Annotated in this window: 44 protein-coding genes and 1 other RNA gene (1 of these 45 only partly in view); 32 read left to right on the top strand and 13 right to left on the bottom strand. The window is 64.2% G+C overall.

The annotated features are described in order from the left end of the window. Nucleotides 1–255, top strand: a 255-nt coding sequence (locus tag ACWCIA_RS08915) for a hypothetical protein (RefSeq protein ID WP_454162470.1), incomplete at its 5' end; no start/stop codon positions are given. 215 nt (nt 256–470) lie between these two features. Here the strand turns inward: ACWCIA_RS08915 and rpoH are convergent. The 4 genes from rpoH to ftsY form a co-directional block, all read right to left on the bottom strand. Continuing rightward, the gene (gene rpoH / locus ACWCIA_RS08910; RefSeq protein WP_454162468.1) at nt 471–1,364 is read right to left on the bottom strand and encodes an RNA polymerase sigma factor RpoH; all 894 of its coding nucleotides are present in this window, start codon (nt 1,362–1,364) and stop codon (nt 471–473) included. A 497-nt stretch (nt 1,365–1,861) separates the two neighbouring features. Next, entirely contained in the window at nt 1,862–2,782 is a 921-nt protein-coding gene (gene ftsX, locus ACWCIA_RS08905; RefSeq protein ID WP_454162466.1) for a permease-like cell division protein FtsX, read from the bottom strand. After that, nucleotides 2,779–3,462: a cell division ATP-binding protein FtsE gene (locus ACWCIA_RS08900; RefSeq protein WP_454162464.1), complete on the bottom strand. Its 684-nt coding sequence runs from the start codon at nt 3,460–3,462 to the stop codon at nt 2,779–2,781. Before ACWCIA_RS08900 ends, ftsX begins: the two co-directional genes overlap by 4 nt. 17 nt (nt 3,463–3,479) lie before the next feature. After that, on the bottom strand, nt 3,480–4,592 hold the full coding sequence (gene ftsY, locus ACWCIA_RS08895; RefSeq protein WP_454162462.1) for a signal recognition particle-docking protein FtsY: 1,113 nt from the start codon (nt 4,590–4,592) through the stop codon (nt 3,480–3,482). A gap of 259 nt (nt 4,593–4,851) precedes the next feature. Here ftsY and ACWCIA_RS08890 point away from each other — a divergent pair, with 259 nt between their 5' ends. Beyond that, the gene (locus ACWCIA_RS08890; protein WP_454162460.1) at nt 4,852–5,070 is read left to right on the top strand and encodes a hypothetical protein; all 219 of its coding nucleotides are present in this window, start codon (nt 4,852–4,854) and stop codon (nt 5,068–5,070) included. Between the two features lie 4 nt (nt 5,071–5,074). Here the strand turns inward: ACWCIA_RS08890 and ACWCIA_RS08885 are convergent, their stop codons facing one another. Continuing rightward, nucleotides 5,075–5,872: a DUF4261 domain-containing protein gene (locus ACWCIA_RS08885; RefSeq protein ID WP_454162458.1), complete on the bottom strand. Its 798-nt coding sequence runs from the start codon at nt 5,870–5,872 to the stop codon at nt 5,075–5,077. 404 nt (nt 5,873–6,276) lie between these two features. Here ACWCIA_RS08885 and ACWCIA_RS08880 point away from each other — a divergent pair, with 404 nt between their 5' ends. After that, on the top strand, nt 6,277–6,813 hold the full coding sequence (locus tag ACWCIA_RS08880) for a hypothetical protein (protein ID WP_454162456.1): 537 nt from the start codon (nt 6,277–6,279) through the stop codon (nt 6,811–6,813). A 12-nt stretch (nt 6,814–6,825) separates the two neighbouring features. Here the strand turns inward: ACWCIA_RS08880 and ACWCIA_RS08875 are convergent, their stop codons facing one another. Then, entirely contained in the window at nt 6,826–8,526 is a 1,701-nt protein-coding gene (locus ACWCIA_RS08875; RefSeq protein WP_454162454.1) for a thiamine pyrophosphate-binding protein, read from the bottom strand. A gap of 235 nt (nt 8,527–8,761) precedes the next feature. Here ACWCIA_RS08875 and ACWCIA_RS08870 point away from each other — a divergent pair, with 235 nt between their 5' ends. Both ACWCIA_RS08870 and rnpB read left to right on the top strand, forming a co-directional pair. Continuing rightward, a complete protein-coding gene (locus tag ACWCIA_RS08870) occupies nt 8,762–9,379 on the top strand; it encodes a hypothetical protein (RefSeq protein WP_454162452.1) in 618 nt (205 codons plus the stop codon). A 35-nt stretch (nt 9,380–9,414) separates the two neighbouring features. Continuing rightward, an RNA gene (rnpB, locus tag ACWCIA_RS08865) (RNase P RNA component class A) lies at nt 9,415–9,767 on the top strand. A gap of 19 nt (nt 9,768–9,786) precedes the next feature. Here rnpB and ACWCIA_RS08860 read toward each other — a convergent pair. Beyond that, nucleotides 9,787–10,362, bottom strand: coding sequence for a hypothetical protein (locus ACWCIA_RS08860; RefSeq protein ID WP_454162450.1), 576 nt, complete (start codon nt 10,360–10,362; stop codon nt 9,787–9,789). Nucleotides 10,363–10,495: 133 nt separating this feature from the next. On the opposite strand from ACWCIA_RS08860, the gene glpK reads away from it, so the two are divergent. The 3 genes from glpK (at nt 10,496) to ACWCIA_RS08845 (ending at nt 14,523) form a co-directional block, all read left to right on the top strand. Further along, the gene (glpK, locus tag ACWCIA_RS08855) at nt 10,496–11,983 is read left to right on the top strand and encodes a glycerol kinase GlpK (protein WP_454162449.1); all 1,488 of its coding nucleotides are present in this window, start codon (nt 10,496–10,498) and stop codon (nt 11,981–11,983) included. A 2-nt stretch (nt 11,984–11,985) separates the two neighbouring features. Next, nucleotides 11,986–12,507, top strand: a complete 522-nt coding sequence (locus ACWCIA_RS08850) for a PH domain-containing protein (RefSeq protein WP_454162447.1) — start codon at nt 11,986–11,988, stop codon at nt 12,505–12,507. Nucleotides 12,508–12,852: 345 nt separating this feature from the next. Next, the gene (locus tag ACWCIA_RS08845; protein WP_454162445.1) at nt 12,853–14,523 is read left to right on the top strand and encodes an outer membrane protein assembly factor BamB family protein; all 1,671 of its coding nucleotides are present in this window, start codon (nt 12,853–12,855) and stop codon (nt 14,521–14,523) included. 50 nt (nt 14,524–14,573) lie between these two features. On the opposite strand, the gene ACWCIA_RS08840 is transcribed toward ACWCIA_RS08845, so the two are convergent. Further along, on the bottom strand, nt 14,574–15,272 hold the full coding sequence (locus ACWCIA_RS08840; RefSeq protein ID WP_454162443.1) for a fumarylacetoacetate hydrolase family protein: 699 nt from the start codon (nt 15,270–15,272) through the stop codon (nt 14,574–14,576). A 72-nt stretch (nt 15,273–15,344) separates the two neighbouring features. After that, nucleotides 15,345–16,295 (bottom strand): AAA family ATPase, encoded by a 951-nt coding sequence (locus tag ACWCIA_RS08835; RefSeq protein ID WP_454162441.1) that lies wholly within the window; start codon nt 16,293–16,295, stop codon nt 15,345–15,347. Between the two features lie 527 nt (nt 16,296–16,822). Between ACWCIA_RS08835 and mraZ the strand changes: the two genes are divergently transcribed. The 23 genes from mraZ (at nt 16,823) to lpxC (ending at nt 43,769) form a co-directional block, all read left to right on the top strand. After that, nucleotides 16,823–17,251, top strand: a complete 429-nt coding sequence (gene mraZ, locus ACWCIA_RS08830) for a division/cell wall cluster transcriptional repressor MraZ (protein ID WP_454162439.1) — start codon at nt 16,823–16,825, stop codon at nt 17,249–17,251. Further along, complete coding sequence (gene rsmH, locus ACWCIA_RS08825) at nt 17,238–18,221, top strand: 16S rRNA (cytosine(1402)-N(4))-methyltransferase RsmH (RefSeq protein WP_454162483.1); 984 nt, start codon at nt 17,238–17,240, stop codon at nt 18,219–18,221. The genes mraZ and rsmH overlap by 14 nt, the downstream gene beginning before the upstream one ends. Further along, the gene (gene ftsL / locus ACWCIA_RS08820) at nt 18,218–18,493 is read left to right on the top strand and encodes a cell division protein FtsL (protein ID WP_454162437.1); all 276 of its coding nucleotides are present in this window, start codon (nt 18,218–18,220) and stop codon (nt 18,491–18,493) included. The genes rsmH and ftsL overlap by 4 nt, the downstream gene beginning before the upstream one ends. Next, entirely contained in the window at nt 18,490–20,265 is a 1,776-nt protein-coding gene (locus tag ACWCIA_RS08815) for a peptidoglycan D,D-transpeptidase FtsI family protein (protein ID WP_454162435.1), read from the top strand. Before ftsL ends, ACWCIA_RS08815 begins: the two co-directional genes overlap by 4 nt. Then, nucleotides 20,265–21,800 carry a UDP-N-acetylmuramoyl-L-alanyl-D-glutamate--2,6-diaminopimelate ligase gene (locus ACWCIA_RS08810; RefSeq protein ID WP_454162433.1) on the top strand — a complete coding sequence of 512 codons (1,536 nt, stop codon included), beginning with the start codon at nt 20,265–20,267 and terminating at the stop codon, nt 21,798–21,800. Before ACWCIA_RS08815 ends, ACWCIA_RS08810 begins: the two co-directional genes overlap by 1 nt. Continuing rightward, a complete protein-coding gene (locus tag ACWCIA_RS08805) occupies nt 21,800–23,170 on the top strand; it encodes a UDP-N-acetylmuramoyl-tripeptide--D-alanyl-D-alanine ligase (protein WP_454162431.1) in 1,371 nt (456 codons plus the stop codon). Before ACWCIA_RS08810 ends, ACWCIA_RS08805 begins: the two co-directional genes overlap by 1 nt. Next, entirely contained in the window at nt 23,171–24,340 is a 1,170-nt protein-coding gene (gene mraY / locus ACWCIA_RS08800; protein ID WP_454162429.1) for a phospho-N-acetylmuramoyl-pentapeptide-transferase, read from the top strand. A gap of 15 nt (nt 24,341–24,355) precedes the next feature. After that, on the top strand, nt 24,356–25,852 hold the full coding sequence (gene murD, locus ACWCIA_RS08795) for a UDP-N-acetylmuramoyl-L-alanine--D-glutamate ligase (protein WP_454162427.1): 1,497 nt from the start codon (nt 24,356–24,358) through the stop codon (nt 25,850–25,852). Continuing rightward, nucleotides 25,852–27,066 carry a putative lipid II flippase FtsW gene (ftsW, locus tag ACWCIA_RS08790; protein WP_454162425.1) on the top strand — a complete coding sequence of 405 codons (1,215 nt, stop codon included), beginning with the start codon at nt 25,852–25,854 and terminating at the stop codon, nt 27,064–27,066. The genes murD and ftsW overlap by 1 nt, the downstream gene beginning before the upstream one ends. Nucleotides 27,067–27,086: 20 nt before the next feature. Beyond that, nucleotides 27,087–28,160 carry an undecaprenyldiphospho-muramoylpentapeptide beta-N-acetylglucosaminyltransferase gene (gene murG / locus ACWCIA_RS08785; RefSeq protein ID WP_454162481.1) on the top strand — a complete coding sequence of 358 codons (1,074 nt, stop codon included), beginning with the start codon at nt 27,087–27,089 and terminating at the stop codon, nt 28,158–28,160. Beyond that, nucleotides 28,157–29,554 (top strand): UDP-N-acetylmuramate--L-alanine ligase, encoded by a 1,398-nt coding sequence (gene murC, locus ACWCIA_RS08780; RefSeq protein WP_454162423.1) that lies wholly within the window; start codon nt 28,157–28,159, stop codon nt 29,552–29,554. Before murG ends, murC begins: the two co-directional genes overlap by 4 nt. Next, a complete protein-coding gene (locus ACWCIA_RS08775) occupies nt 29,551–30,507 on the top strand; it encodes a D-alanine--D-alanine ligase (protein ID WP_454162421.1) in 957 nt (318 codons plus the stop codon). The genes murC and ACWCIA_RS08775 overlap by 4 nt, the downstream gene beginning before the upstream one ends. Nucleotides 30,508–30,511: 4 nt before the next feature. Beyond that, nucleotides 30,512–31,333 carry a cell division protein FtsQ/DivIB gene (locus tag ACWCIA_RS08770; protein ID WP_454162419.1) on the top strand — a complete coding sequence of 274 codons (822 nt, stop codon included), beginning with the start codon at nt 30,512–30,514 and terminating at the stop codon, nt 31,331–31,333. Between the two features lie 12 nt (nt 31,334–31,345). Then, nucleotides 31,346–32,578, top strand: a complete 1,233-nt coding sequence (gene ftsA / locus ACWCIA_RS08765; protein WP_454162417.1) for a cell division protein FtsA — start codon at nt 31,346–31,348, stop codon at nt 32,576–32,578. A gap of 159 nt (nt 32,579–32,737) precedes the next feature. Next, on the top strand, nt 32,738–33,931 hold the full coding sequence (gene ftsZ, locus ACWCIA_RS08760) for a cell division protein FtsZ (protein WP_454162415.1): 1,194 nt from the start codon (nt 32,738–32,740) through the stop codon (nt 33,929–33,931). A 253-nt stretch (nt 33,932–34,184) separates the two neighbouring features. Further along, nucleotides 34,185–34,688 carry a redoxin family protein gene (locus tag ACWCIA_RS08755; protein ID WP_454162413.1) on the top strand — a complete coding sequence of 168 codons (504 nt, stop codon included), beginning with the start codon at nt 34,185–34,187 and terminating at the stop codon, nt 34,686–34,688. Nucleotides 34,689–34,794: 106 nt separating this feature from the next. Then, nucleotides 34,795–35,637: a DMT family transporter gene (locus ACWCIA_RS08750; protein ID WP_454162480.1), complete on the top strand. Its 843-nt coding sequence runs from the start codon at nt 34,795–34,797 to the stop codon at nt 35,635–35,637. 380 nt (nt 35,638–36,017) lie between these two features. Then, complete coding sequence (locus ACWCIA_RS08745; protein ID WP_454162412.1) at nt 36,018–37,307, top strand: GTPase-associated system all-helical protein GASH; 1,290 nt, start codon at nt 36,018–36,020, stop codon at nt 37,305–37,307. A gap of 176 nt (nt 37,308–37,483) precedes the next feature. Next, nucleotides 37,484–38,269: a TRAFAC clade GTPase domain-containing protein gene (locus ACWCIA_RS08740; protein ID WP_454162410.1), complete on the top strand. Its 786-nt coding sequence runs from the start codon at nt 37,484–37,486 to the stop codon at nt 38,267–38,269. Further along, nucleotides 38,262–39,098 carry a TRAFAC clade GTPase domain-containing protein gene (locus tag ACWCIA_RS08735; RefSeq protein WP_454162408.1) on the top strand — a complete coding sequence of 279 codons (837 nt, stop codon included), beginning with the start codon at nt 38,262–38,264 and terminating at the stop codon, nt 39,096–39,098. Before ACWCIA_RS08740 ends, ACWCIA_RS08735 begins: the two co-directional genes overlap by 8 nt. Before the next feature lie 5 nt (nt 39,099–39,103). Beyond that, nucleotides 39,104–41,575: a GAP1-N1 domain-containing protein gene (locus tag ACWCIA_RS08730; RefSeq protein WP_454162406.1), complete on the top strand. Its 2,472-nt coding sequence runs from the start codon at nt 39,104–39,106 to the stop codon at nt 41,573–41,575. A gap of 4 nt (nt 41,576–41,579) precedes the next feature. Further along, the gene (locus ACWCIA_RS08725; protein WP_454162405.1) at nt 41,580–42,668 is read left to right on the top strand and encodes a caspase family protein; all 1,089 of its coding nucleotides are present in this window, start codon (nt 41,580–41,582) and stop codon (nt 42,666–42,668) included. A 165-nt stretch (nt 42,669–42,833) separates the two neighbouring features. Beyond that, the gene (gene lpxC / locus ACWCIA_RS08720; protein ID WP_454162403.1) at nt 42,834–43,769 is read left to right on the top strand and encodes a UDP-3-O-acyl-N-acetylglucosamine deacetylase; all 936 of its coding nucleotides are present in this window, start codon (nt 42,834–42,836) and stop codon (nt 43,767–43,769) included. A gap of 126 nt (nt 43,770–43,895) precedes the next feature. Here lpxC and ACWCIA_RS08715 read toward each other — a convergent pair whose 3' ends face one another. Beyond that, nucleotides 43,896–44,366, bottom strand: a complete 471-nt coding sequence (locus tag ACWCIA_RS08715; protein WP_454162401.1) for a DciA family protein — start codon at nt 44,364–44,366, stop codon at nt 43,896–43,898. A gap of 265 nt (nt 44,367–44,631) precedes the next feature. On the opposite strand from ACWCIA_RS08715, the gene secA reads away from it, so the two are divergent. Next, nucleotides 44,632–47,412 (top strand): preprotein translocase subunit SecA, encoded by a 2,781-nt coding sequence (gene secA / locus ACWCIA_RS08710; RefSeq protein WP_454162400.1) that lies wholly within the window; start codon nt 44,632–44,634, stop codon nt 47,410–47,412. Between the two features lie 172 nt (nt 47,413–47,584). On the opposite strand, the gene ACWCIA_RS08705 is transcribed toward secA, so the two are convergent. The 3 genes from ACWCIA_RS08705 to ACWCIA_RS08695 all read right to left on the bottom strand — a co-directional run. After that, the gene (locus ACWCIA_RS08705) at nt 47,585–48,607 is read right to left on the bottom strand and encodes a peptidoglycan recognition protein family protein (RefSeq protein WP_454162398.1); all 1,023 of its coding nucleotides are present in this window, start codon (nt 48,605–48,607) and stop codon (nt 47,585–47,587) included. Nucleotides 48,608–48,620: 13 nt separating this feature from the next. Next, nucleotides 48,621–49,367, bottom strand: a complete 747-nt coding sequence (locus ACWCIA_RS08700; protein ID WP_454162396.1) for a hypothetical protein — start codon at nt 49,365–49,367, stop codon at nt 48,621–48,623. A gap of 225 nt (nt 49,368–49,592) precedes the next feature. Continuing rightward, nucleotides 49,593–50,339: the end of a DUF945 family protein gene (locus ACWCIA_RS08695; RefSeq protein ID WP_454162395.1), read on the bottom strand. It continues 828 nt past the right edge of the window; only the last 747 of its 1,575 coding nucleotides appear in the window; its start codon lies off the right edge, out of view — the gene reads right to left on this strand; it ends in the stop codon at nt 49,593–49,595.

The following is a 50,339-nucleotide window of genomic DNA, read 5'->3' as shown; positions in this document are numbered from 1 at the left end:
GCCCTTGAAATCAAGACCTGCTATACCGGCATGATGTTGCTGATATCGCCTGCCGCATGGAGACCTTACGACGCCATAGGGGCGCCAAAACTGAGCCATCTCTTGCTCGACATCGCAGCCCATGCCAAGCCCAAGGCACTGCGCAAGGCGCCGCAGGGCCCCAAGCGGCCAAAGAAGAAAGTCCACGTTTCAGCCGAAGAGAAGCGCCGCCATGTATCGACAGCGCGCGTGCTAAAGGATGGCTTCGTTAGATAACACCTTTAAAGAACTGGCATTCATGCCCACGCGGTACGGTGCTTGAACGCCGCTTGCCGCCGGTCTCGCCCGCGCCGATGGCAAGCCCATGTGGCGCCGTCGATCAAACGGTGAAACCGCGTGGGCATGAATGCCCACCCTACGAAAGGCCGACCAAACCGCACAGGCAAAAAAAAGCGGCCCTCGCGGGGCCGCCGTGTCCTGCAATGCCTGGCTTAGACGTAAGCCGCCAGCGCACCCTTCATCTTCTTCAAGGCCGCCGATTCGATCTGGCGGATGCGCTCGGCCGACACGCCGAACTCTTCGGCCAGCGTGTGCAGGGTCGCGCCCGAGCCGTCGTCGTTGGCCAGCCAGCGCGCTTCGACGATGCGGCGCGAACGCGGGTCAAGCTTGCCCAGGGCCGATTCCAGGCCTTCGGACTGCAGGCGCGTGACCTGTTCGGCTTCCAGCACCTTGGTCGGTTCCTGCTGGTCGGACGACAGGTAGGCGATCGGCGAGAACTTGTCGTCTTCGTCGTCGGTCGGCGCTTCCAGGGCGATGTCGCGGCCCGAGAGGCGGGTTTCCATCTCGATCACTTCTTCGCGCTTGACGTCGAGCATCTTCGCCAGCTCGTCGACCTGGGTCGGGGTCATCGCGTCCAGGCCCACCTTGTTGCTGCGCAGGTTGAAGAACAGCTTGCGCTGGGCCTTAGTCGTGGCGACCTTCACCAGGCGCCAGTTCTTGAGGATGTATTCATGCATCTCGGCCTTGATCCAGTGCATGGCGTACGACACCAGGCGCACGCCCTGGTTCGGGTCGAAACGCTTGACTGCCTTCATCAGGCCGATGTTGCCTTCCTGGATCAGGTCGGCGTGCGGCAGGCCGTAGCCGAGGTAGCCGCGCGCGATCGACACGACCAGGCGCAGGTGCGAGAGCACCAGCTTTTGCGCGGCGTCGAGATCGTTCGCTTCCCGCAGCCGTTTCGCCAGCGAGACTTCTTCCTCGTGGGTCAGCATCGGCAGGCGGTTGACTGCGGAAATGTACGCGTCGATGTTACCGAGATTGCCGGTGAAGCCGAGTCCCAGGGCACGATTGCTGGTTGGAACCAATGCGGATTGTGCGGACATCATTTTTTCCTCGTAGAGTAATCTTCGCTGCATCGTCCACACTCGCCGGGACACCCCGGGGCGGACTGCACGACATCGTGCGTGATGCTGTACAAGCCTTGTATACCTTCACTTGAGGACATATATTAGCACTCTCTAAGGGTGAGTGCTAGCGACCCTCCCATAGGAGAGGATGGGTTTAAGTCTGGCTAAAGTATTGCTTTTCAGTATTTAAAAAAAGATCAGATTTACTGTAGAGCAGGAGCTTGCAAAACTATTGATAGGCCTCAAATGTGTGTGACTTGTATCGGCGTTGAGACCGCAGGTTAAAGGGACAGCAGCTCCGTTTTCTGTTAGGTGGCGCACCCTGCGCGACCTTCGGTGCTATCGTGCGACGAATTCCGGCGCGGTCGCGGCGTGGACGCCTACAAGAAGTGTTGCCGTCCCACAAATCCAATCCACAATAAAAAACGGGTGAGCAGGAAACCCCGCATCACCCGTTCTCGCCGGAGCGCGCCCCTTCAGCTCAGCCGCGCCAAATGCCTCTGCACCGACAGCATCGCCCCGATCAATCCCAGTCCCGCGCTGATCGCCAGTAGGCCCGCCAGTTCCAGAGGCCCCAGCGCCGCGAGCTGGAATTCGGACGCATACAGGCGCGCAAACTCCGCAATCGCCGCATTCAGCGGGTTCAGGGCCAGCGCCACCGCGCCCAGGGCCACCGCGCCGGCGCACAGGCCGAGCAGGGCGCCCGTGTAGTAAAACGGGCGGTGGATGAAGTTGTCGGTGGCGCCCAGCAGTTTCGACACCGCGATTTCCTCGCGCTGGGTCAGCACCTGCAGGCGGATCGTGTTGAACACGACGGCGATCACCACCACGCCCAGGGTCACGGCCAGCAGCAGCAGCGCCAGGCGCAGGATGCCGAGCAGGGCGGCGAGGCGCTTGACCCAGCTCGAATCGACCTGCACGGTATCGACCTGGGGCAGGGCGCCCATCTGTTCGACGAGGCCGTCGATGCGGGCGGCGTCGGCGCTGTTGTTGAAGCCTTCCAGCTTCATCACATAGCTGTCTGGCAGCGGGTTCTCGCCCAGGGTGTCGAGCGCATCCGACAGGCCGCTGCGTTCCTTGAGGTCGCCCAGCGCCTGCTCGCGCGGTACGAACACGATGCGCGCCTGGGTGCCCTGCAGGATCTGGCGCAGCTGCGGCTCGAGCGCCTGCGCATCCTCGCGCGAGGCCTCGGGCTTGACGAACAGGCTCACCTCCGGATCGACCGACAGCTGCTCCGACATCGGGCGCACGTTGTCGAGCAAGGTGATGCCGGCGAACGGCAGGGCCAGCGCGACGGCGACCACCAGCACGTTGAACAGGAAGCTGCCCGGCGCCTTGCGCAGGTGGGCAAGCGCCGCGCCGAGGGCGAAGCGGTGATGGCGGACCCAGGGGCTCATGCCGCACCTCCTTCGGCCACAGGAAGCCCGGCCGACACCAGTTGCCCGTGTTCGAGCCGGATGACGCGCGCCGCCTTGTCGAGCACCTGCTCGTCGTGGGTCGAGATGACGCAGGTGACGCCCACCGAGTTAAAGGCGCGCAGGGCGTCGAGCACCTTGTCGGCTGCCACGCGGTCGAGGTTGGCGGTCGGCTCGTCGGCCAGGATGATCTGCGGCCGGTTGACGATGGCGCGGGCGATCGCCACGCGCTGCTGCTCGCCGCCCGACAGTTCGAGCGGATGCGCTTTTGCGCGGTCGAGCAGGCCGACCTTGTCGAGCGCGGCACGGGCACGGCCCTCGGCCTGGCCCGTCGGTGCACCGGAGACAAGCAGCGGCAGCATCACGTTGGCGAGGATGTCGCGGTCGTTCAGCAGGCGCTGGTGCTGGAAGATCAGCCCGAGCTTGCGGCGCAGGAAAGGGATGCTCGGCTTGTTCAGCTTGCCGATGTCCTGGCCGAACACGACCACGCGCCCGCTGCTCGGGCGTTCGATGGCGGCGACCATTTTCATCAGCGTCGACTTGCCGGCGCCGGAGGGACCGGCCAGGTAGACCAGCTCGCCCTTGTCGATGTTCAGGGAGACGTCGCGCAGGGCGGTGGCGTCGAGCGAATACTGCTTGGAGACGGAGTGGAATTCGATCATCGGCGGAGTTTACTCTCTTATCCCAGCAGCGCTTCGACGAATTCTTCCGCATTGAACGGCTGCAGGTCGTCCAGCTTTTCGCCCACGCCGATGAAGTACACCGGCACCGGGCGGGTGCGCGCGATCGCGGCCAGCACGCCGCCCTTGGCGGTGCCGTCGAGCTTGGTGATCACGAGGCCCGTCAGCTGCAGCGCATCGTCGAAGGCTTTCACCTGGGCGAGCGCGTTCTGGCCGGTATTGCCGTCGATGACGAGCAGGGTTTCGTGCGGGGCGCCATCCATGCCCTTGCCGATCACGCGCTTGATCTTCTTGAGCTCTTCCATCAGGTGCAGCTGGGTCGGCAGGCGGCCGGCGGTATCGACCATGACCACGTCGACGCCGCGCGCCTTGCCTGACTGGACCGCGTCGAAGGCGACCGCGGCCGGGTCGCCCGACTGCTGGGAAATCACGGTGACGTTGTTGCGCTGGCCCCAGACCATCAGCTGCTCGCGCGCGGCGGCGCGGAAGGTGTCGCCGGCGGCGAGCAGCACCGACTGCTCGGAGCGCTGCATGTGCTTGGCCAGCTTGCCGATGGTGGTGGTCTTGCCGGCGCCGTTGACGCCGGAAATCATCATCACCAGCGGCTCGTAGCGGCCCAGTTCGAGCGGCTTCTGCAGCGGCGCGAGCATCTCGATCATTAGCTCCTTGAGCGCGGCCTTGACGGCGGCGGCGTCGAGCAGCTTGTCTTCCTTGACCTTGCGGCGCAGGCTGTCGAGCAGGTGCTGGGTCGCGTCCATGCCGGCGTCCGACATCAGCAGGGCGGATTCGAGTTCCTCGTACAGGTCTTCGTCGATGCGCGCGCCGACGAACAGCAGCGACAGGTTGCTCGAGGTCTTGGACAGGCCGGCCTTCAGGCGCGTCATCCAGGACTTCTTCTTCTCTGCCTCGGTGGTCGGGCGTTCGGCCGTTTCCTCGATGAAGAGGTCGGCCTCGACCGCAGCGATGGCGGCCGGCGCCGGGGCGGGAACGGCAGGGGCAGGAGCAGGGGCGGGCGGCGTGGCGACGGCAGGCTCGGGCGCGGTATCGGCCGGCGCGACGTCAGCCACGGTCGGCATTTCGGAAGCTTTTTTTCTCTTAAAGAAACTAAACATGGATGTGTGGTAGGGGGTACGGCATGCACATGCCGGCGTAAAGACCGGCACGACGAAAAGGGTCGCGCGTATTCTACCAGAGGGCCGTACTGACGAATCGGCAAGACCGGACGGAACCGGTATGCGCAAACGCGACAGTTCCGCCGCCCGGCTCGCCGGCATTCCAAGGGCCGCGGCGCTCGTCGCGTGCGCACTGGCCCGGCAGGCGCAAGGACGCTAGAGTAGGCCCGTGCTTAGCCATGCCAGGACAGGAATCCCCATGAAACTTCCACGCTTCTTCCGGCGCTTGATCATCGACTTTAGACCCGGCGACCAGCCCGATCGCTCGGGACGCCGTCACCGTGTCTCGCTGCGCAACGCCGTCGTCTGGATTTTCATCACCCTCGTCGCGCTCTTCCTGACCGAGCAGCACAGCCTGTTCGACGGGCCGGTGCCGCTGCCGCCGGAACTGGGCCTGGAGCCGCCGCCGGCGCAGTGATCCCTCACGAAGGACGGATCCGGCTCCACCAGAAGCTGCGCTTGTCCAGCCCCGGGTCCGCCGGCGCCGGTTCCGGCAGGGGCTGCACGGGTTCCAGGCGCCAGGCGCCGTAGGGATTGTTGAACAGGGAATCCGTGCCGTAATCGATGGGCTGCGCCTTGCGCACGCGGTACACCGGCGCCCCCGCGCTGACCGAAAAGGTATGCCCGTCCTCGAACACCGGCGCCCGTTCCAGCAGGTAGCGCGTGAAGGTGCGCAGCATGTCCGCCGCCGCGGCCTTGTCGACGGCGGTGGTCATCGCATCGGGCAGGCCGAAGTTGTGCATGCCGCAGGAGTACACGTCGGCGCCGGTCACGTACACGACCAGGGCGCGGTGGGCGGTGAGCTGGTCGAGCCCGAAGCACATCTCGAGCCAGTAGGCCGGGCCGTGGGCGATGCCGGTGCTCTCCACCTTCACGCCCAGTCCGCCCGCTTCGACCAGCGCGCCGGCGGCGCGCATCATCGCCTCGGCCGCGTCGCGCGAACCGCCCTTGCCGACCAGGTAGACGACGCAGTCATGGTCGGCCACGGCCGCCATCGCACCGGACGCGGCCCAATGGGGCCCGGCCTTGGCGAAGGCGGTGGGCAGTGCCGGGTCCGGTCCTTCGAACAGCAGGTCGCAGGCAAAGCCGTCGCTGGTGTCGCTCAGCACGCCGCCGAGGAGCAGGTAGCCGGTCTCGCTGTTGGCGATGCTGTCGGCCAGTTCGGCGCGGTCGCGCCAGGGACCGGGGATGCACAGGACCAGGTCTGGGGTGTCTTTCACGGCGAATACGTCTCCTCGTTCATGCTTCGGGACCCTGTCGGGTACGGTGTGCTGTTCTATCTCCTGCCTGCTGAGCAGCATAGCTGGTTCCACGGGGTTCTGGCGTACCGGTGGCAGGGAAGCCGGCAGGCCGTGGCGCAAGCGCCGGATTCAGGCCCGCGCGCTACGTTCGCCTGTTTCCTGGGCGGCTCGGCCGCCCTTGGCCGGATGGAGCGTCGGTGAATATCGAGCAAGATTGGCAACCCGCATGTTTCGCCGACGGCAACGAGTCTATCGATAATTTTTGCCTGAAAATGCGCACTTCCTCACACCTCCACATGATTCATGTAATGAGCTTGACGCGTATTCCATGACGGTAACAAAGAAACGATAATGGGGGAGCCACCTATTTCCGTGAATACCGCATGTCTGTCGATTCCCACCAGTCCGTCTACCGTGAAAAACTATTGGAGCACTTGCTCATTGGCGAACTATTGAAATACTCGTGGCTGCATCACGGTGCCTCGCTCGAGGTATCGCAACCGGCCATCGACCGTTCGGGCCACGATATTGTGCTGGAAGCGAACGGCATTACTCGCCATGTCCAGCTGAAGACTTCGTCCGCGATCGCCAAGACAATGCGGCAGAACGTGCACCTCGGCCTGGCCCAAAAACCGTCCGGCTGCGTGCTGTGGATGCGCTTCGATCCGAAGTCGATGGCAATCGGGCCTTTCCTGTTTTTTGGTTCCGCGCCCGGCGCGGCCCTGCCGCCCTTGGACGGCTTCAAGGTGGCGACGCACACAAAAGGCGATGCGCAGGGTGTCAAGAAACAGCGGCTCGGGCTGCGCGTCGTTCCGATGTCGAAGTTCGCCGTGGTCCACACCATTCCAGACCTGTATTCCGCCCTGTTCGGCCCGCCCAAAAACGACGAGGCCCCTGGCATGCAGGGGCCTCTCGCATGAAACCGCGCGGTGTCAGCCGGCCTTCGCCGCCTCGGCCTGCGCCCGCATCGTCTCCAGCGTCATGTTCGGCGTGATCAGGTTGCCGTCATAACGCAGCTCGATCAGGGCCGGCAGGTTCTTGCCGTTGGCATGCGCCAGCGCCCGTTCCAGGGCCGGCGCGAAGTCGGCCGTCTTCTCGACGATCTCGCCATGCCCGCCATAGGCGCGCGCCAGGGCCGCGAAGTCGGGGTTGTGCAGGGTCGTGCCGGAGACGCGGCCCGGATAGGTCTTCTCCTGGTGCATGCGGATGGTGCCGAACATGCTGTTGTTGAAGACGATGATGAGGACGCCGGCGCCGTACTGCACGGCGGTCGCCAGCTCCTGCCCGGTCATCATGAATTCGCCGTCGCCGGCGAAGGTGACCACGGTGCGGCCTGGATCGACGATTTTTGCGGCCACGCCGGACGGCACCGCATAGCCCATGGCGCCGTTGGTCGGCGCGAGCTGGGTGCGCATGCCGCCGTAGCGCCAGAAGCGGTGCGCCCAGGAGGCGTAGTTGCCGGCGCCGTTGGTGATGATGGTGTCGCGCGGCAGGGCGGCCTGCAGGTCCTGCACCACCTGCCACAGGTCCAATGGTGCCTGGCCGTCCTTGAAGATGGGCGGCTGCTCCTGCCAGGCGGCCAGTTCGGCTTTCGCGTCAAGCAGGCTGTCGTGCCAGGCGCTGGAGTCGACCGGCGCCATCGCGGCCAGCATCGCGGTCACCTGCGGCGCGCCGCCGGCGATCATCAGGTCGGCCTGGTAGACGCTGCCCAGTTCCTCGGGATCGGCGTGGATGTGGATCAGGCGCTGGCTCGGCACCGGGGAGGCGAGCAGGGTGTAGCCGCCGGTCGTCATCTCTCCCAGGCGCGGGCCGATGGCGATGATCAGGTCGGCGTTCTTCACGCGCGCGGCCAGCTTCGGATTGATGCCGATGCCGACGTCGCCGATGTAGTTCGGGTGGCCGTTGTCGAGCAGGTCCTGGAAGCGGAAGGTGCAGGCCACCGGCAGCGCGTTCGCTTCGGCGAAGCTCTGCAGGTCGGCGCAGGCCTGCGCGTTCCAGGAGCCGCCGCCGAGCAGGACGACCGGGCGGCGGGACTCGGCCAGCAGCGCGCGCAGCGTGTCGATCTGGCTTGCTGCCGGCGCGGCCTGCACCGGCGTGTAGCGGCGCGTGTCGGCGACCTGCGCGGTGTCGATCAGCATGTCCTCGGGCAGGGCCAGCACGACCGGGCCCGGACGGCCGCTGGTCGCGATCTGGAACGCGCGCGCCATGTATTCGGGGATGCGGTCGGCGCGGTCGATCTGCGCCACCCACTTGGCCATCTCGCCGTACATGCGGCGGTAGTCGATTTCCTGGAAGGCTTCGCGGTCGATGAAGTCGTTGCCGACCTGGCCGATGAACAGGATCATCGGAGTGGAATCCTGGTAGGCGGTGTGCACGCCGATCGAGGCGTTGGTGGCGCCGGGGCCGCGGGTGACGAAGCAGATGCCCGGCTTGCCGGTGAGCTTGCCGTAGGCCTCGGCCATGAATGCCGCGCCGCCTTCCTGGCGGTTGATGACGAAGCGGATGCTGGAATCGTGCAGAGCATCGAGCACGTCGAGATAGCTTTCGCCGGGCACGCCGAAGGCGGTGTCGACGCCGTGGACGTGCAGTGCATCGACCAGGATCTGGCCGCCGGTACGGGAAGGGTGCGTCATGTTTCGGTCATCCTCATTGATTGCAGCCGGGCCGCGCCAGGCATCAGGGCATTCTATGTGAGCCGTCCTGCTGAGGCTTTTGAAATGGCGACACGAAATTTCAGAAACGACAAGCAGGGGCGCAGCGCTTGCGCGGTCTCAAAAACTTGTCGACGTGCAATCACTTCAAGGCTAGACTTGCCAAATCAACCACACGATGGAGCGAGCGATGCCGGTTTCACGACGCGAGTTGCTAATGGGAGCATTGACGAGCATGTGCGCCTTGCCGGCGCTGTCCCAGAGTGCCGAGGAAACCCATCCGCTGGATGCGGTGGCCGCCTACATGGTTCCGCTCGACGATTTCCCGGAGGAGATGGCGGCGACGCTGGCGAAGATCCTGCAGGCCGACCTGAAGCTGCGCGTCAAGGGCAGCCTGCGCCTGCCGCCGCTCGACATCCCGCTTCTGCCCGGCACCAACCAGGCGATCGCCGAATCGCTGCTGGAACTCGCCGCCCCGGCCTCGGCGGCCTGGGCCGAGCCGGGCAGCCACCGGGTGTTCCTGACGATGCGCGACATGAACGCGCGCTCCGGCAACTTCCGCTACCAGTTCTCGATGCACGCGCCCGAGCTGCGCTGCTCGGTGGTGTCGCTGGCCAGGTTGCTGGAATACGACAGCGGCGCGCCCCACATGAGCCAGCGCAGCGCGCTGCGCCTGCACAAGCTGGTCAAGCGCGCCATCGGGGAACTCCAGCTCGGCTGGCAGCGTTCGACCGACCCGGACGACCTGATGTATGCGCCGCTGATGGGACTTCAGGACATCGACCGCATCGGCCTCCAGCACCGTCCGAAGCAGCGCCCCGCAACATCGGCCTGAAGCCGCGGCCCGGCATCGGTTACAATGTCGCCCGTGAAGCAGGCCAGACAGCCGCTGGCTGGCATCGTCAAGATGCCGGCGGGAGGAAGGTCCGGACTCCACAGAGCGGGGTGACGGTTAACGGCCGTCCGCTGAAAGCCTCCTGGCGCAAGCCAGGGGTATAAGGCGAGGAATAGGGCCACAGAGACGAGCGTATTTAGTTACGGTGAAACGCGGTAACCTCCACTCGGAGCAATTCCAAATAGGCACGCGTTGATGTTGCTCGCGGAGCGTGCGGGTAGGAAGCTTGAGCGCCGGAGTAATTCGGCGCCTAGAGGAATGGCTGTCATAGGGGCGTCCCGCAAGGGAGACCACTACACAGAATCCGGCCTATCGGCCTGCTTTACACTATATTCATCCTGCCGCCATCAGGCGCCAGGTGGCGCTGCGGTGTTCTCGTTGAGCCGCAGCTTGCACAGCGCCGACGAACAGAGCAGGCGCAGCGCGTGCGGCGTGAACGGAAGCGCCTGCATCAGCCAGGCGCCGTCCTCGACCTTGAATTCGACGCTGTCGGCGCCCGAGCGCACGGCGACGCGAATCTTGCTCCCCATCTTGAACTGCCCCGCGATGGGTTCGTGGGTCAACATCGTCGTGCGGCCGTCCGTGGTCTTGTGGAAGGTCTTGTAGGCATATACCCCATCGGCTTCGGCATTGTATGCGGCGATGCGCACGCAGGCTTGATGGTCCGATGACTTGTCTACCACGCAAACACTGCTTCCCGGCACCCATTTCGGATGGGGATTCGCCCGTTCCAGCGTCAATTCCATCTTTATCTCGACCGGCGAGTCGAAGGAGTCGACCACGAGCGACTGGAACTGCCCACCCTTGACGTTCAGCCACATCAGCGACTGGCTTTGCGCCAGCTGTTCATGCGAGGGCACGGTCTGGGCGCAGGCCAGCCCCGCTACAAGGGCACTGCATGCGCCCAACAAGATCGATCGCATCGGCGTTCCTGATGGTGGTTCAAAGCAGCAATTCTAGCCTCGTATTGCAAAGTTGGAAACAGCGTGGGCTTGGCCAGATGACTAGGCTACAATCTCCGGCGTAGACCGCACGCTGGCCGCTCCGGAGACATCGATGCCTCAATACATCCTCGCACTCGACCAGGGAACGACCAGTTCCCGCGCCATCCTGTTCGACCGCCAGGGCCAGGTCTTCGCCTGCGCACAGCAGGAATATCCCCAGCACTTCCCGCAGCCCGGATGGGTCGAGCACGACGCCCTCGACATCTGGAACAGCCAGCTTGCCTGCGCGCGCCGGGTGCTGAGCGAGTCCGGGGTGACGGCGGGGCAGGTGGCCGCCGTCGGCATCGCCAACCAGCGCGAAACCACCGTCGTCTGGGACCGGGCGACGGGCGAGCCGGTCGCGCGCGCCATCGTCTGGCAGGACCGCCGCACCGCCGGCGCCTGCGACCGCCTGCGCGAAGCGGGGCATGCGCGCGCCATCGGGCGCAGCACCGGTCTCGAACTCGACGCCTATTTTTCCGCCACCAAGCTGCAATGGCTGCTCGAGAACGTGCCCGGCGTGCGCGAACGGGCGGAGCGCGGCGAACTGTGCTTCGGCACCATCGACAGCTGGCTCGCCTATCAACTGTGCGGGCGCCACGTCACCGACGTCAGCAACGCCTCGCGCACCATGCTCTACAACATCCACTCGATGCGCTGGGACCCGGCCCTGCTCGACCTGTTCGGCGTGCCCGAAGCGATGCTGCCGGAAGTCGTGCGCAGCTCGCAGCAGGTCGGCCTCGTGCGCGAGGAATGGTTCGGCGGGCCGATTCCCCTGTCCGGCATCGCCGGCGACCAGCAGGCCGCCACCTTCGGCCAGGCCTGCTACGACAAGGGCATGGTCAAGAATACCTATGGCACCGGCTGCTTCATGCTGATGCACGCCGGCTACGTGCCGCCGGTCTCGCGCAACCGGCTGCTGGCCACCGTCGGCTGGAAGGTCGACGGCCGCACCGACTATATGCTGGAAGGGAGCGTGTTCATGGGCGGCGCCACCGTGCAGTGGCTGCGCGACGGGCTCGGCATCATCAGGGAATCCAGCGAGGTCGAGGCGCTGGCCACCTCGGTGCCGGACAGCGGCGGGGTGATGCTGGTGCCGGCCTTTGTCGGCCTCGGCGCGCCGCACTGGGACCCGTATGCGCGCGGCACCATCGTTGGCATGACCCGCGGGACCACTGCCGCCCACATCGCGCGCGCGGCGGTCGAGGCGATCGCCTACCAGAGCGCCGAGCTGCTGGCGGCGATGCAGAAGGACGCCGCCTGCCCGGTGCGCGAGGTGCGCGCCGATGGCGGCGCTGCGCGCAACGACCTGCTGATGCAGTTCCAGGCCGACCTGCTCGGGGTGCCGGTGGTGCGCCCGCTCGTCACCGAAACGACGGCGCTCGGCGCGGCCTATCTCGCCGGGCTGGCGCAGGGCTTCTGGGCCTCGCGCGAAGAGATCGGCACCCTGTGGCGCGCCCAGCACCGTTTCGAGCCGGCGATGCATGCCGCGCGGCGCGACGAGCTGCGCGGGCGCTGGGCGCGGGCGGTCGAGCATGCCAAGGGCTGGGTGGAACATTGAGCATGGCGTTCACGATCCCGGCCGTCGCCGGCACGGTGTACTGGAGCGTGGCCGCCATCGCGCTGCTGGCCTGCGCCGCGCCCCTGCTCGTGCTGCGCCGCGACGGACCGGCGCGCACCCTGAAGAATGTCGGGCTGACCGCGATCCTGATCGTGCCGGTCATGGCGGCGCTCGGGTACACCATTTCCGACAACGACCTGCGGGTCGAAGGGGGCAGGATCGTCCTGCGCGCGGCGCACTTCTACGAACAGGACCGGCCGCTGGCCGACTTCGACCTGGGCCGGGCGCAGGCCGGCGCCTACAACGCGATCCCCCAGGCCCGGCTCGGCTTGCGCCGCAACGGCATCGGGCTGCCGGGCTATGCGGCGGGCCGCTTTTCCGGCCCGGATAAATCGGTGGTGTTCGCGCTGCTGACCGACCGCAGCCGGGTGGTGTACCTGCCGGCGCGCAACGGCGCCGACCTGGTGTTCAGCGTCGAGGAGCCGGAGCGCTTCCTGGCGGCCCTGCGCGCGGCTGCCGGTTGAGAGCGCCAAACAAAACCTCCATAGCTGCGTTGCAGCTCCTTGCCGTACAGTCGTACTGTCTCCGTCGCCGCGTCGGGTGGTCGCATCCCTTGCTCTGAAGATTTTGTTAGGCGCTCTGAACCATGCAGACGATATTGCGCCGGGAATTACCCTGATCAAATGAGAATTTTCATTAAATCTCTTTGTTCATATTCTCACCAATTATTGCTAATTCCAAAAAACAACTGATTAACTCAGTTTTATTTCAATTTATCAATTTCTCATGATATGTTCTGCCCCGCTTATACAACGCATGTCCGATGACTGCGTCGTATGCGACGACATAACATTGACTGAGAGAGAAAAATGAAAAAGGGATTGGTGTGGGCGGCAACCGGTGTGTTGTTGGTGGGGTGTGGAGGCGGTGGCGGTGACGGACCCGCGCCTGCCCCTCCGATCGCAAACCAGCCGCCGGTAACACCGCCCACGCCGCCGGTCGCGCCCCCGCCGCCACCACCGCCGGCGGTCAGCCTGCTGTCGGGAACGGTCACCCGCCACATCGCGGTCGATACCGGCATCTCAATGGACGTGGTCATCAAGCCGGACTTCACCCCGGCCGGTACCTTGTACGCCAGCGCCGCCACCGCGAACGGCACCCAGCTCGTCCCTGCGGATGCAGTCGCGGTCACGCCGAACGGCGACGGCAGCTACACGCTGGCGATGAGCACCGTGCCGAACGCGGTTGCAGGCAACTACGCCGGCGAGTGGACGGTCAAGCTGTGCAGCGACCAGGCCTGCGCCACCCCGCAGGTGGTGCCTTCGATCAAGGTGCCGTACGCGATCACGGTTGCGGCCTCGGGCAACGCCTGGCCGGGCGACAAGATCACGCCGTTGGCGCCGTGGCCCGACATGCCCGACTGGGGCACCTTCCAGGGCAATGCCTCGCACACCGGCCATGTGCCCGTCACGCTCAACCCGGACAAGTTCTCGCTGCGCTGGAAGAGCGGCCCCGTCTATTCGACGGCCTTCCACAACACGCCATTGCCGACGACGCTGGCTGCGGCCAATGGCCTGTTCTATGTGGCCAAGGACAAGAAACTCGAGGCCCGCAGGGAACTCGACGGCAGCGTCGTCTGGAGCTATGACGTCAGCACCCTGGCGTATCCATCGCTTAATCCGGCAGCGGTGGCAAACGGCGTCGTCTACATGGCGGCCGGCCAGCAGCAGTCGACCTTCCTGTTCGCCCTCGATGCCGCCACCGGCACCGTCATCTTCAAGTCGCCGATGAGCTCGCAGTGGGAGGAATACCTGGCGCCGGTCGTGTACGACAACGCGATCTACACGAATTCCGGCTCCTATGGCGGCCTGTATGCCTTCAAGTCGACGGGCGAACTCATGTTTACCGGCGCTGTCTCCCAGTATGACAAGTGGTCGCCCGCGGTCGACGCCAACTCGGTCTATGTGTTTGTCAACAGCACGCTCACCGTCTTCGACCGCAAGACCGGTACCCAGCGCAGTCGGATCCAGGACACGACGCAGAGCAATTTCGCCGGCTACGACACGAACGGTTCGCCGGTGCTCACGTCGCCGGGGACGGTGATTGCCGCCGATTACGGCAGCGCGGCCTGGGTGTATTCCCATTCCACCAACGTCAATGCGCTGCTCAAGTTTAATGTGGACAAGGGATATATCGACTGGCGGGTACCCGGCGCCTATTCGGTGACGCCTGCCTACGCCAACGGCGTCATTTACGCGCCGAACAAGCTGCCTTACCGCCTCGAGGCGCGCGCCGAAAGCGATGCCACGCTGCGCTGGTCGTGGACGCCGCCGATCGCCGGCGAAACCACCTGGAACGCCGAGCCGGTCGTGACCAACAACCTGGTATTCGTCAGCACCGAGAAAAACACGTATGCCATTGACCTGCGCACCGGCAAGGCGGTGTGGAGCTACCCGCTCTCCGGCCGCCTGGTCATCACGCGCAGCGGCATCCTCTACATCCACGCGGCGGAAGCGCTGGTGGCGATCAACGTGAAATAAGCCGGACGTCCATCGTGGCCGGGAGGGGCAGCGCAAGCTGCCCCTTTCTTTTATCTCTCGACGATCTCCAGGTCGAACTCGTCGACCCCCGCCACTTCGCCATGCACCCGGTCGCCCGGCAGCAGGGCGCCGACCCCGCCCGGCGTGCCGGTGAAGATCAAATCCCCCGGCGCCAGCGTCACCAGGCGCGACAGGTGGCTGATGATGTCGGCGATCGGCCAGATCATCTCGTTCAACGCGCCATCCTGGCGGGTCTCGCCATTGACCGTCATGCGGATGCAGGCGTCTTCGGAAGGGTGGCCGAAGCTGCTCACCGGGCGCAGCGGGGTGCAGGGCGCGGAGGCGTCGAAGCCCTTGGCCATGTCCCAGGGCCGCCCGGTCTCCTTGGCAGCCGCCTGCAGGTCGCGCCGGGTCAGGTCGATGCCCACGCCATAGCCCCAGACTTTCGCGAGCGCCTCGTCGGCCGGGATGTCGGCGCCGCCCGAACGCAGGGCCACCACCAGCTCGATCTCATGGTGCAGGTCTTGCGTCGCCGGTGGGTAGGGAAGCGCGCCCTCGGCCGGCACCACGGCGTCGGCCGGCTTGGTGAAGAAGAAGGGCGGCTCGCGGTTCGGATCGCTGCCCATTTCGCGCGCGTGGGTCGCGTAGTTGCGGCCGACGCAGAAGACGCGGCGGATCGGGAAGCGCAGGTTGCTGCCGTAGACGGCGAGCGAGGGCGTATCGGGAGGCGTGAAGGCGAAGTCGGTCATGGGGCTCTCGTGTTGACAAAGTACCCCATTCTAGCGCCGGGCGGCATCCGGCGTAGCGCTTCAAGACCCTTCCTAAAAGCCGATCCGTCCCCGTCCCGCCGGCTGCTTGAAGCGCAGGTCGTCGAGCACCACGTGCGCGCGGCCGTCGGCCACCGCATAACCCAGGCTGTCGAGCAGGGTTTTGCGCAGATCGCGCGGCGACACGCCCGCCAGCCGGTCGAGCACCGCATCGGCCAGGCGGGCGTCGAAGCCGGCCAGGTTCAGTTCCTCCAGCAGCGCGGCATACATGCGCTGGGCAATGCCGGCCGCCTGTTCGGGCGTGGGCGCCGGCACCTCGTAGACTGCCATCCGGTTGAGCAGGGGCGCCGGGATGCCGTCGACCGAGTTGGCGGTCAGCACCCAGAAGATCTGGCTGGCGTCGATCTCGACGTCGATGAATTCGTCGCGGAAGGCTCGCGAGGTTTCCGGTTCGAGCAGCTGGTAGAGCGCGGCCAGCGGATCGGACTGCGAGGAGCCGGTCGCCTTTTCCACTTCGTCGAGCACCACCACCGGGTTGGCGTACTGCCCGCGCACGAGGCGCTCGGCGACCTTGCCGCATTTCGCGCCGCGCCAGCTGGCCGAGCTGCCGGTGATGACGAAGCCGGCCGACAGCGCGTTCATGCTGATGAGCTCACACTCGGTGCCCATCGCCCGCGCCAGGCGCTTGGCGAAATGGGTCTTGCCGACTCCGGGCCCGCCGAGCAGCAGGATCGGCATCACGTTGAAACCCTTGTTGCCGGCGTGGGCCAGGCGCAGGTAGCGCGCCAGGTCGTCGAGCACGTCGTCGAAATTCGGGCATTCCTCGAACAAGGGGTCGAGCGCGTCGAGGGAGGAGGGCGTGGTGACGAAACGTTCCGGCCCGGCGCCCAGCATGCGTTCATAAAACGCCTCGAGTTCGGGCGAACGGCCCCGGCTGCGCTCGAGCGCCTCCTGCACGTCGAGCAGGTCGTAGACGGGGCGGGTGCGGGCGATGGTGATGCTCACGGTAGCTCTCCTTGCGGGGAAACGCTTGCAGGGAAATCCTAACCCGGCGCGCATGAATTCGCAATGAAGAGCGCTTGACAAACGCTCAATGGCTGAGTTGTCCGGCCTCTCCTTGCAGGCGCTCCTTCGCCAGGTGCAAAACTTGCTCTAAAGATAACTTTTAGGCGCGCTCATGCTGTGTAGTGTCGAGCCGACGATGTGGTGGCCGAACGCCGCTGTAATGACAAATATTTTTCCAAAAAGCAAACCTTAGCTTGCACTACCCAGATGAGGTAGCACTTTCAGTGTTTAAGCTAAGTGCTTAATTTTCCGAGATATTTTATCGCGATGCTGCTTGAAAGAATCTTGCTAAGTCCTTCATTTCATTAGCAAAATTCGGGTTTTTCCTACCGGAATTCGCTTGACCAGTAACAACGCTTCCTCTAAAGTGGGAAACAGTGTGAAAAAGTGCAGTTTTGTGGGAGAAGTTCAGGTCTCCCGGCGCGCAAAATAACTAAACTGATAACTCTCCAAAGCTAGGTACCTACGTGTTTCAAGGCGCGTCAGCGATCAATCTCGATGCGAAAGGCCGGATGTCAATACCGGCAAAGCATCGTGACGCCCTCGCGCTTCAATGCGAAGGCCGCCTCACGCTGACCCGCCACCCGCACGGCTGCCTCCTGTTCTTCCCGCGCCCGGTATGGGAAACCCACCGCGACCAGATCGCCGCCTGGCCGATGTCGGCACGCGCGTGGCAGCGCATTTTCCTTGGTAACGCCTGCGATGTCGAGATGGACAGCGCCGGCCGCGTCCTGATCTCGCCCGAATTGCGTTCCGCCGTCGGCCTGGAAAAAGAAGTGATGATGCTCGGCATGGGCACCCACTTCGAAATCTGGGACGCCGCCAAGCTGGCCGCCGACGAAGCCACGGCCGTGGCCGGCGGCATGCCCGATGTACTCTCCAATTTCTCTTTCTGAGGCACCGATGACGATTGCCAACACGGTGCCCGAGCTGCTGCATCGCACGGTGCTGCTTGACGAAGCGGTCGATGCGCTCGACCTGGCCGGCCCACGCGCCGACGGCATCTATATAGACGGCACCTTCGGCCGCGGCGGCCATAGCCGCCTGATCCTGTCGCGCCTGGGAGCAAAGGGCCGCCTGATCGCCTTCGACAAGGACCTGCAGGCCATCGCCACGGCCCGGCAGATCGCCGACCCACGTTTTTCGATTGTCCACGATAGTTTCGCCAGCATGGGTTCCGCCCTGGCCGGCGAGGGCATTGCGCATGTCGACGGCATCCTGCTCGACCTGGGCATTTCGTCGCCGCAGGTGGACGATGCCGCGCGCGGCTTCAGCTTCCGCAACGACGGCCCGCTCGACATGCGGATGGACACGACCCGAGGAATCTCGGCCGCCGAATGGATTGCCACGGCGACCGAACAACAACTGGAAAAGGTAATACGCGATTATGGGGAAGAACGGTTTGCTTTTCAGATTGCAAAGGCGATTGTTGCTCGCCGGGCAGTCGAGCCAATTTCAAGCACACGACAGCTTGCCGCAATCGTGGCAGACGCGGTCAAGACTCGGGAAAAGGGCAAGGATCCGGCCACCCGCACCTTTCAGGCTGTCCGGATTTTCATCAATAAAGAGCTTGAGGACCTCGAGGCTGGGCTGAATGCCGCCTACGCGATGCTCCGTCCCGGCGCGCGCATGTCGATTATCAGTTTCCACTCGCTCGAAGACCGCATGGTCAAGCAATTCCTGGCCAGTAAGGCCAAGGTGCCGCAGCCGGACCGCCGCCTGCCGATCCGCGCCGTCGACCTGCCGCAGCCGCAGATGAAGCTGATCGCCAAGATCAAGCCGTCCGACGCAGAAGTAACAAGCAACCCGCGCGCCCGCTCGGCGGTACTGCGCGTGGCCGAGCGCTTAGAGGACGCCATTCGATGAGCAGTAACAAGCTTGCCATCCTGCTCTCGGCCGGCCTGATCGCCTGCGGCCTGACCCTGGTGAACGCGCGCTACCAGGTGCGCCACTTGACCACCGAGCTCGAACGCCTGCAGGGGCAGTCGCGCCAGCTCGACATCGACTGGGCCCAGCTCCAGCTCGACCAGTCCACCCTCGGCAAGAACGAGCGCATCGAGCAGATCGCGCGCACCGAATTGAACATGACGCCATTGACGCCCGCCCGCACCCAGTACCTGACCGAGGGCGCGCCATGAAGCGCGACAAACCCTTCAGCGGCGGCCGCGTCGCCGCCTCGAAAGGCATGGCTTTCTCGAAGAGCCCGGTGCTGGCCGTGCGCCTGCCCGACTGGCGTTCGCGCGTGATGCTGTTCCTGCTCTTCGCCGGTTTCGCCACGCTGGCCGGCGCCGCCGTGTACCGCCAGGTCATCAATGACGAGTTCCTGCAAAAGAAGGGCAAGAGCCGCTACGAGCGCACGCTGGAAATGCCGGCCACGCGCGGCAAGATCATGGACCGCAACGGCCAGGTGCTCGCCTCCTCGCTGCCGGTGAAGGCCGTCTGGGCGCTGCCGGAAGACGTGCTGGCCTCGCCGCCGGAAAAGATCACGGAACTGGCGCGCCTGTTGGAGATGCCGGAACAGGAACTGCGCAAGAAGCTCGACTCGGACCGCACCTTCGTCTACCTGAAACGCCAGGTGGAGATGGACGTCATCGCGAAGATCGAGAAGCTCAAGATCAACGGGATCGACACGCGCAAGGAATACAAGCGCTTCTACCCGCAGGGCGAAGTCATGACCCACATGGTCGGCTTCACCAACGTCGAGGACGTGGGCCAGGAAGGCATGGAGCTGGCCCAGCAAAAGAGCCTGGTCGGAACGCCCGGCAGCCGCCGCGTCATCAAGGACCGCCTGGGCCGCGTGGTCGAGGACCTCGGCATCCTGCGCGAGCCGCACAACGGCAAGGACCTGACCCTCTCCGTCGACAGCAAGCTGCAGTACATCGCCTTCACCAGCGTGAAGAACGCGGTCGAGAAATTCAACGCCGACGCCGGCGGCGCCGTCGTGCTCGACGTGCATACCGGCGAGGTGCTGGCCATGGCCAACTACCCGACATACAACCCGAACGACCGCAGGAAGCTGACCGGCGCCCAGTTGCGCAATCGCGTGATCACCGATACCTTCGAGCCCGGCTCGACGATCAAGCCGCTGACGGTGGCGCTCGGCCTGGAAACCGGAAAGATCACCCCGAACACCGTCTTCGACACCGGCTCCGGCCGCATCGTCGTCGGCGGCCGCCCGATCCGCGACCTTCACCCGAAACCAATGCTGACCACCAGCGGCGTCATCCAGAAGTCGTCGAACATCGGCGTGGTCAAGATCGCGCAAATGATCCCGCCGCAGCAAATGTGGGAGCTGTACACCAAGGTCGGCTACGGGCAGGCGCCGCGCTTCGGCTTCCCCGGCCCGACCGCCGGGCGCGTGCGTCCGTGGAAATCGTGGAAGCCGATCGAATACGCGAACATGGCTTTCGGCCACGGCCTGTCGGTGTCGCTGCTGCAGATGGCCCGTTCCTACATGATCTTCGCGCGTAACGGCGACATCATTCCGCTGTCGTTCGTGAAGGTGACCGAAGAGCCTGTCGGCCAGCAGGTGATCTCGCCGAAGACCGCCGCCCAGGTGCGCACGATGCTCGAGTCGGTGGTTGGTCCGGAAGGAACGGCATCCAGGGCCCAGGTGGCGGGCTACCGCGTGGGCGGCAAGACCGGCACTGCCGAGAAGCTCGTCAACGGCCGTTACTCGCGCACCGACAACATCGGCTACTTCGTCGGCATCGCGCCGATGTCCAAGCCGCGCTTCGTCATTGCCGTCATGGTCGACAACCCAAGGGGTGCGCTGAGACAAGGCGGAAATGTTGCGGCGCCAACCGCCGCGGACCTGGCTGCCAACGCGCTGCGCGCCGCGAACATCCCGCCGGATTCGTCGGTCACCGACATCATCATTCCGGAAGAACCACTCGAGGAGGGCATGTGATGGCGCATAGCCTGCACGATATCGCTCGCTGGGTCGTTGCCGCCGCACCAGGCGGCAAACTTGTTTCCGACTCGCGCCAGGTAACGCCTGGCGACGTCTTTTTCGCCTATCCGGGCGACGCCCAGGACGGCCGCCGCTACATCGGCGCCGCCGTGGCCGCGGGCGCCGCCGCCGTGGTCTATGACGACACCGGTTTCGCCTGGGACGACAGCATCGCCGTGCCGCACCTGGCCGTGCCCGCCCTGAAGCCGCAAGCGGGCATCATCGCCCACGCCTGCCTGGGCCAGCCCGACGCCGACATGTTCACCATCGGCGTCACCGGCACCAACGGCAAGACCTCCTGCGCCTTCTGGCTCGGCCAGGCCTTCGCCAAGCTGGGCGAGACCGCTGCCGTCATCGGCACCCTCGGCGTCGGCATGTTCAAGGGCAAAGTCGACGCCGAGTTCATCGAGACCGGCTACACCACGCCCGACGCCGTGCTGCTGGCCAGCCGCCTGTCGGCCGTGCGCGAAGCGGGCGCCCGTACGCTCGCCATCGAAGTCTCGTCGATCGGGCTGGAGCAGGGCAGGACCGCCGGCATGCATTTCGACGTCGCGATCTTTACGAACCTCACGCGCGACCACCTCGACTACCACGGCGACATGGCCAGCTACGAAGCGGCCAAGGCCAAGCTGTTCGCCTGGCCCGAGCTGCAGCACGCGGTCGTCAACCTCGACGATCCGGCCGGGCAGCGCCTGGTCGCGCAACTGCGGGTCAACCGGCCGGCGCTGGCGATCACGGGCTACACCCTGCACGACACGTCGGCCCAGCCGGAGATCGACGGCGTCACCATCCTGCGCGCGACCCATAAACGCAGCCGTCCGGCGGGCACCGAGTTCCAGCTCGAATCGAGCGTCGGCAACGCAATGGTGAAAACCCAGCTGGTCGGCCACTTCAACATCAGCAACTCGCTGGCCGTGCTGGGCGCGCTGCTGGCCAAGGACGTGCCCCTCAAGAACGCGGTCGAGGCGATCGAAGCGCTGGTGCCGGCCCCGGGCCGCATGCAGCAGCTCGGCGGCCAGGACGCGCCGCTGGTCGTCATCGACTACGCCCACACGCCGGACGCGCTGGAAAAGACCCTGGGCGCGCTGCGCCAGGTGGCCGACGAGCGCCATGGCCAGCTGTGGTGCGTGTTCGGCTGCGGCGGCGACCGCGATCCGGGCAAGCGGCCGCAGATGGGCGCGATCGCCCAGATGGCCGACCAGGTGATCGTCACCAGCGACAACCCGCGCAGCGAAGAGCCGGGCGCGATCATCGAGCAGGTCGTGGCCGGCATGGATGCGGCGCATCCGCGCTCGCGCCTGCAGGCCATCGAAGACCGCGCCACCGCGATCCTCGCCGCCGTCAAGAACGCCGGCAAGCCCGACGTGATCCTGCTGGCCGGGAAGGGCCACGAGCCCTACCAGGAAATCAAGGGCCGCAAGATGCCGTTTTCCGACGCCGACCACGCCGCGCTGGCCCTGAGCGCGCGGCTTACCATGATGAGGACCCATTGATGCGCGGTTCGCTCGCACAATTGACAGCGTCTGTCGAAGGCAGCAGCGTGACCGCTGACGCCGTGTTCGACAGTGTCTCGACCGACAGCCGTACGGCCAACGCCGGCGCGCTGTTCGTCGCATTGCGCGGCGAAACCTTCGACGCCCACAACTTCCTGGAACAGGTGGCAAACAATGGCGCCGCCGCCGTCGTCGCCGAGCGCCTGCCGGAAGGCTGGACGCTGCCGGCGCTGGTGGTGCCGGACACCCTGGTCGCCCTGGGCCGCATCGCGAACGGGTGGCGCCGCCAGTTCGACATCCCCGTGATCGGCGTCACCGGCAGCAACGGCAAGACCACCGTCAAGGAAATGATCGCCGCGATCCTGGCCGCCGCCTTCAGCGCGGACACCCGCCTGGCCACGCAGGGCAACCTGAACAACGAGATCGGCGTGCCGCTGACCCTGATGCGCCTGGAAGCGGCGCACCGCGCGGCCGTCGTCGAACTGGGGATGAACCATCCGGGCGAGATCGCGCGCCTGGCCGCCATCGCCCAGCCGACCGTCGCCCTGGTCAACAACGCCCAGCGCGAGCACCAGGAATTCATGCACACCGTGGAAGCGGTGGCGCAGGAAAACGGTTCCGTATTCGCTGCGCTGCCGGGCGACGGCGTGGCCGTCTATCCCGGCGACGACACCTATACGGCGCTGTGGCAGGGCCTGGCTTCGCGCTGCCGCAGCCTGACCTTCGGCCTGGATGGCGCATGCGACGTGCGCTGTACTTATACCAGCGACGGATTCGGTAACAATTTGAAAGTGACGGCCCCCGGCGGCACGTTCGCGGTGAAACTGGCCGCAGCCGGCGAGCACAATGTGCGCAACGCGCTGGCGGCCATCGCCTGCGCGCTGGCGGCCGGCCTGGACCAGGACACGATCGTGCGCGGGCTGGAAAGCTTCGCACCGGTCGGCGGGCGCCTGCAGCGCAAGCAGGCGGCCAACGGCGCGGTCGTCATCGACGACACCTACAACGCCAACCCGGATTCGATGCGCGCCGCGATCGACGTGCTGGCCGCCTATCCGGCGCCGCGCTTCCTCGTCATCGGCGACATGGGCGAAGTCGGCACGCAGGGCCGCGAGTTCACTGAAGAAATCGGCGCCTATGCGCAGGCGCGCGGCATCGAGACGGTGCTGGCGACGGGCGAGCTGTCGCGCCACCTGGCGCAGCACGGCGCACAACATTTTGAGCAGTTTGACGCATTATTGGCAGCACTGGACGAGCAACTGGGCGGCAATTCTGATGCAACTGTGTTGGTGAAAGGCTCGCGCTTCATGAAGATGGAGCGCGTGGTCAATCACCTGATTGGTTCCACAAACACTGGCAAGGACGCCCACTAAATGCTTCTCTGGCTTGCACAATTCCTGCAGGACTATATCGGTCCGATGCGCCTCTTTAACTTCATTACCTTCCGCGCGGTGGGCGCCACGATCACCGCGATCGCGCTCGGCCTGTTCACGGGTCCGGCCGTGATCCGCAAGCTGACCGAGATGAAGGTCGGCCAGGCCGTGCGCACCCAGGGTCCGCAGACCCACCTGAAAAAACACGGCACCCCGACCATGGGCGGCGTGCTGATCCTGATCGCGATCGCGCTCTCCACCCTGCTGTGGTGCGACCTGTCGAACCGCCTGATCTGGCCGGTGCTGGTCGTGACCCTCGGCTTCGGCGCGGTCGGCTGGGTCGACGATTACCGCAAGGTGGTCTACCAGGATCCGGAAGGCATGCGCTCGCGCGAAAAATACTTCTGGATGTCGCTGATCGGCATCGCCGCCTCGCTCTACCTGGCGTTCTCGGTGTCGGCCCCGACCCCGTGGGAAGTGGGCCAGCTGTTCTGGGCCTGGGTGCAGTCCGGCTTCTCGCTCGACCTGCCCCCAAAAGCCGACCTGATCGTCCCCTTCTTCAAGACCATCAGCTATCCGCTGGGCGTGTGGGGCTTCATCGCGCTGACCTATTGCGTCATCGTGGGTTCGTCGAACGCGGTCAACTTCACCGATGGCCTCGACGGCCTGGCGATCATGCCGACCGTGATGGTGGGCGGCGCCCTGGGCCTGTTCGCCTATCTGACCGGTAACGCCACGTTCGCAAAATACCTGTTCATCCCGCACATTGCCGGCGCCGGCGAACTGCTGATCTTCTGCGGCGCGATGGCCGGCGCAGGCCTGGCCTTCCTCTGGTTTAACGCCCACCCGGCCCAGATGTTCATGGGCGACGTCGGTGCGCTGGCCCTGGGCGGCGCCCTCGGCACCATCGCCGTCATCGTGCGCCAGGAAATCGTCCTGTTCATCATGGGCGGCGTGTTCGTCGCCGAGACCCTGTCCGTGATCATCCAGGTGTCATGGTTCAAGTACACGAAGAAGCGTTACGGCACCGGCCGCCGCGTCTTCCTGATGGCGCCGCTGCACCACCATTTTGAACAGAAGGGCTGGAAGGAGACCAAGGTCGTGGTCCGCTTCTGGATCGTGACGATGGTCCTGGTCCTCGTCGGTCTCTCCACCCTGAAACTGCGTTAAAAGAAGAACTGCGGAATGAACTACGAAGGCAAACTCGCACTGGTACTGGGGCTCGGAGAATCCGGGCTCGCGATGGCGCAATGGCTGCACCGTTGCGGCGCGCGCGTGCGCGTGGCCGACACGCGCGCGGAGCCGCAGCGCCTGCCGGCGCTGCTTGCTGCCGTGCCGGATGCCGAGTTCGTCGCCGGTGAGTTCGCGGCCACGCTGGTAGAGGGCGTCGACTTCGTCGCCGTCAGCCCCGGCCTGGCGCCGAACAAGGAACTGGCCGCCATCACCCCGGCCGCTGCGGAAAAGAACATCCCCGTCTGGGGCGAGATCGAGCTGTTCGCGCAAGCCCTGGCCGCTTTGCGCGCGGAGCAGGGCTATGCGCCGAAGCTCATCGCGATTACTGGCACCAACGGCAAGACCACGGTGACGAGCCTGACCGGCCTGCTGTGCCGCCGCGCCGGTTTCGACACCCGCGTGGCCGGCAACATCAGCCCGGCCGCGCTCGACGTGCTGCGCGAAGCGCTGGCCGAGAACAAGCTGCCGCAGGCCTGGGTGCTCGAACTCTCCAGCTTCCAGCTGCACACGACCTTCAGCCTGAACGCCGATGCCGCCACCGTCCTGAACATCACCCAGGACCACCTTGACTGGCATGGCGACATGGCGGCCTACGCGGCGGACAAGGCGCGCATCTTCGGCGCAGACACGGTGCGCGTGCTGAACCGCGACGACGCGATCGTGATGGGCATGTCCGCCCCGGGCGCGCAGACGATCACGTTCGGCACCGGCGAACCGGATGCGCCGGGCGCCATGGGCCTCGTCAACGAACGCGGCGTGCTCTGGCTGGCGAACGCCGTGCCGGGCGAGACCATCGAAAAGAAGCTGAAGAAAGGCGAAGTCGCCGAACCGGTGGAGATCGTCGTCAACCGCCTGATGCCGGCCGATGCATTGAAAATCCGCGGCCTGCACAATGCCTCGAACGCGCTGGCCGCGCTGGCCCTGTGCCGCGCCGCCGGCCTGCCGCTGGCGCCGCTGCTGCACGGCCTGCGCGAGTATGCGGGCGAGCCGCACCGCGTCGAGCTGGTCGCCACCATCGACGATGTCGACTACTACGACGACAGCAAGGGCACCAACGTCGGCGCCACCGTGGCCGCCTTGCTCGGCCTGGGTAAAGCGTTTGTCGGGGACAACCAGCAGATCGTGCTGATCGCCGGCGGCGACGGCAAGGGCCAGGATTTCGCACCCCTGGCCGAGCCGGTGTCGCATTATGTGCGCGCCGTGCTGCTGATCGGGAAGGATGCCCCGGCCGTGCGCGCCGCCATCGAACCGTCCGGCGTGCCGTGCTTCGACATGGATGATTTGCCGCAGGCGGTGCGCCGCGCCGCCGGCCTGGCGCGCAGCGGCGACTGCGTGCTGCTCTCGCCGGCCTGCGCCAGCCTCGACATGTTCACCAACTACGCGCACCGCGCGCAGGTGTTCGTCGATGCCGTGCGCGAGATCGCCCTCGACAAGGGAGTGGAGATCTGATGGCCTTCCAGCTGCCCTTCAAGTTTTCCGGTTCCGCCGCCGATGCGGTCGCCGAGCGTTCGCGTCCGTCGAAGATGATGGACTACGACCAGCCCCTGGTCTGGATCACGCTGATCCTGATGCTGTTCGGGATGGTGATGGTGTATTCGGCTTCGATCGGCCTGCCCGATTCGCCCAAGTTCACCAACCTGAACGGCCGCCACGAGTACTTCCTGTACAAACAGGCCGCCTTCGTCACGGCTGCCATCGTGGCCGCGTATGTCGCTTTCCGCTTCCCGGTCGCGTTCTGGCAAAAAATGGCGCCGCTGATGTTCGTCGGCACCCTGATCCTGCTCGTGCTGGTGCTGATTCCCGGCGTCGGCGTGGTGGTCAACGGCGCGCGCCGCTGGCTCTCCTTCAAGCTGTTCCAGGTGCAGCCGTCGGAAATCATGAAGATCGTCGTGGTGCTCTACGCCGCCGACTTCACGGTGCGCAAGCAGCAGTACATGCACAAGCTGACCAAGGGCTTCATGCCGATGGCCTTTGCCGTCGGCGTGGTCGGCATGCTGCTCCTGCTCGAGCCCGACCTCGGCGCCTTCGGCGTGATCGTCTGCATCGCCATGGGCATCCTGTTCCTGGGCGGCTTCAACATGATCTGGTTCGGCGGCATCGGCGCCATTCTGATCCTCGTGTTCTCGTCCATCATCGCGCTGTCGCCATTCCGCCGCGCGCGCATGTTCGCCTACCTCGACCCGTGGGAGGAAGGCAATTCGCTCGACAAGGCCTACCAGCTGACGCATTCGCTGATCGCCTTCGGCCGCGGCGAGATCGCCGGCGTGGGCCTGGGTAACAGCGTCGAGAAGCTGCACTACCTGCCGGAAGCGCACACCGACTTCATCATGGCCGTGATCGGCGAGGAGCTGGGCCTGATCGGCGTGCTGATCACGCTGGCCATGTTCTATTGGCTGGTCAAGCGCGCCTTCGACATCGGTCGCCAGGCGATCGCCCTCGACCAGTTCTTCGCCGGCCTTGCCGCGAAGGGCATCGGCATCTGGATCGGCGTGCAGACCTTCATCAACATGGGCGTGAACCTGGGCCTGCTGCCGACGAAAGGCCTGACCCTGCCGCTGATGAGCTATGGCGGCTCGGGCGTCCTGATCAACTGCGTGGGCCTGGCGATCCTGCTGCGCATCGACTACGAGAACCGGGTCCTGATGCGGGGAGGACGCCTGTGACGAATGTGAAGAAGAAGATGATGATCATGGCGGCCGGCACCGGCGGCCACATCTTCCCCGGCGTGGCCATCGCCCAGACCATGCGCGCGCGCGGCTGGGACGTGACCTGGCTGGGCACCGCGCACGGCATGGAACGCGAGTTCGTGCCCAAGCACGGCATCGAGATGGACACCATCGATTTCGCCGGCCTGCGCGGGAAGGGCATCGGGCACACCGTCAAGGGCGTGTTCAAGATGGCCGCCTCATTCGCCGCCTGCCTGCGCTATCTTGGTCAGCGCAAGCCCGACGTCGTGCTGGGCATGGGCGGCTACGTCACCGTGCCGGGCGGGATGATGGCGCGCATGCGCGGCATTCCGCTGGCCCTGGTGAACGCCGACGCCGCGCTGCTGCTGTCGAACAAGACCCTGGCGCCGATGGCGTCCCGCGTGCTGTTCGGCTTCCCGGCCGACTTCGGCGGCGCCGCCGGCAAGGCGGTCGTCACCGGCAACCCGGTGCGCCAGGCGATCCTCGACCTTCCGGCCCCTAGCCAGCGCTTCGCGGGCCGCAGCGGCCCGCTGCGCGTGCTCGTCGTCGGCGGCAGCCTGGGCGCCAAGGTGCTCAACGACAGCGTGCCGGCCGGCCTGGCATTGATCGACGCGAATGTGCGCCCGGTCGTGACCCACCAGTCGGGCAAGAAGAATATCGACGCCCTGCGCGCGGCCTATGCCGCCGTCGGCGTCAGCGCCAATGTGGTCGATTTCATCGACGACATGGCGTCCGCCTATGCCGACGCGGATTTGGTAATCTGCCGCGCCGGCGCGATTACTGTGTCCGAGCTGACCGCCGCCGGCGTGGCCAGCGTGCTAGTGCCCTTCGTTGCCAGCACCACCAGCCACCAGCGCGACAACGCGGTCTGGATGGCCGGGCAGGGCGCGGCGATCCACCTGCCGCAGGGCGAACTGTCGGCGCAGAAGGTGGCCCAGCTGCTGCAATCGACCACGCGCGCGAGCTGCCTGGCGATGGCCGAGGCGGCGCAACAGGTAGGCAAGCGGGATGCAAACGAGGCGATTGCCGAGGTGCTCGAACAACTGGCGGACAAAAAGAACGAACAATGAAACACAAGATCAAGCACATCCATTTCGTAGGCATCGGCGGCAGCGGCATGAGCGGCATCGCCGAGGTGCTGCTCAACCTCGGCTACAAGGTGTCGGGCTCCGACCTGTCGAGCAATGCGGCCAGCAACCGCCTGAAGGACCTGGGTGCGCGCGTCTACCTCGGCCATGCAAGCGACAACATCCTCGGCGCCGACGCCGTCGTCACCTCGACCGCCGTCAACGAAGCGAACCCGGAAGTGATGGCCGCGCGCGCCGCGCAAATCCCCGTCGTGCCGCGCGCGATCATGCTGGGCGAACTGATGCGCCTCAAGCGCGGCATCGCGATTGCAGGCACACACGGCAAGACCACGACCACGAGCCTGGTGGCATCTGTGCTGGCCCAGGGCGGGCTGGACCCGACTTTTGTGATCGGCGGTAAGCTCAACAGCGCCGGCGCCAATGCCAAACTCGGTACCGGCGACTACATCGTGGCCGAGGCCGACGAGTCGGATGCCTCCTTCCTGAACCTGTCGCCGATGATCGAGGTGATCACCAACATCGACGCCGACCACATGGAGACCTACGAGCACGACTTCGACAAGCTGAAGGCCGCGTTCGTGAATTTCACCCACCGCCTGCCGTTCTACGGCCGCGTGATGCTGTGCATCGACGACCGCCACGTGCGCTCCATCCTGCCGCAGGTGACCAAGCCGGTGACGACCTACGGCTTTTCGGAGGATGCGCAAGTGCGCGCCCTCGACGCCTACGCGGACGGCGTGCACATGCACTTCACGGTGCGCCAGGAAGGCTATCCGGATACCAAATTCGTGCTGAACCAGCCCGGCATGCATAACGTGCTCAACGCCTGCTCGGCCATTGCCATCGCGCGCGAGATCGGCATCGACGACGCCGCCACCGCCCAGGGCCTGCTGGAGTTCCGCGGCGTCGGCCGCCGCTTCACCCGCTACGGCGAGGTGGCGATCGACGGCGGCGGCAGCTTCACGCTGGTCGACGACTTCGGCCACCACCCGGTCGAGACCGAGGTGACGCTGGCCGCCGCGCGCGCCGCCTATCCGGGCCGGCGCCTGGTGCTGGCCTTCCAGCCGCACCGCTACAGCCGCACGCGCGACCTGTTCGAGGACTTCGTGAAAGTGCTGGCCACGCCCGACGTGCTGCTGCTGTCCGAAGTTTACGCAGCGGGCGAAGCGCCCATCGTCGCCGCCGACGGCCGCGCGCTGGCGCGCTCGCTGCGTGCCGGCGGCAAGGTCGAACCGATTTTCGTGGAAACGATCGCCGAGATGCCCGACGCGATCCGCCAGGTAGTGCGCGACGGCGACGTCGTCCTCACCATGGGCGCGGGCTCGATCAGCGGCATTCCGCATATCCTGACAACTGAACAAAAGGTAGCATCGTGAGCGACACCATTACCAATTTCGGCAAGGTCGGCGTGCTGTTCGGCGGACGTTCCGCCGAGCGCGACGTCTCGATCATGTCGGGCACCGGCGTCCTGCAGGCGCTGCAGAGCCGCGGCATCGACGCCCACGCCTTCGACCCGGCAGAGCGCAGCATCGCCGAACTGGCCGCCGAAAAATTCGACTGCGTCTTCATCGCGCTGCACGGCCGCTACGGCGAAGACGGCAGCCTGCAGGGCGCGCTCGAGCAGCTCGGCATTCCCTACACCGGCAGCGGCGTCATGGCATCCGCCGTCGGCATGGACAAGATCACGACCAAGATCGTCTGGCTGTCGAAGGGCATCCCGACCCCGCGCTACGCGACCGTGGCGCCGGGCGACGACCTCGACGCCGTCGTGGCCGAACTCGGCCTGCCGCTGATCGTCAAGCCGCCGCTCGAAGGCTCGACCATCGGCATCACGAAAGTGGAAAAGGCGGAAGAGTTCGAAGCCGCCGTGGCCCTGGCCGCGGGCTTCGACGAGACCGTGCTGGCCGAGGAATTCGTCACCGGCCGCGAGTTCACCGTCGCCGTGCTCGGCTCGGGCAAGCACGCGCGCGCGCTGCCGATCGTCGAGATCGTCGCCCCGCAAGGCAACTACGACTACCAGAACAAGTACTTCACCGACGACACGCAATACCACTGCCCGGCGCAGCTGCCGGCCGAGCTGACCGAAGAGATCCAGCGCCACGCCGTGAACGCCTACCGCGCGCTCGGCTGCGAGGGCTGGGGCCGGGTCGACGTGCTGGTGCGCGAGAGCGACATGCGCCCGTTCCTGCTGGAGGTGAACACCTCGCCGGGCATGACGGGCCACTCGCTGGTGCCGATGGCGGCGCGCGCCGTGGGCATCGGCTATGAAGACCTGTGCATCGAGATCCTGCGCTCGGCGCGCTGCAAGATGGTAAAGGCACAAGGCTAAGCATATGTGGCATGACGTACGCGCCCTCAACGCCACCGCCAGCACCCTGCTGGCGGCGACGCTGCTCGCCGCTATTGCGTCGGGGGTGTGGTGGCTGTCGCAGCGGCCGATGTTCACGCTGCGCGAAGTGCGTGTCGAGAGCCTGTACGGCATGCAGCTCAAGCACGTGAACGAACTGACGGTGAGGAACAGCGTGCTTGGGAAACTGCGCGGGAATTTCTTCACGACGGACCTGGACACGGTGCGCAGCACCTTCGAAGCCGTGCCCTGGGTGCGCCGCGCAACGGTGCGCCGCGAATGGCCGGACCGCCTGATCGTGGAAGTCGAAGAGCACGAGCCGCTCGGCACCTGGGGCGAAGGGCGCCTGCTGTCGGTGAAGGGCGACGTCTTCACCGCCAACCTGGCCGAGGCCGACGACGACCACGAGCTGCCTGCCTTCGCCGGTCCTGCCGGCAGCGAAAAGGAAGTGCTGGCGCGCTTTGCCGAACTGCGCGCCTGGTTCGCGCCGGTCAAGCTGGTGCCGCAACAGCTGTCGCTGTCCTCGCGCTACGCGTGGACGGTCAAGCTGGACAACGGCATGAGCGTGGAGCTGGGGCGCGAGCCGAACAAGAACACGATCAGGGCGCGCGTGCAGCGCCTGGTCGCGGTCTACCCGCAGCTGGTCGCCCGGCTGCAGGAAGGCCGCATCGATACGATCGACATGCGCTACCCGAACGGGCTGGCGCTGTCTTCCGCGGCCCTGACGGTGCCGGCGGATGCCACCAAGCCTGTGAAGGCCGCGGCGAAAAAGAAAACTCCTACTAACAAGACAACAAAGAACATCTAAAGCAGGCGAGCAATGACAAAAGACGCGAAAAACCTGATCGTCGGCCTCGACATCGGCACCTCGAAGGTGGTGGCGGTCGTGGCCGAAGTGATGTCCGACGGACGCCACGAGGTGATCGGCCTCGGTCAGCACGAGTCGAGGGGATTGAAGAAGGGCGTCGTGGTCAACATCGAGGCCACCGTCGAATCGATCCAGCGCGCGCTCGAGGAGGCCGAGCTGATGGCCGACTGCAAGATCCGCAACGTGTATGCCGGGATCGCCGGCAGCCATATCCGCTCGTTCAACTCGAGCGGGATGGTGGCGATCAAGGACAAGGAAGTCACCGGCACCGACGTCGCGCGCGTGATCGAGACGGCCAAGGCGGTCAACATCCCGACCGACCAGCAGCTGCTGCATACGGTGCCGCAGGAGTTCATCGTCGACAACCAGGAAGACGTGCGCGAGCCGATCGGCATGAGCGGCATCCGCCTGGAAGTGCGCGTGCACATCGTCACCGGCGCCGTGTCGGCGGTGCAGAACATCGTCAAGTGCGTGCGCCGCTGCGGCCTGGAAGTGTCCGACCTGATCCTGCAGCCGATGGCCTCGGCCGACGCCGTGCTGACCAACGACGAGAAGGAACTCGGCGTCGTCATCATCGACATCGGCGGCGGCACCACCGACATCGCGGTGTTCAGCGACGGTGCGATCCGCCACACGGCCGTGATCCCGATCGCCGGCGACCAGATCACCAGCGACATCGCGATGGCGCTGCGCACGCCGACCGGCGAAGCCGAGGAAATCAAGCTGCGCTACGGCGTGGCCAAGCAGGTGCTGGCCGATCCGGGCGAGACCCTGGAAGTGCCGGGCCTGGGCGACCGCGGCCCGCGCGCGCTCTCGCGCCAGGCGCTGGCCGCCGTCATCGAGCCGCGCGTCGAGGAACTGTTCGCGATGGTGCACCAGGTCGTGCGCGAGTCGGGCTACGAGGGCGTGCTCTCGTCGGGCATCGTCCTCACCGGCGGCACTTCGATGATGCCCGGCATGATCGAAATGGCGGAAGACATGTTCCTGAAACCGACGAGGTTGGGAACGCCGGATTATCGCGGCCAGCTGGCCGACGTCGTGCGCAGCCCACGCTATGCGACGGTGCTCGGCCTGTTGATGGAAGCGAAAAAACAGTATTTGCGGGGCCATATCGTGACCAGGCAGGATGGCTCGGTAAAGGCGGTGTGGCAGCGCATGAAGGAATGGTTCTTGGGGAATTTCTAAGCTGTAGATAGAACGGTAAGCAGAAGTAGCTAACAAACGTATTTGTTTCGGTACACATCATAAAATTTTTTTAATACTAAGCAGTATCCATGCGCTAGGCCTGATAGGCTTATGAGGTTTTGTGCTTGGGTACGGCACTTTCAGATTAGGAGTGACATCATGGAGTTCGATATGGTCGATAACGCAGCACTGGGAACGGTGATCAAGGTCGTCGGCGTGGGTGGTGCAGGCGGCAACGCGGTGCAGCACATGATCAACAAGGGTGTGTCGGGCGTCGAATTTATCGCCGCCAACACCGATGCCCAGGCGCTGGCTGCGTCGAGCGCGAACAACATCATCCAGATCGGCGAATCGGGCCTCGGCGCCGGCATGCGTCCTGAAGTCGGCCGCCAGCTGGCCGAGCAGACCCGCTCGCGCATCGAAGACTCGCTGCGCGGCGCGCACATGGTCTTCATCGCCGCGGGCATGGGCGGCGGCACCGGCACCGGCGCCGCACCGATCGTGGCCGAAGTCGCCAAGACCATGGGCGCCCTGACCGTCGCCGTGGTCTCCAAGCCGTTCTCGTACGAAGGCCAGAAGTGCATGGACATCGCCGAAGCGGGCCTGGACGAACTGACCAAGCATGTCGACTCCCTGATCATCATCCTCAACGAAAAGCTGGAAGAGATCTACGAAGACGAATCGATGATCGACTGGATGAAGCACGCCGACGACGTCCTGAACAACGCCGTCGCCGGTATCGCCGAGATCATCAACGTGCCTGGCCACATCAACGTCGACTTCAACGACGTGAAGACGATCATGAGCGAGCAGGGCAAGGCCATGATGGGCACCGCCACCGCCTCGGGCGTGGACCGCGCGCGCATCGCCGCCGAGCAGGCCGTCGCTTCGCCGCTGCTCGACGGTATCGACCTGTCGGGCGCCAAGGGCGTGCTGGTCAACGTGACCGCATCGCGTGGCCTGAAGGGCAAGGAGATCAAGGAAGTCATGGCCGCCGTGCGCGCCTTCGCCGCACCGGACGCCTCGATCGCACAGGGCATCGCCTACGACGACGCCATGGGCGACGAGATCCGCGTGACCGTGGTCGCCACCGGCCTGGGCAAGGCCAAGAAGATGCAGCTGGTGCAGCCGCAGCAGGTGATGCGCACCGGTACCTACAACGCACCGATGATGGGCACCCCGATGACCGGCGGCATGACCATGGGTTCGGCCAGCGTCGGCGGCGCCGGCGACGGCATGAAGCAGCCGGCCGTGTGGCGCCGCGAGCAGGCCTCGGAGCAGGTGCGCGCGATGCAGAACAATGGCGTCGAGACCTACGACATTCCGGCTTTCCTGCGCAAGCAGGCCGACTAAGCCTCATGCGGTGTAGATGAAACCGGGATCGGAGCAAACGCTCCGGTCCCGGTTTTTTTATGCGTTGACGCGCCGTAGGGTGGACGGGTTCCCCGTCCACGCGTTCAACAGCCGGGTGAAAGTTCGCGGTATGTCAGGCGTGCGTTGAACGCGTGGACGGCAGAGCCGTCCACCCTACGGAGGCGCGCTGTGCAGACCCCGGCTACATCAGGCATACTTGCAAGCTTTCCAAGATAACACTGAGGAGTTCTGCATGACCATCAAGATTGGCGACCGCCTGCCGGAAGGCACCCTGGCCGAATTCATCGAGACCGAAACCGAAGGCTGCACGCTCGGCCCGAACGTGTTCCAGGTGGCCGACCTCGCGAAAGGCAAGAAGATCGCGGTCTTCGGCCTGCCGGGCGCCTTTACGCCGACCTGCTCGGCCAAGCACGTGCCGGGTTACGTGCAGCACGCCGACGCATTAAAGGCCAAGGGCGTCGACGAAATCTGGTGCATCTCGGTGAACGACGCCTTCGTCATGGGCGCCTGGGGCCGCGACCAGAAGTCGACCGGCATCGTGCGCATGATGGCCGACGGTAATGCCGCCTTCACCAAGGCCCTGGGCCTGGACGCCGACTTCTCGAAGCACGGCATGGGCACCCGCTCGCAGCGCTACTCGATGCTGGTCGAGGACGGCGTCGTGACCCAGCTGAACGTGGAGCAGAACGGCTTCGAAGTCTCGAACGCCGAGACGATGCTCGCCCAACTCGGCTGATCCCGGCCACTTGTATTCCAACGGCGCTGCGGCGCCGTTTTTCGTCTGTACGCACATGAGCAACCCAGTCAGCACACTCTCCGGCAACCTGCGCAGCATCTACGCGATGCTGATTGCCGTCTTCATGTTCTCGCTGATGGACACGGCCATGAAGCTGCTCGCCGCGCATTATCCGGCGATGCAGGTGGCGGCCCTGCGCTCGCTGTCCTCGCTGCCGCTGGTCTGCGCCTACGTTGCCTGGCGCGGCGGCTTCCGCACGATGCTGCGGGTGCGCTGGTCGCTGCAGATCCTGCGCGCGGTGGTCGGGATCGCGATGCTGGCGCTGTTCGCCTATGGCCTGAAAAAGCTCTCGCTGGCCGAAGCCTATTCGATCTTCTTCATCGCGCCGGCCCTGATCACGGCCCTGTCGGTCTTCGTATTGAAGGAAAAGGTGAACCTGGCGCGCTGGATAGCCATTGCCATTGGACTGGCCGGGGTGCTGGTCGTGCTGCGCCCGGAAGGGGGCGGCTTCCTGACCCTCGGTGGGCTGGCCATCCTCGGTTCGGCCGTGTGCTACGCGATCTCCGCGATCGGCGCGCGGGTGCTGGCGCGCAGCGACAGCAGCGAGCAGATCATGTTCTGGCTGATGCTGATGATGGCGATCGGCGCCACCGTGCTGGCGGCACCAGGCTGGGTGCGGGTGGAGGCGGTCCACATCCCGCTGCTGCTGGGCCTGGCCGTGAGCGGCTTTTTCGGCCAGCTGGCGATCACGGAAGCGTTCAGCCACGGCGAAGCCTCGGTGGTCGCGCCCTTCGAATATTCGGCCCTGGCCTGGGGCGTGGCGATCGACTGGATGCTGTGGCAGACCCTGCCCGACGGGTACACCCTGGTCGGTGCGGCGATCATCATCGGCAGCGGCATTTATTTGATCCGTCACGAGAAGACCCACGCCGAAGCCGAGCATCCGTGAGAGCTCCCTGACCAAATCTTCTACCTGTCGTAAGAAGCAATGACCTCGTACACTGAGCCGGTATGATCGTCCGCTTGTTGAACGAAGTTCTGCTTCCGGGTCAAGAGTAGTCATCGTCCCCGTGACTGAATGACCGTTCAAACTGAACGGTCAATTCCTGTTTATTAGAAGAACCTAAAGATTGAGCGCTATCATGCCCAATGCGCTGGGCCCGGTGACGCTGAAATCATATCCAGTGACTTTGTGCGTTCCCAGCAGCGAGCCGTACATGTAACTTTGGCAAGACAGCGGGGTAGGAAGTAATATTGCAGCTTGTGAGAGGAAACAAATTGCCAGTATGATATGAAAAATGCACTGGTGATTCTTATGTGGGGACAAAAATGAAAACAAGCGTGCTGCAGGAATTTCTGAACCTGCGACTGTTAAACATTGGTGCAGATGACTCTCGCCTTGAAAAATTGAGTGATGCTTGCCACGAATTGGCGCAGCGTTACGCCGCAGAGCCAAAAGTTGCCATGGCACCGCTGCTCGCAGCTTGGGATCCCACCGCTGGGCCGGACACGACGCTGGTCGCTATTGGCGAGCTACTGCAGAAACACTGGCCTACTTTCCGAGGAGCATTCCAAGACGAGCCGCTCACCTTGTACCGTGCCATTGTTCTTGAAGCAGTCATGCGAGCAATGGAGCAGCAAGGCACCTTGGCCGTTGCCGTCAGCCTAGTAGGAGCTAACGTTTTGCCCCACCTTAACGTAGGCCAGGAACAGCGCATTGTATCGAAGATTTTGGAACGGGCTCAGAGCATCACATCCGAACGGCTCTCAGCGCTTTGGCCGACGCAACCCGAGCCCGCACCTGTCGCATCCTTAAAGTTGCCAGCCCTTACGGCCGTGAAAAATACGGCAGCGGACGCATGGTTCCCCCAGGTTGCCGCCGCGGCGGGAAATAGTACGAACAAGCCGGGAGTATCTCTTGACAACCCCAACCCGTATTGGCCCAACCAACCGCAACATTGGTCGTATGAGTTTGCGGACCGAATGGCGCCAATTTTGGCGGATGTCCACGACAAGGCAGCCAATACTGCATTAAAGGGAAGCGCACAAGCGCTGAAAGCGCTGGGCGAATCCATAGTAATCAAATTAAACGACTTTCTACGCTCTGAACAGGCACGCAGCAATCAGCTAAATACTTCGAGCCGCCTTCTTTGGTGGCGTCAAGCTCTGTACTCCGAGAGTGCTGCTGCGCCTTACCGCAAGCTAGAGGCTCCGCTCGTTGCACTTCACATGGCATACGACTTGGCGGACCTTCTGCCAGAGGTGTACCCGCCGGCCGTCGAGTCACTGCTGTTCGAAGCGGTTCTCGCTGCCGCCGGTGCGGAGGGCGAGGCGGAAATCGCGATGAGCGATTTGTTGGATGCGCAGAGGCAATCTGCACGAGTTGCAGACAGTAAGTGGCTGCAAGAACAGCGAACTACTTTAGGGGGACGAGGTCTATTGGTTCAGGCACTGGCGGACTCGTGTGCGATCGGTAAAGTTGAACTACCCCGACTTGGCCTTGACTTGAAGCCCAAGAAGGCGCTCGGCGACTGGGCGATTTGGCTGTTGCGAGAGGTCAAGGCAATCCGCGCCTTGTATTCACCGGACGAGGTCGAGCAGCTCAAGGAACAAGCGTGAGTGGTCGTTGCTCACAAGCTGCCTGCATCGCTCCTGACGAGGTCGGATGCCTTGTTGGAGAGGCCTCGCCGCATCTTTGCAAACATTGGCAGCAAAAGGCTGAAGCCGAAACACCTGGCACAACGGGATCGGTAGAAGGGGCGAGGCTGCCTTGGACCGGCAACGCCCTGGGCGCAATGGACATCGGGTTCTTGGCGGGTAAGACACGAACGAGGCTAATAGGCCTGTTTGGTGCTGCTGAGAGCGGTAAAACTTCACTGCTAGGTGCTTGGTACTTGCTCCTTGGACGCGATATCAGCCCTGATGGCACGTCGTTCGCCGGGTCCTTAACGCTGGAGGGCTGGGAGAATATTGCAGGTAGTCTGCGCTGGAACGCTATGCGCGGCCCTGCATTCCCGCCGCATACTTCGAGCGGAACAGGTCGCCATCCGGGCTTGCTGCATTTGGATCTGCAGGTGCACGAAGTTAGGAAGGACATTCTTTTCGCCGATGCGCCTGGTGAGTGGTTCAGCCGGTGGTCAGTGCGGCGGGACGCCGAGGAAGCCACTGGTGCTCTTTGGCTTTCAGAAGCGTCGGATGTACTCATTGTTGTGGCGGACTCAGATGCGCTCGCCGGCCCTCGTATGGGTGCCGCCAGGACGAATCTTGTCGCACTGCTTCGACGAGTTGGCGCTGAGCGGCGCGGCCGACCGGTTGCCCTCGTCTGGACCAAGTGTGACGTGAAGGTCGACGACCAGATGCGGCAGGCAGTAATTCAAGCCGCAGACCTAACCCTTGGCAGCTATCGCGCCTTCAGCGTCAGCATGCATTCTGCTCCAGGTCAGGAGGCGCACAACAGAGGTCAGGGGCTTATTGAACTTTTGGATTGGGCCCTGTCAGTACCGGAGACGCCCTTTCTCAAGCTGGCAGAGCAGGAGCCTGAACAAGAACTGCTGCGTCAGGTCGGGGGCGTCCATGCCTGAGGAGACTCTGCAGATTGCCGTTTTCGGTGAGTCCAACGTCGGCAAAAGCCATTACGGTGCCCAGCTCATAGGGCGCTTGAACGCCGAGACAGGTTCCCTGCGCATGCGTGGCGCCGCCCCTGACTTGGCAGCTTTCGATGATGTGCTTCAGTCGCTCAGCGGGGGAATTCCTGGTGCGCATACGGCCGCTGGCACTTATACCGAGACCCTCTTGCCGGTCCTGACCGATGGTAATGTTGCAATTGACTTGAATTGGCCAGACTATGCCGGCGAGCAGGTCAGCCAGCTCCTTGAGGAGCGACGCATTCCTGCCTCCTGGCAGGAGCGTGTAGAGACCGCAGACGGCTGGATTTTGATGGTTAGGCCGAAGCGCATTCCCTTAATAGAAGACATTTTTTCTAGGCCGCTTGGCGACCTGCAATCTTCTCGGCCTGCGGGTGGTGTCATCGAGCGCTCGCCACAGGCACGGCTCGTAGAGTTGCTGCAGATGCTGTTGTACACGACTCACGCGCGTAGTGGTAAGGCCAAACCGGCTCTGGCGGTGGTTCTGTCGTGTTGGGACGAACTACAAGTGCCAGAAGGCACGACCCCAGAGCTAGTGTTGAGCAGAGATCTGCCGTTGCTGTCAGCCTTTGTGCGCAACAACTGGGACGAGCGCCGCAGGCTTGTACTCGGTCTCTCAGCAACCGGAGTCGCGCTTTCGAAGGATTCTCCAAACAGGGACTTCATCTATAAGGGCGCAGAGCAAATGGGGTGGGTGGTCACTACAGACGGAATGCATTCGCCAGACCTCACTCTTCCTATTTCACAGCTTGCAAAGGCAATCTAGAACTAATGCGCATTCACAAGGCTTGGTATGGGCCGAAAGGGGGACATGCCCTGCTGTCCTCAACAGAGCCGGGCTTGCAGGCCGTCTTTCGCCAAGCGGCCTGGCTCACCGATCTTCCGGGGACTGTTCCGACCGGCCTGCAGTGGCAGCCCTATTTTCGCACTGCCATTCATGATGGCTACTTCATGCTTGTCCACACGCGTAGTAGCCGAGAAACGACTCGCGCAGGCATGGTCGATTCAGTCGCCGCCTTCATCCCGCTGAATGAGCTGTCCCTTGTCCCGGACCTTCGCGAGCTAGCCGACAACCTGCGCGAGTCGCACGATAGAGAAGACCGCACGTCTTTCGTGCCGGTCGCCCAAGCGGCTGCCGCACCAGTTAACGTGCACCACCCACTCCTGCTTGAGATGGCCAGTGCGCTCATCTCAGCAAAGCAACGGCCCGTCATACACATGGGGCAGGCCGGGTTCGATGACATCATGCTCGACCTGCTGCAGGTCGTCCCCAAGCAGTTACGCCGCGAAGTTCTTTTCAGCTTAAGCTTTTCGCCGGAGGATACTAAGGTCTCGGTTGCAGTTGCAGTTCCCAAGGAGCTGGCATCTCGGTTCCCGCAAGAGCAGGTGCTTTCAGCAACGAGCGAGCCACCCAGCACCGGTGTTGCAGCTCTGCTTAGCATGCCGGAAGGTCGGCCACTACTGGACTTCGGCGAGGCCGCTGCTTTCGACTTGCAATCGGCGAACTCCCTTATCCTCTTAGAGCAAGCCTTTCATCTGTGGGAAAGTCCTGGCGGGGTCGGCGAAGCAATCAGGCTGGTGCGGCTGCTGGCGGCAAAGGGAGGGGATTCGCGGCGAGCAAGCGATGTCCGCAAGGTTGCGTTAGACAGGCTTACCTCCACTTCTGGGCTGTGGACTCCGGCGGACGTTCTTTCGCTGCGCAACCTACAGCTGGAGCGTTTCGATACCAGCACTTTTACCCCGGCCGTGGAGGGTTGGGTGAGCGAGCGCGCCAACCAAGCTGCAAAGACCAACGACGATTGCCATCTTTTTGACGAGGCCACCCGCGGCGCGGCGCAACAGCAATGGTGGAACATCCACGTTCATGCTGGGTATGCGTCCGCTGTCCATACCAAAGGTGCCGGCATAGGCGCTCTAGCTTGGGAAACTATCGAGAAGATACCCGAAAGCCTTAAGCCAATCCTGGCGCTTTTTGACGCAGAAGGCCAGCTCCAAGCTTTAGCGAGTACTGTTCCCGCCGTACTGCCCGCGTCCGTTGCTGATGCTGTCGCTCGAGAAAGCGCAAAACGTGGAGCGTGGCAGCTTTGCGGCATTGCTTTGGCCGCAGCGCATGCCCCATCCCGAGCTCTTTCTGCAGTATTAGAGCATGCTCCTCCCAACGGCTCTCGGCGTATCGCCACCGAGTCTGCGCTCTCAATGGCTTCGCCAAACGATCGCATTGCAATTGCATTACGCGAGGACATTGAGGAAGTAACAGCTCTTGCAGCGAATGCTGTCATTAGCGATCCAAATCTTCTGTGCCGGTTCGATTGGACTTCGCCAGTGTGGTTCGATATTTTGGACAAAGCAGTTGCTAGGAGCCGGAACTCAGCGGCCGCGGTGGCAGACAGATTGCAAGGGCTGCAGACGCTCATTCAGCGCGGCGAGCGGTCGGACCGAGTCTGGGGACCGCTCGCCAGAGCAGGACTGGCAGACCTCGCGCATGTGGCGAACAGGGCCAATGCTTGGAAGCTAATACCTGATGCGCTGGCTGGTGTTGTCCTCGGGCTGACCACGAAGGGGTGGCTTGCAGGGATGTTGGACGGAACCGTCAGTGTTGACGGGCTCGAAGAACCTCTACGCAGCGAAGCGAGGTCTGCATTGCAAGGCAACATGTTGATGGCGTCTATGGCTGAAAAATCACCCGCTCAATTCGTCAACGTCATTAATCAGCTTTACCCTCAAAGTGACTATGAGTGCGTTATTCTGCTCGATTCGCTGGCTCGCGCTCCTGGTTACCGCCTTTCTCCAGCGCCTGCAACGGCTCTGGGCAAGCTGATTCGAGACCGCTATTGGACGTCCGCCGCTGCGCGGGCCGCCAGCTATGGTCGCGCGCATGATGAATTTCTGCCCATGTGCAGGGAGTGTCTAACTGCTATGAGTATCTGGGATAGCATGACCCTGAGCTGGCGCGTTGGAAAGCCGGTCCAAATTCCCGAGGATGAAGTTTGGCAGATGTTTGAGGTAACGCTGGCAGAACTTTATCCGCAAGGACCAATGCATAACGAAATCTGGAGCCGTAGCGGCGGTAAGGACGAACAGCTGAGTTCAGAAGGAAATGGCGTTGCGCAGTGGCATCGCTGCATCAAGCAGGTGCGCGCAGGGCGCGGCCCAGTCGCATCGGATCTCCTGCGCACTGCACTACGAGATTTCAGCGGAAATGCCGTTCTGCAAGCTCTGTGTGGTAGCAATGCGATAGAATGAGCCGATGAGTAAAACCTTTCAATCTGGCCGAGCACTTGTCATCGGCATCGGGAAGTATGACTCACTCAGCGATCTCGGTTCAGAGCCGGTCTACGATGCCGACGGTCTAGCAAAGCTTCTGACTAGCGCCGAGCACTGCGGTTATCCTCTGGAGAACGTGCAGATTTTGCGTGACGCTGACGCTTCTCGTTCCGCAATCGTCGACGGGCTCAAGAAGCTGGCAACCGACACCCGAGCTGGTGACACAGTGATCGTTTACTTTTCCGGTCATGGTGCGCAGCGACTGTCAGGGCCGGACCTCGGCACCTACCTATGTCCTCCTGAGTTCGACAGTTCTCGGCCTCGCGAGACGGGTATAGAGGCTGAAGAGCTCTCCGAGCTACTCAAGCAGATTCCCGCAGAACGCCTACTTGTTCTTGTAGATGCCTGTCATTCAGGTGCTGCAGCGCGCGTCAAGGGACCCGCCCAGGACATCACCAAGTGGGGTTTCGGCGGGCCGAAGCTTGAGGCACTTGCGCAAGGGAAGGGACGCGTCATCATTTCAGCAAGTTCAGCTCACGAACACTCGTTAATCCTTGGGATTCATCGCAATAGCCTCTTTACGCACTTCCTCCTTAAAGGGCTACAAGGTGAGGTAGGCGACCGCTCCGACGGTCTCATCCGAGTCTTAGACCTTTTCCACTATCTTGCTGAGCAGGTCCCGGCTACTCGCAGTGCTCAAAACCCCGTACTGACGACTCACACGCAAGACAACTTCCCTGTTGCATTGCGCAAGGGCGGACGCCTCAAGTCTGAGGAAGGAGCCGTAGCAGTTGCTGCTATGAAAAGCCCCCCAAGTCCCCGTGAGCTGGAAGACCTGCTGGTCGCGCTCTATCCGCAGGGCCCACTCGACCAAGAAATTTGGTCTCGAGCGGGCGGCGAGGTCGCAAGCTTACGTATAAGTAGCACCGGGCGGGCGGCTTGGCACGCAGCTCTTCGCCTATTGGCTCAAGGAGGTGGTGGCGCCAACATCAGTACGCACAGCTTGCTGCTAGAAGCATCAAGTGAGTTTGGGGCCAACCCCGACCTCAAGCGCTTCCTTCGCATCACATAAACGGCAATAATGCGACGCAAGACTGCGTAATCGCGAATTGACGCTTGGAGCGTTTTTCTCAGCAAGCTAGTCGTCGACTATGAGGAGTAGTAGGACCTTCTCTTTGTTGCAGTGCTGCAAGGACCGGGCCCGGCAGCGATTTTGCGGCGCATATATAATCGGCCCATGCTCAAACAACGAACCATCAAAGAACTGGTGCGCACGACCGGCGTCGGGCTGCACTCGGGCCGCAAGGTCGAACTCACGCTGCGCCCGGCCGCGCCGGATACCGGCATCGTGTTCCGCCGCGTCGACCTCGACCCCGTCGTCGAATTCCCGTCGAGCGCCGAAGTCGTGGGCGACACCCGCATGGCCTCGGTCCTGATCAAGAACGATGCGCGCGTCTCCACCGTCGAACACCTGATGTCGGCCTGCGCGGGCCTCGGCATCGACAACCTGTACATCGAAGTCACGGCCGAAGAAATCCCGATCATGGACGGCTCGGCTTCCTCCTTCGTGTTCCTGCTGCAGCAGGCGGGCGTGCAGGACCAGCCGGCGCCGAAGAAATTCATTCGCGTGCTGAAGGAAGTCGAAGTGCGCCAGGGCACGGGCAACAGCGAGAAGTGGGCGAAGTTGAAACCGCACGACGGCTTCAAGCTCGACTTCTTCATCGAATTCAACCACCCGGCTGTGGACGGCACGATGCAGAACGCTTCGGTCGATTTCGCCCAGGTGTCCTATGTGCACGACGTGGCGCGCGCGCGCACCTTCGGCTTTATGCAGGATGTGGAAAGCCTACGCGGCATGGGTCTCGCGCGCGGCGGCTCGCTGGAAAACGCGATCGTGATGGACGAGTACCGCATCCTGAACGCGGACGGCCTGCGCTACGACGACGAGTTCGTACGCCACAAGATCCTCGACGCGATCGGCGATTTGTACCTGGTCGGTCACCCGCTGCTGGCCGCCTACGAGGCCCATAAATCGGGCCACGCGCTCAACAACGACCTGCTGCGCGCCCTGCTGGCGCGGCCGGATGCGTACGAGATCGTGTCGTTCGATGAGTTGAAGAGTGCGCCGGCGTCGTATGTGAAGCAGATGCAGCAGGAGTGGGCGCAGACCTGATCGCGGTGTTGTCGTTCCGTAGGGTGGACGGGTTCCCCGTCCACGCGTTCAAATCACGTTTGGAATGCCTGCGCGGTTGAGCTTTTGCCGGTTGAACGCGTGGACGGGAGACCCGTCCACCCTACGTCAACCGCCGCGCCGTTTGGCCGCCAGCCGCTTGATCGCCGCCACCAGCGCCGCATTCTGCGGCGTCTCCGGCAAACTCTCTCCCAGCTCCTCGAAGGCGTCGACCGCCGTGGCCGGCAATTCCAGCACCCGCGGCTCGGGCCGGTCCGGCATCGCGCGCGTCACCTGCACCTTCAGGCGCGTCGAGGTCACCTGCCAGCCGCGCGCGAGCAGGGTGCCCTGCAGTTTCGGCAGTTGCTGCTTCAGGCGCGCCGCGACCGCCGAACTGGGCACCGCCAGTACCAGCACGCCATCCTGGAAGGACAGCACGTCGCAATTGCCCGCCACCGCGGGCAGGGCCAGGCCGACGTCGCGCTGCAGGTCGGCCATGCGCAGCGCGGTCGGCAACAGGCTCGCCATGCGTTCGTTCGAGCGCAGGAAGCTCGTCGCTTCGAACGAGGTGGGGCGGTTGCGGGTGCCGTAGATGTGCATGGGGGAGTCGGGAAAGGGGATTGCTACAGGCGCACACGATACCACAAGCAGGCGCCAGGCCATGCCAACGGCGTATCGTTCCCGTAGCAGCGATGCAATTTGATAACATTCTTTCGTGCACACACTTGTTATCGGGCGTGTAACCCCCAAGTGTGGCCGCATCGCATGATAAAATCAGTCGCTTTTTGCCTCCGTCGGTCTTAGATCGGTATCTCGTTTGATATCATCCGGGCTCTTTTTGCGGCGTCTTTTTAAGAAACTTAGCATGTCATTACTGACCCAGATTTTCGGTAGCCGCAACCAGCGGCTGCTCAAGCAATATCAAAAAACCGTGCGTCAGATCAACGCGCTCGAGCCGCAGATGGAGTCGTTGTCCGACGCCGACCTCCAGGCGAAAACCCCTGAATTCAAGGCGCGCCTCGAGAAGGGCGAGACCCTCGACGACATCCTGCCGGAAGCCTTCGCCGTCTGCCGCGAAGCCGCCAAGCGCGTCCTCAAAATGCGCCACTTCGACGTCCAGATGATCGGCGGCATGGTCCTGCACCAGGGCAAGATCGCCGAGATGGGCACGGGCGAGGGCAAGACCCTGATGGCAACCCTGCCGGTTTACCTGAACGCACTGGCCGGCAAGGGCGTGCACGTCATCACGGTCAACGATTACCTGGCACAACGCGACGCCGACTCGATGGGCCGCCTGTACGGCTGGCTGGGTCTCACCACGGGCGTGAACCTGTCGCAGATGGACCACGACACCAAGCAGACCGCCTACGGCTCGGACATCACCTACGGCACGAACAACGAGTTCGGCTTCGACTACCTGCGCGACAACATGGTCTACGAAGCGCGCGAGCGCGTGCAGCGCGGCCTGAACTTCGCCGTGGTCGACGAAGTCGACTCGATCCTGATCGACGAAGCGCGGACCCCGTTAATTATTTCTGGCCAGGCCGAGAACCACACCGACCTGTATCACCGCATGAACGAGGTGCCGCCGCAGCTGACCCAGCAGATCGGCGAGGAAACCCCGGACGGCAAGGGCGTCATCGAAGTCCCGGGCGACTACATCAAGGACGAAAAGGCGCACACCGTGCTCCTGACCGAAGCCGGTCACGAGAACGCCGAAGCCATCCTGACCAAGATGGGCCTGCTGCCGGAAGGCGCCTCGCTCTACGACGCCGCCAACATCACGCTGATCCACCACCTGTATGCGGCGCTGCGCGCCCACGTGCTGTACCACAAGGACCAGCACTACGTGGTGCAGAACAACGAAGTCGTGATCGTCGACGAATTCACCGGCCGCCTGATGACGGGCCGCCGCTGGTCGGACGGCCTGCACCAGGCCGTGGAAGCGAAGGAAGGCGTGCGCATCCAGAACGAGAACCAGACCCTGGCCTCGATCACCTTCCAGAACTACTTCCGCATGTACACCAAGCTGTCCGGCATGACCGGTACCGCCGACACGGAAGCCTACGAGTTCCAGGAAATCTACGGCCTCGAGACCGTGGTGATCCCGCCGAACCGTCCTTCCCAGCGCAAGGACCGCCAGGACCAGGTGTACAAGTCGTCGCAGGAAAAGTACAACGCGATGCTCATCGACATCAAGGATTGCTACGAGCGCGGCCAGCCCGTGCTGGTCGGCACGACCTCGATCGAGAATTCGGAACTGCTCTCGGGCATTCTGAAGGGCGCCGACCTGCCGCACAACGTCCTGAACGCGAAGCAGCACGCCCGTGAAGCGGAAATCATCGCTCAGGCAGGCCGTCCGAAGATGATCACCATCGCCACCAACATGGCCGGCCGCGGTACCGACATCGTCCTCGGCGGCAATGTCGAGAAGCAGATCCAGATCATCGAAGCCAACAACGAGCTGTCGGAAGCGGAAAAAGCGGCCCAGTCGCAGCAGCTGCGCGACGAATGGCAATCGCTGCACGACCACGTGGTCGCGGCCGGCGGCCTGCACATCGTCGGCACCGAGCGCCACGAGTCGCGCCGCGTCGACAACCAGCTGCGCGGCCGTTCGGGCCGCCAGGGCGATCCGGGCTCCTCGCGCTTCTACCTGTGCCTGGACGACACGCTGCTGCGCATCTTCGCCGGCGACCGCGTGCGCGCCATCATGGAACGCCTGAAAATGCCGGAAGGCGAGCCGATCGAGGCGGGCATCGTCAGCCGTTCGATCGAGACCGCCCAGCGCAAGGTCGAGGCCCGCAACTTCGACATCCGCAAGCAGCTGCTGGAATACGACGACGTCGCCAACGACCAGCGCAAGGTGATCTACAGCCAGCGTAACGAACTGCTGGAAGCGGCCGACATCTCGGAACTGATCGCCTCGCTGCGTACCGGTACCTTCACCGACGTGGTGCGCACCTACGTGCCGGCCGAGTCGGTCGAAGAGCAGTGGGACGTGAAGTCGCTGCAGTCGGTTCTCAGCGCCGAATGGGCGCTGGACGTGCCGCTCGAGCAAATGCTGGTCGACGAGCCGAACCTGAACGACGACGACATCCTGGAAAAGGTGCTGGCCGCGGCCGAAGCCTCGTATGCTTCCAAGATCGCCATCGTCGGCAAGGAATCCTTCGGCGGCTTCGAGCGCAACGTCATGCTGCAAAGCGTCGACACCCACTGGCGCGAACACCTCGCGGCGCTCGACCACCTGCGCCAGGGCATCCACCTGCGCGGCTATGCGCAGAAGAACCCGAAGCAGGAATACAAGCGCGAGGCCTTCGAGCTGTTCGGCAGCATGCTGGACCAGATCAAGAACGAAGTGATCCGCACGGTCATGACGGTGCGCATCCAGTCGCGCGAAGAAGTCGAAGCAGCCGAAGCCGCCATGGCGGCCCAGGCGACGCACCTGGAAAACCTGAACTTCCAGCACTCGGAATTCAACCCGTCGGCCGCGCCCGAGGAACTGCTGGCCCCGGTCGCCACCCCGACCGCCACCCCAGTCGCGGCGGAAGACCACAGCACCTACATGGGCGTCAAAGTCGGCCGCAACGACCCATGCCCTTGCGGCAGCGGGAAGAAGTTCAAGCAGTGTCACGGCAAGCTGGCGTAAGCCTGCTGCTGTAAAGAGAAAGGCGTCCCGCGGGACGCCTTTTTTGTTTTTGCGTAGGGTGGGCGCCCCGTGCCCACGCGAACGCGTGCGTCATGTTGGCGTCCATACCGCGTGGGCACGGGGCGCCCACCCTACAACCGGCCCGGCATGCATGTTGCCGGGCCTTTTGCCATTACCAGGCCATCTTGCTCCAGGTATTGTCGCCAACGATCCCATCCACCCCCAGCCCTTTCGACGACTGGAAGCTGCGCACCGCGCTGTTGGTGCCCGAACCGAAGATGCCGTCCACGGTCAGCCCGTAGCCGCTTTCGTTCAGCTGGCTTTGCACGGCGCGTACCTTGGCGCCCGAGTCGCCCTGCTGGGTGACGATGGTCAGGGCCGGCCAGGTGGCGTTGCCGACGATGCCGTCGGCGCCCAGGCCGCGCGAGGACTGGAAGTTCTTCACGGCGTTCTGGGTGGCGGTGTCGAAGCTGCCGTTGACGGTGAGCGTGTAGCCCCACTGCTGCAACAGGTACTGGATGGTGCGCACGCGTTCGCCCGTGTTGCCGTACTGGACCAGCGGCCAGGTGAGGGTGGCGTCGCTGCCGCCGCCGCCGCTGGTACCACCGGCGACCAGGGTTTTATAGCGCGGCCAGTCCCAGCCCGAACCCGGGTCGGTGTGGCTCTGGCTGGCGAAGTTGACGTGGCCCTTGACGTTGTAGAGCGAGTCGGACGGCACCGCGTTCCAGCCGCTGCTGCCGTCGTAGACCTTCTGCGCCAGTCCGCGCGAGGCGAGGATGTCGCGCGTCAGCGCGGCCGAGGCGTTGTACATCGCGCTCGTGTACCAGGTCGCCGGGGCGTTGATGTAGCCTTCGTGCTCGATGCCGATCGTGTAGCCGTTCGAATTGCCGACGTGCCAGGCCTTGTCGGCCTCGCGCACCATCTGCGTGACCTGGCCGTCCGAGGAGCGGATCACGTAGTGGGCGCTGACGCCGGCGCTGCAGTTCTGGAACCAGGAGATCGAGCCCGCATACGAGCCTTGCGTGGTGTGGACGGTGACGTGGCTGACCGATGCCGTGCGCGCCGAGTAGTTGCAGCTGGCGGCCGGGTTCCAGATCGCCGGCGGATAGTCGGTCGAGGCGGCGGCGGGGAGGACGTGCAGGCCGAGGGAGGCCAGGGCCAGGCTCGCGAGCAGGCCTTTCGTGTTCTTTTTCATGGGTCGGTCTCCGTTATTTGTTCTTGGCCGGGGTGTCGACGAAGTCGGGCGCCGAGATCTTCGGATCGGGCACGCCGGTCTCCACGGTGATGCGGCGCGCGGACAGCTTTTTCAGCTTGTCCTTGCCGTAGACTTTTTCCATCTCCACGTGGCGCTGGCCGATCTTGTAGCCGCTGTCTTCGCGGCCCTGGCGGATCGCGGTCAGGATTTCATAGGTGTAGATCTGGGCGATCTCCGGCTGCGGGATGCCGGAATAGCGCGCCACCGCGCCTTCCCAGTCCTCCAGCGGGAAGGCCCGGGTTTTACGGGCGCCGTACTGGGCGAGCAGGGCGGCGGCGGCGCGGATGTTGCTGCGTACGTCGGTGATGACGACGGCGGGCGACACGCGGATCAGGGCGGCGCCCTGCGTCAGCGAGGTGCCGAAATAGGTGTCGTTGCGCAGGCCCATGATGCCGTAGCTGGGCGGCATGCCGTGGTGCAGGTCGGGTTCGATCTCGATCTGCGGCTCGCCGTTCTTCTTGAGCTGCCCTTTCGGCACGTGCGAGATCCAGCGGGTCTCGGCATAGGCGATCGATTCCAGCAGCTCGACGGGCACGTCGAATTCCTTCGAGGCTTCCTGGAAGTATTGCTTGTAGAGCTTGGCGGACGCGGTCAGCTGGCGCGGCTGGCCGTCGGCGAACGCGGCGGGCGCGGCTGCGAGGCCGGTACCCAGTGCGGCGCACAGCACGGCGAGCAGCCGCGCCTTCTTGGTGAATGTCATTTCCGTCTCCTAAATTGTATTTGTGAAGCCCGCGGCGAGACCACAGGCCCGGTCGAGTATAGGTATGTTTCTTCAGCGCACAATTGCAGTGATGTATTTGTGACACTGTCTGCTCGGCAGTTGACAATCGCGGCAGGATGGTGTTTCAGGCAAGCACCGGGACGGCAGGGAGGGGAGGGGCGGGAGAAAAACCGGCGCCGCGGGCGCGGCGCCGGTGGGAGACCATTACGGACGGACGCTGCCCGGTTCGCGCGACACGGTGTGGGTGAGCGCGTGCTCGACTGGCTTGCCGTCCTTCAGCGCGGGGATGAAGCGGCAGCCGCCAAACGCGGCCAGCACCGCCGCGTCATATTCCGCATGGCCGCTCCCCTGGGCCAGTTGCAGGTCGCGCAGCTGGCCGGCCGGGTCGACCACGAATTGCAGCGTCAGCTCGAGCGCTGCGTTCTGCTCGACGACTTCACGCGGATAGTCGGGCAGGGTGCAGGAGTCGGTGATGCGGCGCGCCTGCATGAAGTTCGCCGCCGCGGCAGGCGCCGGGCCCTTGGCCGGTTTCGGCAGGTCGATCTTCTTGCCGTTCACGCGCAGCACGCCGTTGCGGAACTCGACGGTCGAGAGCAGCACGTCGTTCTCCAGGCGCGCGTAGCCGTTGGCGAGCAGCTTGCCGATGATCGCATCGCCGATGCCCTGGGCGACCTTCACCGGGTCCTGCGCCTGGGCCTGCGGGGCCTTGGCCGCTTGCTGGCGTGCGACGGCCAGTGCGATTTCGCGCATCAGGGCCACCGGCACCTTGATGTCGAAGCGGGCGTTGACGCGCTTGGCCAGCAGGGCCATGTCGGCCGAGCCGGCGGCTGCCGAGCCGTCGATGCCGACGCGGCCGCTGAGGAGGGCCTTGTGGCCGTGGAAGGCAAGGCTCATCTCGTCGACCAGCAGGGCGGTCTTGTGCCTGGCCGCGCCGCGCACCATGGACTTCAG

Source organism: Massilia sp. SYSU DXS3249 (assembly GCF_053668055.1).
This window is presented reverse-complemented; position numbering and strand designations above follow the sequence as displayed.

What these genes read in the sequence shown, in the direction of transcription:
- murD (WP_454162427.1), top strand. Translation starts at nt 24,356, where the DNA reads ATGAACTACGAAGGCAAACTCGCACTGGTACTGGGGCTCGGAGAATCC.
- glpK (WP_454162449.1), top strand. Translation starts at nt 10,496, where the DNA reads ATGCCTCAATACATCCTCGCACTCGACCAGGGAACGACCAGTTCCCGC.
- ACWCIA_RS08860 (WP_454162450.1), bottom strand. Translation starts at nt 10,362, where the DNA reads ATGCGATCGATCTTGTTGGGCGCATGCAGTGCCCTTGTAGCGGGGCTG.
- ACWCIA_RS08740 (WP_454162410.1), top strand. Translation starts at nt 37,484, where the DNA reads ATGGACATCGGGTTCTTGGCGGGTAAGACACGAACGAGGCTAATAGGC.
- rpoH (WP_454162468.1), bottom strand. Translation starts at nt 1,364, where the DNA reads ATGATGTCCGCACAATCCGCATTGGTTCCAACCAGCAATCGTGCCCTG.
- ACWCIA_RS08840 (WP_454162443.1), bottom strand. Translation starts at nt 15,272, where the DNA reads ATGACCGACTTCGCCTTCACGCCTCCCGATACGCCCTCGCTCGCCGTC.
- ACWCIA_RS08890 (WP_454162460.1), top strand. Translation starts at nt 4,852, where the DNA reads ATGAAACTTCCACGCTTCTTCCGGCGCTTGATCATCGACTTTAGACCC.
- ftsL (WP_454162437.1), top strand. Translation starts at nt 18,218, where the DNA reads ATGAGCAGTAACAAGCTTGCCATCCTGCTCTCGGCCGGCCTGATCGCC.
- ACWCIA_RS08815 (WP_454162435.1), top strand. Translation starts at nt 18,490, where the DNA reads ATGAAGCGCGACAAACCCTTCAGCGGCGGCCGCGTCGCCGCCTCGAAA.
- ACWCIA_RS08875 (WP_454162454.1), bottom strand. Translation starts at nt 8,526, where the DNA reads ATGACGCACCCTTCCCGTACCGGCGGCCAGATCCTGGTCGATGCACTG.
- ACWCIA_RS08735 (WP_454162408.1), top strand. Translation starts at nt 38,262, where the DNA reads ATGCCTGAGGAGACTCTGCAGATTGCCGTTTTCGGTGAGTCCAACGTC.
- ftsY (WP_454162462.1), bottom strand. Translation starts at nt 4,592, where the DNA reads ATGTTTAGTTTCTTTAAGAGAAAAAAAGCTTCCGAAATGCCGACCGTG.
- ftsX (WP_454162466.1), bottom strand. Translation starts at nt 2,782, where the DNA reads ATGAGCCCCTGGGTCCGCCATCACCGCTTCGCCCTCGGCGCGGCGCTT.
- ACWCIA_RS08750 (WP_454162480.1), top strand. Translation starts at nt 34,795, where the DNA reads ATGCTGATTGCCGTCTTCATGTTCTCGCTGATGGACACGGCCATGAAG.
- ACWCIA_RS08900 (WP_454162464.1), bottom strand. Translation starts at nt 3,462, where the DNA reads ATGATCGAATTCCACTCCGTCTCCAAGCAGTATTCGCTCGACGCCACC.
- ACWCIA_RS08730 (WP_454162406.1), top strand. Translation starts at nt 39,104, where the DNA reads ATGCGCATTCACAAGGCTTGGTATGGGCCGAAAGGGGGACATGCCCTG.
- ACWCIA_RS08870 (WP_454162452.1), top strand. Translation starts at nt 8,762, where the DNA reads ATGGGAGCATTGACGAGCATGTGCGCCTTGCCGGCGCTGTCCCAGAGT.
- lpxC (WP_454162403.1), top strand. Translation starts at nt 42,834, where the DNA reads ATGCTCAAACAACGAACCATCAAAGAACTGGTGCGCACGACCGGCGTC.
- ftsZ (WP_454162415.1), top strand. Translation starts at nt 32,738, where the DNA reads ATGGAGTTCGATATGGTCGATAACGCAGCACTGGGAACGGTGATCAAG.
- murG (WP_454162481.1), top strand. Translation starts at nt 27,087, where the DNA reads ATGATCATGGCGGCCGGCACCGGCGGCCACATCTTCCCCGGCGTGGCC.
- ACWCIA_RS08810 (WP_454162433.1), top strand. Translation starts at nt 20,265, where the DNA reads ATGGCGCATAGCCTGCACGATATCGCTCGCTGGGTCGTTGCCGCCGCA.
- ACWCIA_RS08705 (WP_454162398.1), bottom strand. Translation starts at nt 48,607, where the DNA reads ATGAAAAAGAACACGAAAGGCCTGCTCGCGAGCCTGGCCCTGGCCTCC.
- ACWCIA_RS08755 (WP_454162413.1), top strand. Translation starts at nt 34,185, where the DNA reads ATGACCATCAAGATTGGCGACCGCCTGCCGGAAGGCACCCTGGCCGAA.
- ACWCIA_RS08845 (WP_454162445.1), top strand. Translation starts at nt 12,853, where the DNA reads ATGAAAAAGGGATTGGTGTGGGCGGCAACCGGTGTGTTGTTGGTGGGG.
- mraY (WP_454162429.1), top strand. Translation starts at nt 23,171, where the DNA reads ATGCTTCTCTGGCTTGCACAATTCCTGCAGGACTATATCGGTCCGATG.
- ACWCIA_RS08850 (WP_454162447.1), top strand. Translation starts at nt 11,986, where the DNA reads ATGGCGTTCACGATCCCGGCCGTCGCCGGCACGGTGTACTGGAGCGTG.
- ACWCIA_RS08700 (WP_454162396.1), bottom strand. Translation starts at nt 49,367, where the DNA reads ATGACATTCACCAAGAAGGCGCGGCTGCTCGCCGTGCTGTGCGCCGCA.
- murC (WP_454162423.1), top strand. Translation starts at nt 28,157, where the DNA reads ATGAAACACAAGATCAAGCACATCCATTTCGTAGGCATCGGCGGCAGC.
- ACWCIA_RS08770 (WP_454162419.1), top strand. Translation starts at nt 30,512, where the DNA reads ATGTGGCATGACGTACGCGCCCTCAACGCCACCGCCAGCACCCTGCTG.
- ACWCIA_RS08805 (WP_454162431.1), top strand. Translation starts at nt 21,800, where the DNA reads ATGCGCGGTTCGCTCGCACAATTGACAGCGTCTGTCGAAGGCAGCAGC.
- ftsA (WP_454162417.1), top strand. Translation starts at nt 31,346, where the DNA reads ATGACAAAAGACGCGAAAAACCTGATCGTCGGCCTCGACATCGGCACC.
- ACWCIA_RS08880 (WP_454162456.1), top strand. Translation starts at nt 6,277, where the DNA reads ATGTCTGTCGATTCCCACCAGTCCGTCTACCGTGAAAAACTATTGGAG.
- secA (WP_454162400.1), top strand. Translation starts at nt 44,632, where the DNA reads ATGTCATTACTGACCCAGATTTTCGGTAGCCGCAACCAGCGGCTGCTC.
- ACWCIA_RS08715 (WP_454162401.1), bottom strand. Translation starts at nt 44,366, where the DNA reads ATGCACATCTACGGCACCCGCAACCGCCCCACCTCGTTCGAAGCGACG.
- ACWCIA_RS08745 (WP_454162412.1), top strand. Translation starts at nt 36,018, where the DNA reads ATGAAAACAAGCGTGCTGCAGGAATTTCTGAACCTGCGACTGTTAAAC.
- ftsW (WP_454162425.1), top strand. Translation starts at nt 25,852, where the DNA reads ATGGCCTTCCAGCTGCCCTTCAAGTTTTCCGGTTCCGCCGCCGATGCG.
- ACWCIA_RS08725 (WP_454162405.1), top strand. Translation starts at nt 41,580, where the DNA reads ATGAGTAAAACCTTTCAATCTGGCCGAGCACTTGTCATCGGCATCGGG.